The 57,052-nt window shown below is 71.6% G+C and carries 51 protein-coding genes (2 of these 51 only partly in view); 9 read left to right on the top strand and 42 right to left on the bottom strand.

Translation table 11 applies throughout. The features are described from left to right. Positions 1–1,154, top strand: the 3' portion of a protein-coding gene (locus AB0I54_RS17640; protein WP_363296878.1) for an MFS transporter. The gene continues 61 nt to the left of window position 1, outside the view; only the last 1,154 of its 1,215 coding nucleotides appear in the window; the start codon falls outside the window, past its left edge; its stop codon occupies positions 1,152–1,154. Here AB0I54_RS17640 and AB0I54_RS17635 read toward each other — a convergent pair. Both AB0I54_RS17635 and AB0I54_RS17630 read right to left on the bottom strand, forming a co-directional pair. After that, positions 1,114–1,572, bottom strand: coding sequence for a thioesterase family protein (locus AB0I54_RS17635; protein WP_363296877.1), 459 nt, complete (start codon positions 1,570–1,572; stop codon positions 1,114–1,116). The genes AB0I54_RS17640 and AB0I54_RS17635 overlap by 41 nt on opposite strands. Before the next feature lie 88 nt (positions 1,573–1,660). After that, positions 1,661–2,926, bottom strand: coding sequence for an alginate lyase family protein (locus AB0I54_RS17630; protein WP_363296876.1), 1,266 nt, complete (start codon positions 2,924–2,926; stop codon positions 1,661–1,663). Between the two features lie 122 nt (positions 2,927–3,048). On the opposite strand from AB0I54_RS17630, the gene AB0I54_RS17625 reads away from it, so the two are divergent. After that, positions 3,049–4,440 carry a solute carrier family 23 protein gene (locus AB0I54_RS17625; protein ID WP_363296875.1) on the top strand — a complete coding sequence of 464 codons (1,392 nt, stop codon included), beginning with the start codon at positions 3,049–3,051 and terminating at the stop codon, positions 4,438–4,440. On the opposite strand, the gene AB0I54_RS17620 is transcribed toward AB0I54_RS17625, so the two are convergent. Then, positions 4,407–5,537 carry a glycoside hydrolase family 6 protein gene (locus tag AB0I54_RS17620; protein WP_363296954.1) on the bottom strand — a complete coding sequence of 377 codons (1,131 nt, stop codon included), beginning with the start codon at positions 5,535–5,537 and terminating at the stop codon, positions 4,407–4,409. The genes AB0I54_RS17625 and AB0I54_RS17620 overlap by 34 nt on opposite strands. A 185-nt stretch (positions 5,538–5,722) precedes the next feature. Here AB0I54_RS17620 and AB0I54_RS17615 point away from each other — a divergent pair, with 185 nt between their 5' ends. Further along, complete coding sequence (locus tag AB0I54_RS17615; protein WP_363296874.1) at positions 5,723–6,409, top strand: DUF5995 family protein; 687 nt, start codon at positions 5,723–5,725, stop codon at positions 6,407–6,409. A gap of 98 nt (positions 6,410–6,507) precedes the next feature. Beyond that, positions 6,508–7,437, top strand: coding sequence for an LLM class F420-dependent oxidoreductase (locus tag AB0I54_RS17610; protein WP_363296873.1), 930 nt, complete (start codon positions 6,508–6,510; stop codon positions 7,435–7,437). A 30-nt stretch (positions 7,438–7,467) separates the two neighbouring features. On the opposite strand, the gene AB0I54_RS17605 is transcribed toward AB0I54_RS17610, so the two are convergent. The 10 genes from AB0I54_RS17605 to AB0I54_RS17560 all read right to left on the bottom strand — a co-directional run bounded on the left by AB0I54_RS17605 (position 7,468) and on the right by AB0I54_RS17560 (position 19,390). After that, positions 7,468–9,180 (bottom strand): NAD(P)/FAD-dependent oxidoreductase, encoded by a 1,713-nt coding sequence (locus AB0I54_RS17605; RefSeq protein ID WP_363296872.1) that lies wholly within the window; start codon positions 9,178–9,180, stop codon positions 7,468–7,470. Positions 9,181–9,263: 83 nt separating this feature from the next. After that, entirely contained in the window at positions 9,264–10,052 is a 789-nt protein-coding gene (locus AB0I54_RS17600) for a carbon-nitrogen hydrolase family protein (protein WP_363296871.1), read from the bottom strand. A gap of 245 nt (positions 10,053–10,297) precedes the next feature. Then, positions 10,298–10,678 carry a DUF742 domain-containing protein gene (locus AB0I54_RS17595; RefSeq protein WP_363296870.1) on the bottom strand — a complete coding sequence of 127 codons (381 nt, stop codon included), beginning with the start codon at positions 10,676–10,678 and terminating at the stop codon, positions 10,298–10,300. A gap of 7 nt (positions 10,679–10,685) precedes the next feature. After that, positions 10,686–11,132 (bottom strand): roadblock/LC7 domain-containing protein, encoded by a 447-nt coding sequence (locus AB0I54_RS17590; protein ID WP_363296869.1) that lies wholly within the window; start codon positions 11,130–11,132, stop codon positions 10,686–10,688. Further along, positions 11,122–13,779 (bottom strand): nitrate- and nitrite sensing domain-containing protein, encoded by a 2,658-nt coding sequence (locus tag AB0I54_RS17585; protein ID WP_363296868.1) that lies wholly within the window; start codon positions 13,777–13,779, stop codon positions 11,122–11,124. Before AB0I54_RS17585 ends, AB0I54_RS17590 begins: the two co-directional genes overlap by 11 nt. Positions 13,780–13,872: 93 nt before the next feature. Continuing rightward, on the bottom strand, positions 13,873–15,336 hold the full coding sequence (locus tag AB0I54_RS17580) for an HAD-IA family hydrolase (protein ID WP_363296867.1): 1,464 nt from the start codon (positions 15,334–15,336) through the stop codon (positions 13,873–13,875). A 113-nt stretch (positions 15,337–15,449) separates the two neighbouring features. After that, a complete protein-coding gene (locus AB0I54_RS17575; RefSeq protein WP_363296866.1) occupies positions 15,450–16,529 on the bottom strand; it encodes an ABC transporter ATP-binding protein in 1,080 nt (359 codons plus the stop codon). Positions 16,530–16,533: 4 nt separating this feature from the next. Next, positions 16,534–17,352 carry an ABC transporter permease subunit gene (locus AB0I54_RS17570; protein ID WP_363296865.1) on the bottom strand — a complete coding sequence of 273 codons (819 nt, stop codon included), beginning with the start codon at positions 17,350–17,352 and terminating at the stop codon, positions 16,534–16,536. Further along, positions 17,337–18,236, bottom strand: coding sequence for an ABC transporter permease subunit (locus tag AB0I54_RS17565; protein ID WP_363296864.1), 900 nt, complete (start codon positions 18,234–18,236; stop codon positions 17,337–17,339). The genes AB0I54_RS17570 and AB0I54_RS17565 overlap by 16 nt, the downstream gene beginning before the upstream one ends. After that, positions 18,233–19,390: an extracellular solute-binding protein gene (locus AB0I54_RS17560; RefSeq protein ID WP_363296863.1), complete on the bottom strand. Its 1,158-nt coding sequence runs from the start codon at positions 19,388–19,390 to the stop codon at positions 18,233–18,235. Before AB0I54_RS17560 ends, AB0I54_RS17565 begins: the two co-directional genes overlap by 4 nt. Positions 19,391–19,605: 215 nt before the next feature. On the opposite strand from AB0I54_RS17560, the gene AB0I54_RS17555 reads away from it, so the two are divergent. Then, positions 19,606–20,346 (top strand): GntR family transcriptional regulator, encoded by a 741-nt coding sequence (locus tag AB0I54_RS17555; RefSeq protein WP_363296862.1) that lies wholly within the window; start codon positions 19,606–19,608, stop codon positions 20,344–20,346. Between the two features lie 11 nt (positions 20,347–20,357). Continuing rightward, positions 20,358–20,819 (top strand): hypothetical protein, encoded by a 462-nt coding sequence (locus AB0I54_RS17550; RefSeq protein WP_363296861.1) that lies wholly within the window; start codon positions 20,358–20,360, stop codon positions 20,817–20,819. A gap of 264 nt (positions 20,820–21,083) precedes the next feature. Here AB0I54_RS17550 and AB0I54_RS17545 read toward each other — a convergent pair whose 3' ends face one another. The 6 genes from AB0I54_RS17545 to rpe form a co-directional block, all read right to left on the bottom strand. Beyond that, positions 21,084–21,536, bottom strand: a complete 453-nt coding sequence (locus AB0I54_RS17545; RefSeq protein ID WP_205385847.1) for an Lrp/AsnC family transcriptional regulator — start codon at positions 21,534–21,536, stop codon at positions 21,084–21,086. Positions 21,537–21,546: 10 nt separating this feature from the next. Beyond that, the gene (locus AB0I54_RS17540; RefSeq protein WP_363296860.1) at positions 21,547–23,016 is read right to left on the bottom strand and encodes an amino acid permease; all 1,470 of its coding nucleotides are present in this window, start codon (positions 23,014–23,016) and stop codon (positions 21,547–21,549) included. Positions 23,017–23,335: 319 nt separating this feature from the next. After that, complete coding sequence (locus tag AB0I54_RS17535; protein WP_363296859.1) at positions 23,336–24,778, bottom strand: GuaB1 family IMP dehydrogenase-related protein; 1,443 nt, start codon at positions 24,776–24,778, stop codon at positions 23,336–23,338. Positions 24,779–24,936: 158 nt separating this feature from the next. Further along, positions 24,937–25,245, bottom strand: coding sequence for a barstar family protein (locus tag AB0I54_RS17530; RefSeq protein WP_363296858.1), 309 nt, complete (start codon positions 25,243–25,245; stop codon positions 24,937–24,939). Between the two features lie 118 nt (positions 25,246–25,363). Then, the gene (locus AB0I54_RS17525) at positions 25,364–26,407 is read right to left on the bottom strand and encodes a sugar-binding domain-containing protein (protein WP_263206551.1); all 1,044 of its coding nucleotides are present in this window, start codon (positions 26,405–26,407) and stop codon (positions 25,364–25,366) included. A 90-nt stretch (positions 26,408–26,497) separates the two neighbouring features. Further along, positions 26,498–27,184, bottom strand: coding sequence for a ribulose-phosphate 3-epimerase (gene rpe / locus AB0I54_RS17520; RefSeq protein ID WP_363296857.1), 687 nt, complete (start codon positions 27,182–27,184; stop codon positions 26,498–26,500). A 240-nt stretch (positions 27,185–27,424) separates the two neighbouring features. Between rpe and AB0I54_RS17515 the strand changes: the two genes are divergently transcribed. After that, positions 27,425–29,596: an MMPL family transporter gene (locus AB0I54_RS17515; protein ID WP_363296856.1), complete on the top strand. Its 2,172-nt coding sequence runs from the start codon at positions 27,425–27,427 to the stop codon at positions 29,594–29,596. On the opposite strand, the gene AB0I54_RS17510 is transcribed toward AB0I54_RS17515, so the two are convergent. Together AB0I54_RS17510 and fmt are read right to left on the bottom strand one after the other, a co-directional pair. Continuing rightward, the gene (locus tag AB0I54_RS17510; protein WP_363296855.1) at positions 29,577–31,004 is read right to left on the bottom strand and encodes a transcription antitermination factor NusB; all 1,428 of its coding nucleotides are present in this window, start codon (positions 31,002–31,004) and stop codon (positions 29,577–29,579) included. The two genes, AB0I54_RS17515 and AB0I54_RS17510, sit on opposite strands and share 20 nt — an antisense overlap. Positions 31,005–31,120: 116 nt before the next feature. Then, entirely contained in the window at positions 31,121–32,053 is a 933-nt protein-coding gene (gene fmt, locus AB0I54_RS17505) for a methionyl-tRNA formyltransferase (protein WP_363296854.1), read from the bottom strand. 282 nt (positions 32,054–32,335) lie between these two features. Between fmt and AB0I54_RS17500 the strand changes: the two genes are divergently transcribed. Beyond that, positions 32,336–32,878, top strand: coding sequence for a hypothetical protein (locus tag AB0I54_RS17500; protein ID WP_363296853.1), 543 nt, complete (start codon positions 32,336–32,338; stop codon positions 32,876–32,878). 825 nt (positions 32,879–33,703) lie between these two features. On the opposite strand, the gene AB0I54_RS17495 is transcribed toward AB0I54_RS17500, so the two are convergent. The 14 genes from AB0I54_RS17495 to pyrR all read right to left on the bottom strand — a co-directional run bounded on the left by AB0I54_RS17495 (position 33,704) and on the right by pyrR (position 50,554). Continuing rightward, positions 33,704–35,851, bottom strand: a complete 2,148-nt coding sequence (locus AB0I54_RS17495; RefSeq protein ID WP_363296852.1) for a primosomal protein N' — start codon at positions 35,849–35,851, stop codon at positions 33,704–33,706. A 285-nt stretch (positions 35,852–36,136) separates the two neighbouring features. Further along, positions 36,137–37,345, bottom strand: coding sequence for a methionine adenosyltransferase (gene metK / locus AB0I54_RS17490; RefSeq protein ID WP_363296851.1), 1,209 nt, complete (start codon positions 37,343–37,345; stop codon positions 36,137–36,139). 238 nt (positions 37,346–37,583) lie between these two features. Further along, complete coding sequence (gene coaBC / locus AB0I54_RS17485) at positions 37,584–38,786, bottom strand: bifunctional phosphopantothenoylcysteine decarboxylase/phosphopantothenate--cysteine ligase CoaBC (protein ID WP_363296850.1); 1,203 nt, start codon at positions 38,784–38,786, stop codon at positions 37,584–37,586. A gap of 162 nt (positions 38,787–38,948) precedes the next feature. After that, entirely contained in the window at positions 38,949–39,221 is a 273-nt protein-coding gene (rpoZ, locus tag AB0I54_RS17480; RefSeq protein WP_005319902.1) for a DNA-directed RNA polymerase subunit omega, read from the bottom strand. A gap of 38 nt (positions 39,222–39,259) precedes the next feature. Continuing rightward, positions 39,260–39,853 (bottom strand): guanylate kinase, encoded by a 594-nt coding sequence (gene gmk / locus AB0I54_RS17475; RefSeq protein ID WP_363296849.1) that lies wholly within the window; start codon positions 39,851–39,853, stop codon positions 39,260–39,262. Positions 39,854–39,913: 60 nt separating this feature from the next. Continuing rightward, positions 39,914–40,237 carry an integration host factor gene (locus tag AB0I54_RS17470; protein ID WP_003977346.1) on the bottom strand — a complete coding sequence of 108 codons (324 nt, stop codon included), beginning with the start codon at positions 40,235–40,237 and terminating at the stop codon, positions 39,914–39,916. Between the two features lie 300 nt (positions 40,238–40,537). After that, positions 40,538–41,383 carry an orotidine-5'-phosphate decarboxylase gene (pyrF, locus tag AB0I54_RS17465; RefSeq protein ID WP_363296848.1) on the bottom strand — a complete coding sequence of 282 codons (846 nt, stop codon included), beginning with the start codon at positions 41,381–41,383 and terminating at the stop codon, positions 40,538–40,540. Then, on the bottom strand, positions 41,380–42,495 hold the full coding sequence (locus AB0I54_RS17460; RefSeq protein ID WP_363296847.1) for a quinone-dependent dihydroorotate dehydrogenase: 1,116 nt from the start codon (positions 42,493–42,495) through the stop codon (positions 41,380–41,382). Before AB0I54_RS17460 ends, pyrF begins: the two co-directional genes overlap by 4 nt. A 55-nt stretch (positions 42,496–42,550) precedes the next feature. After that, the gene (gene carB / locus AB0I54_RS17455) at positions 42,551–45,859 is read right to left on the bottom strand and encodes a carbamoyl-phosphate synthase large subunit (protein ID WP_363296846.1); all 3,309 of its coding nucleotides are present in this window, start codon (positions 45,857–45,859) and stop codon (positions 42,551–42,553) included. Further along, the gene (gene carA, locus AB0I54_RS17450) at positions 45,852–47,024 is read right to left on the bottom strand and encodes a glutamine-hydrolyzing carbamoyl-phosphate synthase small subunit (RefSeq protein WP_363296845.1); all 1,173 of its coding nucleotides are present in this window, start codon (positions 47,022–47,024) and stop codon (positions 45,852–45,854) included. Before carA ends, carB begins: the two co-directional genes overlap by 8 nt. Beyond that, positions 47,021–47,599: a hypothetical protein gene (locus tag AB0I54_RS17445; RefSeq protein ID WP_363296844.1), complete on the bottom strand. Its 579-nt coding sequence runs from the start codon at positions 47,597–47,599 to the stop codon at positions 47,021–47,023. Before AB0I54_RS17445 ends, carA begins: the two co-directional genes overlap by 4 nt. Continuing rightward, positions 47,596–48,882, bottom strand: a complete 1,287-nt coding sequence (locus AB0I54_RS17440) for a dihydroorotase (RefSeq protein ID WP_363296953.1) — start codon at positions 48,880–48,882, stop codon at positions 47,596–47,598. Before AB0I54_RS17440 ends, AB0I54_RS17445 begins: the two co-directional genes overlap by 4 nt. Before the next feature lie 14 nt (positions 48,883–48,896). After that, a complete protein-coding gene (locus AB0I54_RS17435) occupies positions 48,897–49,877 on the bottom strand; it encodes an aspartate carbamoyltransferase catalytic subunit (RefSeq protein WP_363296843.1) in 981 nt (326 codons plus the stop codon). 95 nt (positions 49,878–49,972) lie between these two features. Beyond that, positions 49,973–50,554, bottom strand: a complete 582-nt coding sequence (gene pyrR / locus AB0I54_RS17430) for a bifunctional pyr operon transcriptional regulator/uracil phosphoribosyltransferase PyrR (RefSeq protein WP_363296842.1) — start codon at positions 50,552–50,554, stop codon at positions 49,973–49,975. 254 nt (positions 50,555–50,808) lie between these two features. Here pyrR and bldD point away from each other — a divergent pair, with 254 nt between their 5' ends. Further along, positions 50,809–51,312 (top strand): transcriptional regulator BldD, encoded by a 504-nt coding sequence (bldD, locus tag AB0I54_RS17425; protein WP_086170636.1) that lies wholly within the window; start codon positions 50,809–50,811, stop codon positions 51,310–51,312. A gap of 196 nt (positions 51,313–51,508) precedes the next feature. On the opposite strand, the gene nusB is transcribed toward bldD, so the two are convergent. From nusB to aroC, 7 genes are all read right to left on the bottom strand, one after another. Continuing rightward, positions 51,509–51,943 carry a transcription antitermination factor NusB gene (gene nusB / locus AB0I54_RS17420; RefSeq protein ID WP_363296841.1) on the bottom strand — a complete coding sequence of 145 codons (435 nt, stop codon included), beginning with the start codon at positions 51,941–51,943 and terminating at the stop codon, positions 51,509–51,511. A 2-nt stretch (positions 51,944–51,945) separates the two neighbouring features. After that, positions 51,946–52,512, bottom strand: a complete 567-nt coding sequence (gene efp / locus AB0I54_RS17415) for an elongation factor P (RefSeq protein ID WP_046726575.1) — start codon at positions 52,510–52,512, stop codon at positions 51,946–51,948. 51 nt (positions 52,513–52,563) lie between these two features. After that, a complete protein-coding gene (locus tag AB0I54_RS17410; RefSeq protein WP_363296840.1) occupies positions 52,564–53,670 on the bottom strand; it encodes an aminopeptidase P family protein in 1,107 nt (368 codons plus the stop codon). A 105-nt stretch (positions 53,671–53,775) separates the two neighbouring features. After that, the gene (locus AB0I54_RS17405; protein WP_363296839.1) at positions 53,776–54,666 is read right to left on the bottom strand and encodes a Pro-rich N-terminal domain-containing protein; all 891 of its coding nucleotides are present in this window, start codon (positions 54,664–54,666) and stop codon (positions 53,776–53,778) included. 222 nt (positions 54,667–54,888) lie between these two features. Then, the gene (aroB, locus tag AB0I54_RS17400; protein WP_363296838.1) at positions 54,889–55,980 is read right to left on the bottom strand and encodes a 3-dehydroquinate synthase; all 1,092 of its coding nucleotides are present in this window, start codon (positions 55,978–55,980) and stop codon (positions 54,889–54,891) included. Then, entirely contained in the window at positions 55,977–56,459 is a 483-nt protein-coding gene (locus tag AB0I54_RS17395) for a shikimate kinase (protein WP_363296952.1), read from the bottom strand. The genes aroB and AB0I54_RS17395 overlap by 4 nt, the downstream gene beginning before the upstream one ends. A gap of 32 nt (positions 56,460–56,491) precedes the next feature. After that, positions 56,492–57,052, bottom strand: the 3' portion of a protein-coding gene (aroC, locus tag AB0I54_RS17390; protein ID WP_363296837.1) for a chorismate synthase. Its footprint extends 624 nt past the window's final position; 561 of the gene's 1,185 nt are visible here — the last part of the coding sequence; its start codon lies beyond the right edge, outside the window; its stop codon occupies positions 56,492–56,494.

The following is a 57,052-nucleotide window of genomic DNA, read 5'->3' as shown; positions in this document are numbered from 1 at the left end:
TCTTCGCCGTGCACGGCGCCGTCACCGGCTCGTTCGCGACCCGCGTGCCATGGATCCAGGACCACGCCTCGCTCGGGGCGGGGCAGCTCGGGTTCGCGCTGGCCTTCACGGCGTTCGGCGCCTCGTGCTCGATGCCGCTGGCGGGCCGGATCAGTCACCGCTTCGGCAGCCGGACGGCCCTGCGCGGGCTGATCGTCCTGTGGACGCTGTCCCTGGTCCTTCCGTCGCTGGCGCCGAACCTGTACACGCTGTGCCTCGCCATGTTCGTCTACGGGGCGAGCGCGGGCATGGCCGACGTGGCCATGAACGCCCTCGGCGTCGAGGTGGAGCGGCTGCTCGACCGGTCGATCATGTCCGGGCTGCACGGCATGTGGAGCGCGGGCGCGCTGATCGGATCCGCGGCCGGCACCCTCGCCGCCCATCTGGGCTCCGACGCGCGCCTGCACTTCGCCCTCGCGGCGGCCACGCTCACGGCGCTCGGCGTCCTGGCCGCCGGCCGGGTCCTGGACGTTCAGCCCGCCGAGGACGAGGAGCCGCCGCCGAGGTTCGCGCTGCCGCCCAGGTCGGCGCTGCTGATCGGCGCGGTCGGCTTCTGCGCGGTGTTCGCGGAGGGGGCAAGCCTGGACTGGTCGGCGGTGTTCCTGCGCGACCGGCTGGGCAGTTCGGCCGGCCTGGCGGCGGTGGCGACGACCGGATTCATGCTGACCATGGCGGTGGCCCGGATCGCCGGGGACGCAGTGGTGAATCGCTTCGGCGCGGTCCGCACCGTGCGCACCGGGGGCGTTCTCACCGTCGTCGGCGGACTGCTGATCGTCGTCGCGGACCATCCCGCCGCGGCGATGGCCGGGTTCGCCCTGATGGGACTCGGGATCGCGGTCGTCGTACCGCTGTGCTTCGCGGCGGCCGGACACAGCGGTCCGAACCCCAGTCAGGCCATAGCGGGCGTGGCGACCATCACCTACACCTCGGGCCTGATCGCGCCCAGCCTGATCGGCGGGGTGGCGCAGGCGACGAGCCTGGTGGTGTCGTTCGCCCTGGTCACCGTGCTGGCCTGCGGACTCGTGGTCTTCGCGGGCGTGCTGCGGGTCGGCGGGCGCGGCGCCAGGACCGAGGTCAGCGCGCGGGCCGCAGCAGTTCCCGACCCGCGGCCCTGAAGCCCTCGCTCCACGGCGCCGGGCGCAGCGTCGCCGCGTCCAGCCGCACCAGGACCCGGGTGCCATGGGCGTAGGTCACCGCTCCGTCGGTCGAGCAGAAGCGGAAGCCGTAGGTCAGGCCGGTGTTGCCGAGCCGTTCCAGCCACAGGTGGACGGCGTAGGCGCCCGGCCTGGTCACCGGTGCCTCGTAGCCGATCCGCAGCTCCTTGACCGCGTTGCAGGCGTCGCCGGCGGCCTCCCAGTCGCCGTCGAAGCGGATGCCGTACTCGTTCCACAGCTCGGTCCAGGCGCGCTCGACCATCAGCGGATGGCGGGCGTTGTGCAGCAGTCCGAGCGCGTCGAGGTCGTCGAAGTGGACGGTGACGGGTATCAGCCGGCCGTACGACAGGGCGGGGGCGATCGGGGCTTCGGCGGTCACGGGAGGGACTCCTGAGCGTACGGGTGGGGCGGCGGGGACACCCCATCCTAAGCGAGCGCTCAGGAGTCCCGGTCGGGAAGGTCCCTGGTCAGCCCGCGATCGAGTCCAGCTGCTCCGCGGCGGGCCGCAGCGGCCAGAGGTCGCCGCCGGGTGGCGTCTCCAGCTTCGGGACGGCCTTCTTCGCCGCCTCGTCGCCCGCGTCGGCGGCCGCGTGGACGACGTCGCTCGCCGCGTACCGGTGTAACTCCAGCTCGGGGTGCGGCCAGGCGGCGGCCCCGGTGGCCGCGGGCAGCAGATAGTCCAGGGCCTTGAACAGGCTCTGGCCGTCCGGCCCCCGGTAGGCCCAGAGGTTCACGCCCACATGCCGTCCGATGGCCGCGAGCCGGGTGTACGCGACCAGGTCGAAGGTCGAATAGTGCCAGCTCCGGGTGCGCGCCAGCTCCTGCGGCTGACTGCCGTCCGCCGCGATCTGCGGATCGATGCGCCTGGCGCGCGCGTCGAGCACCGTGCGCCGGGCGAGGGCCTTGTCGCCGGTCGCGTACGCGAGGGCGGCGAGCTGCATGTCGTAGAACGTGCCGTGGTTGTTGCCGGCCGCGCCCTCCTGCCTGCCGAAGTCGCTGTTCTTCAGCCAGCCGAGGAAGTCGGAGTTCCACCGCGCCATGCCGGTGCGGTCGGCGGCCGTCCAGCCCGGGGCGCCGGTGGCGAGTACGGCGAGCGCGTCGACGACGCTGGTGTACGACTGCGAGAAGTCGATGATGCCGATGGCCCTGCCGTCGTACTTGCAGGGGATGAACTGCGCATGGTTGAGGCTGGGGTTCATCCGGGTCGCCGGGTCGAGGAACCAGGTACGCAGGACCTGACCGGCCTTCTCGGCGTACTCCCGCCTGCCCGTGTAGTACCAGGCGAGCGAGAGGTCGTACGTGGAGTCGAAGACCTTCTCGACGTCCTGGCGGTCGGTGCCGCTGTCCACCTCGGGATTGCGCTGCCCGTCGCGCTGGACGTAGGGGCAGCCCCATGGGTTGTCGGCGGTCGGCGTGCGGGTGGGCCACCAGTAGGGGGCCTGGCTCAGATAGTCGTGGACGTCACCGCCGGGGGCGGGCCTGGGCTTGTCGACCACCGTCCAGGGGCCCTGGCCGAGCCAGGCGTCGGCGCGGGCGGTCAGCTTCTCCAGCGCGGCGCGCAGCCGGGGGTCGCCGTGGTCCAGCCGGGTCCGGGCCTCCTGGAGCCGGGCGCCGTCGAGGACGGCGGTGTCCGGGGTCTTCGGGACGGCGCGTGCGGAGGCGGAGGGGACGGCCATGGCCGCGAGAGCCGCCACGGCGGCCATGATCAGGGCCACACGGGGTCTTCCACTCATCAAGACACTCCGATCATAAATGTGAACGCAGTTCATGAGTAGGACCGTGTGAGCGTAGAACCACCAGGTACCCCTGACAATGGTCCGGACCGTCTTCACGTACAGAGAAAGCGAAGTCCCACATGAACCTCGGCGTCCGCTGGAAGCTGCACGGCGACGGGCGCACACCCGAGCCCGGAGCGGTGGTGCGCCCCGACGAACGGCTCTCCTGGCCGCGCACGGCGGGACTCGGCGCCCAGCACGTGGTGGCCATGTTCGGCGCGTCCTTCGTGGCCCCCGTCCTGATGGGACTCGACCCCAACCTCGCGATCATGATGTCCGGCGTCGCGACCATGATCTTCCTGCTCGCCACCCGCGGCCGGATCCCCAGCTATCTGGGCTGCTCGCTCTCCTTCGTGGGCGTGGCCGCGGTGATCCGCGCGCAGGGCGGCACGAGCGCGACCGTGACCGGCGCGGTCTTCGTGGTCGGCGTCGCGCTGTTCCTGGCCGGACTCGCGGTGCAGCGCTTCGGAGCGCGGATCATCCACGCCACGATGCCACCGATCGTCACCGGCACGGTCGTGATGCTGATCGGCTTCAACCTCGCTCCGGTGACCGCGTCCACGTACTGGCCGCAGGACCAGTGGACGGCGCTGCTGGTGATGCTGTTCACCGGCCTGGCGGTCGTCTGTCTGCGTGGATTCTGGTCGCGCATCGCGATCTTCCTGGGCCTGCTCTTCGGGTACGGCATCTCCTGGGCCTTCGACCGGATCTTCGGGAAGATCCACTCGGTGGACGCGAGCGGCAGGCTCACCGACCACTGGCGGCTCGACCTCTCCGGTGTCGGCAAGGCCGACTGGATCGGGCTGCCCTCCTTCCACGGCCCCTCCTTCCAGTGGTCGGCGGTCCTGGTCGCGCTCCCGGTCGTCATCGCCCTGGTCGCCGAGAACGCCGGACACGTCAAGGCGGTCGGCGAGATGACCGGCGAGCGCCTCGACGACAAGCTCGGCACGGCGATCTCGGCCGACGGCGTGGCGTCGATGCTGTCCACCGCGGTGGGCGGGCCGCCCAACACCACGTACTCCGAGAACATCGGCGTGATGGCCGCGACCCGCGTCTACTCGACCGCCGCGTACTGGGCCGCCGCCGGCTTCGCGCTCCTGTTCGGCCTCTGCCCCAAGTTCGGCGCGGTCGTCGCCGCGATCCCGGGCGGTGTCCTCGGCGGCATCACCGTCATCCTGTACGGCATGATCGGCCTGCTCGGCGCGCAGATCTGGACCAACGCCCGGGTCGATCTGCGCAACCCGCTGAACCTCGTACCGGCCGCCGCGGGCATCATCATCGGCGTCGGCAACGTCACCATGAAGTTCACCGCCAACTTCTCCCTCAGCGGTATCGCACTGGGCACGCTGGTGGTCATCACCGGCTACCACGCATTGCGCCTCATGGCACCCGCCCACCTCAAGGTCCAGGAGCCCCTGCTGGACGAGGGCACGTCGTCCTACGACGAGGAGACCGGCCGCGCCAGTTCGTAGGCGTACGACGGGGTGAACGTCCCGGCCGCCGCGTCGCAGCCGTCCGACTCCCCCGGCGCCTTCACCCACAGGTAGGCGTCGATGCGCCGCTCGCCGGTCTTCAGGGTGGGTGTGCGGCCGAGCCGGCGGCCCGCCGGGTCGCACCACTCGCCGTCGGCCGGGGCGCCGTTGCCGTTGCGGCTCGTGTCTATCACCGCGCCGAAGCCTGCGGGACCACCGAGGGCGTCGAGGACCTGCCGGTCGTAGGCGATCTCGTCGGCCGTGGTGCGGAAGTTGGAGACGTTGCTGAAGACGCCGTCGGACGACGCCGGTGACGCGGCGCCCGCCCGCCTCAGCAGGGCCGCCTGCCGGTCGGCCGGGTTCCAGCCCGAGTGGCCGGCGTCGTAGTAGACCCGCGCCCTGGGATCGGCGGCCTTCAGGACCCGGCCCGCGCGGGCCAGCGAGGCGAACCGGTCGGCGCGGTCCGCGGCCTGGAGGCAGTCGGACTGGGCGATCGAGTCCGGTTCCAGCACGACGACGACCTCGCCGGAGCCCAGCCCCTGGGCGAAGGCATCGATCCAGGCGTCGTACGCGGCGAGATCGGGCGCCCCGCCCCGGGAGGCGCCGCCGCAGTCGCGGTCCGGGATCGCGTACGGCACGAGCACCGGCACCCGGCCCCGCGCCGCCGCTGCCGAGGTCACCGCGCGCACCCGCGAGGCGATGGTCGCCGGGGTGTGGTCGGTGAACCACACGGCGGCCGGCTGGTCGGCGATACGGGACTCGATGAGCGCGGCGCGGGGGTCGTCGGGGTGGGCCCGGACCCAGTCGAGCACCTGGGAGTCCGGGTGCCGGTAGAGGCGGTGGGGCAGGACGGCGGTCCGTTCCCTGCGTTCGCTGCGGTTGGGCGAAGGCCCGGGCCTCGTCGTCTCCCTCCTCACGGACGGGGAAACGGTGGGAGCGGGCGGCGCGGACGGTGACGGCACCGCGGGCAGCGGCGCCCGGCTCGTCGTGTGCGTGATCTCGGGCCGGGCCCGGTCGGAGCCGTGCCCGTCGTCGAGCGCCGAGAACATCCCGGTCGCGGTGCCGACGGCGGTCACGACCGAGGCCAACGCCACCATCGCGCCGCGCCGGAGTGCACGCCTGCGCGCGGCCCTTCGTGCGGCCAGGCGGCGGGTACGTAAGCCGGACACGGTGCCGCTCCCCTCCCCCCACCCTGCGCTCGCGCAACGGGGCGTTCCCCCGTTGTGGGGAAGCACCGGGCCCGTCGGCACGCCGGTCGGCCCAGGGCTGGGACCCTTCCCCCATGACGCAGTTGGAACACTTCACCGCTTGTGTCGACACCGTCGTCGCCCGGATGCGTGCCCTGGACTCGGCCCTGCCCGAGCGGGACGGGGTCGCGGTGTTCAACCGCGTCTACCTGGCCGTCACCGAGGAGGTCGAACGGCGCCTGGACGCCGGGCAGTTCGCGGACCCGCGGGCGGCGACCGCGCTGGACGTGCGGTTCGCGGAGCGGTACCTCGCCGCCGTGGACGCGGTCGCGGACGGCCGCCGTCCGCCTGCCTGCTGGCGCCCGCTCTTCCAGCTCCGCCGCCATCCCGGTGTACGCCCCCTGCAGTTCGCCCTCGCGGGCATCAACGCGCACATCGGCCACGATCTGGCGCTCGCCGTCGTGGACACCTGTCGTACGCTCGGCTGCGAACCGGCCGATCTGGAGGGCGAGTTCGACCGCGTGGGCGACCTCCTCGTATCGCTGGAGGAACGCATCCGCGACGATCTGATGCCCGGCCCCGATCTGCTCCAGATCGCCGACCCGCTCACCCATCTGCTCGGCTCGTGGAGCCTGGAGCGCGCCCGGGAGGCCACCTGGTCGGCGGCGCGGGCCCTGTGGGCGCTGCGCCGGTTCGAGGACGTCGCCGAGGAGTTCACCGAGCGCCTCGACGCGGCCGTGGGCTTCGCCGGGCGCATGCTGCTGACCCCGCTCGCCGACTGAGGCGACCCGATCCGGCCATCCCCGCCACGCCTCACCGGAACTCCGTGGTGATCGTTGTAGGTTGCAGCGGAAACCGATCGCGAAGGAGCACTCGGCACATGGCGACCAGGCTCGGACTCAGCCTTCCGCAGAATCGGCAGTACGCCCTCGGCAAGGACGTGCCCGATGTGGCACGCACCGCCGAGGGGATCGGATACGACAGTCTGTGGGTGTACGAGCGGGCCCTGTTCCCGGAGCCCGCGACCCAGGGCCTGTACGGCATCGAGGGCATGCCCTGGCCGGACTCCTACCGCGGTGTGGCCGAGCCGCTGGTCACGCTGACGCTCGCCGCCGCGGCGACCGAGCGGATCCGGCTGGGGTCGAGCGTGCTGGTCGCGCCCCTGCACCAGCCGTTCCAGCTGGCCAAGTCCCTCGCCACACTCGACGCGGCGAGCGGCGGCCGGGTGATTGCCGGCTTCGGCACGGGCTGGTCGCTGGACGAGTACGCGGCCGCCGGCATCCGGCCGATCGCGGAGCGCGGCAAGGTGCTCGACGAGACCATCGAGGTCTGCCGCGCGGTGTGGGGCCCCGACCCGGTGCGCTACGACGGCCGGCTCACCAAGATCGAGTCGGCCGTGGTCGGGCCCAAGCCCGCCCGGCCGATCCCCATCCTGCTGGCCGCGAGCAACAAGCGGGCCCTGACCCGGCTCGTCGACCACGCGGACGGCTGGATGCCGGTGGGCATGGGCGTCGAGCAGATCGCCGCCCAGTGGGCCCAACTGCAGGACCTGGCGGCCGAGCGCGGGCGCAAGGAGCCGGTCCAGACGGTCCTGCGGGTGAACGCCGCCTACTCGGCCAAGCCCTACGACGGCCCCGACCGCCGCCCCTTCCAGGGCAACGCGGACCAGATCGTGGAGGACCTGGTCGCGCACGCGGCGATCGGCCTGGAGGAGATCCTCGTCGACCTCCAGGACTCCGCGCGGGACGCTCAGGAGCTCAAGGACGTCGCCTCGGAGGTCTACGAGAGGGCCCGCGCCGCCGGGGTGTAGGACCGGGCCAGGTCCTGGCCCGGTCCTGGCCTAGTCCTCGGGGAGCTCGACCGGCGCGATCTCGTCGTAGACGTCACCCGGGCCCGGGTTGGCCGCGTCGGTCGTGCCGCCGAAGTGGTGCATGACGCCCCAGACCGCGTTCAGCGCGGTCTGGACGGCACCCTCGGCCCAGCCGGCCGTCCAGGAGATGTCGTCGCCGGCCAGGAAGACGCCCCGCTTGTCCTCGGGCAGCCGGTCCTGCATGAAGTGGGTGTACAGGCGGCGCTGGTAGCGGTAGTGGCCGGGCAGGTTGGCCTTGAACGCGCCCATGAAGTAGGGCTCGTTCTCCCAGGAGACGGTCACCGGGTTGCCGATGATGTGCTTCCTGATGTCGACCTTGGGGTAGATCTCGCCGAGCGACTTCAGCATGACCTCCATCCGCTCGTTCGCGGACAGCGGCAGCCACTTCAGGCTGTCGTCGCACCAGGTGTAGGAGAGGCAGATGACGGCGGGCTTGTCCGGACCGTCGTCCAGGAGGTAGGTGCCGCGCGTCATACGGTCGGTGAGCGTCATCGACATGACGTCCCGGCCGGTCGGATTTCCCCTGTCGTCGACGGCCTTGTCCAGCCAGAACGGCCGGTCCACAGGCACGAACAGCTTGCTGGACTCCATGTAGTGGGTCCGCTCGATGGCAGTCCAGTGGTCGATCGGGAAGAGCGAGTCGTCGCAGGCGATCTTGGACAGCAGCATCCAGGACTGGGCGGTGAAGATGGCCGCCTTGAAGGTGCGGATGTCGCCGTTCGCGTCGGTCACCGTGATCTGGTTGCCCGCGGTGCGGTGCAGCCGGGTCACGGCCGGGCGCGGCTCGCCGTTCTCGTGCAGGGACTTCAGCGAGGTGCCGTAGGCCCAGTGCACGATCTTCTCCGGCTCGCGCTCCCACAGCCGCACCGGCAGCTGCTGGGAGCCGCCGACGATACCGCGGTGGTGGTCGTCGGCCTCGGTGTAGACGACGCGCAGGATCTCCAGGATGGAGTTCGGGAAGTCGGTGTCCCAGCCGCCGGTTCCGAAGCCGACCTGGCCGAAGATCTCGCGGTGCCGGAAGGACTTGAAGGCCTCGGACTCGCAGAGGAAGCCGTAGAAGGTCTGGTTGTCGAGCTTCTCGACCAGCTTCGCCCAGATCTCACGGATGCGCGGCACGTCCCGCTCGCGCATGGCGCGGTTCATGTCGGAGAAGTCGGCGCCCTCGTCGAGGCACTTGTTCCAGGCCTCGGCGACATCACGGTAGACCTGCGGCAGGTCGTCGATGGTCTCGGCGTAGTGCGACTCGCCCTTGAGGTCGACGACGGTCGAAGGCGTCGCCTCGGCAAGGGGGTTGGGGAAGGCCTTGGTCTCCAGGCCGACCAGGTCGATGTAGTGCTGGAGGGCGGTGGAGGACGGCGGGAAGCGCATCGCGCCCAGCTCGCAGTTGAGCGACTCGTCGCAGCCGTCGAAGCCGACGGTGCGCAGTCGGCCGCCGAGCTGGTCCGCTTCGTAGACGACGGGCTTGAGGCCCATCTTCATCAGTTCGTAGGCGGCCACGATGCCGGACAGACCGCCGCCGACGACCGCGACCTCGGTGCCGTGCTCGGTCGCGGGGACCTGGCCGAGACCCGCCGGGTGGGCGAGGAAGTCGTCGTACGCGTACGGAAAGTCCGGGCCGAACATGGTGATCGGCGGCTGCTGCTCGTCGGCGTGCTGGACGGCGTTGGGCACCGTGGACGTCATGGGGTACGGACTCCTTGCGCGGGAAGAACTCGGGGGAAGTTCTGAGGGAGGTTCGGCGGAGCGGTGTTCGTGGGGCGGGAGGTTCAGACGAGCGACCCGTAGAGGCCGGGGCGGCGGTCCTTCAGATACGGGTTCGCCTCACGGGAGGCAGCCAGGAAGGCGGGGTCGACGTCGGCGAGGACGAGCTCCTCGGCGCGGCCGGCCCGGGTGCGGGCGACCCCGTCGGGACCGGCGAGGACGGACAGCCCGACGAACTCGAACTCGCCCTCCGGACCGACCCGGTTGACGTACGCCACGTACATCTGGTTCTCCCAGGCCCGCACCGGGACGAGGGACTCGGCGACGAACTGGAACGGATGCATCTGCGCCGTCGGCACCACGAGGAGATCGGTGCCGGCCAGGGCGTGGGCGCGGACGTTCTCCGGGAACTCGACGTCGTAGCAGATCATCAGGCCGACGGTCAGGCCGTTCAGCTCGGCCTGGACGACGGGCTGGTCGCCCGGGGTGAAGTGGTCGCGCTCGAAGCAGCCGAAGAGGTGGGTCTTGCGGTAGTTCGCGAGGCGGGTGCCGTCCGCGGAGATCAGCTGGACGGAGTTGTGGACCGTGTCGCCGTCGCGCTCCGGGTAGCCGTAGGCGATGGCCAGACCGTGCCGGGTGGCGAGCTCGGCGATCGCGTCGGCCGAGTCGCCGTCGGCGGGCTCGGCCAGGCGGCCGATGTCGTCGCCGATCGCGTACCCGGTGAGGAACATCTCCGGCGTGGAGAGCAGCGCGGCGCCCGCGGCGGCGGCGCGGCCCGCGGCCTCGTCGAGGACCTTGAGGTTCTCGACGGTCGAGCCGGGGCGGCCGGAGCTCTGGAGCAGGGCGGTACGCATGCGTGTTCCTCACCGGTACGGAGGGGTTTGGGGGCCAGTTAGAAGGTACGTTCGCCGGACTTGGCCGGACAAGGAGGAGCCGTTGCGCGCCGGTGAGCGGTTCGTTGCGTGCACCCGGCACCGAGCGGCGATTCGTTGCGTGCCCTCGGGCCACGGATCCGGGCGATCGTGGCCCACCGGAGCCGTCCCGTCGGCCTGACCTGCGTATACGCCCTGAAGTGGGCGCTGTACGAACGCAGCCGGTGTCAGAGCTCGCGCAGCCGCTCGACGATCTCCTGGAGCAGCTCCGGGTCGGCCGCGGGGCCGGAGACCGGCAGTCGGCGCGGTTCGTCGATGCGCACCAGCCCGGCCTCGGCCAGATCGCCGAGCAGCACACGTACGACGGTCAGGGGCAGGTCGGCGTCCGCGGCGAGCTCGACGACCGGGCGCGGGCCGCGGCGCACCAGGTCGAGCAGGGAGGTGCGGGCGTGGTCGACGCCCGGCTGTGCCGTGCCCGTCTCCAGGGCGGTGACCCGGGACATCAGGTCGATGGTGTGCCGCTCCGAGGGCCGGGTGCGGCCCCGGGTGACGGTGTAGGGACGCACCATCGACCCAGTCTCGTCCTCGTACCAGTGGTCGTCGCTCACGGCCGGATCAGGTGGCCGGGCGTGCGGCGGCGTCCAGGTGGCGGCCGAGGCGGCGGACGAGCAGCGCCATCTCGTGGGCCAGCTGTCCGACGTCGGTCTGCACCTCGCTGAGCACGGCCAGGCGGCTGCCGTCGCCGGCGGGGGTGATGAAGAGGTAGGCGTCGTCGAGCATCACCATCGTCTGCCGAACCTCTCCGGCCTCGAACCGCTCCCCCGCCGAGCGGGCCAGGCTGTGGAAGCCGGAGCAGACGGCGGCGAGGTGCTCGATGTCCCGTCCGCGCATGCCCTCCGAGGCGCTCAGCGGCAGGCCGTCCGCGGTGAGGAGCACGGCCTGACGGACGTGGTCGGTCCTGGCCACGAGGTCGTCGAGCAGCCAGCCGAGGCCGGCGTCGGGTGCTCCGGCCCGGTTCTCGTGGGTCTGTGCGTCACCGTGTGTCGTCTCGTCACCGTGCATCGTCGGCGTCCGTCCCTTCGTCGGCGTCTGTGGTCGTGGGCAGCCCCTTGCGGCCCCGTTCGAGGCCGCGCTGGAAGGCGCCGAAGACCGCCCGCATCTCCTCGGCGTCGACCTCACGCTCCGGGGCGGCATCACGGGGCGGCGGGTCGTCGCGCAGCGGTGCGGCGAGCGAGGCCTGCCGAACGCGGGTGGGCAGAGCGGGAGCAGCCGCGTGGGGAGCGGGAGCGTCCGTGCCGGGAGCGTCCGCGTCGGGGCCGGCGTCGAGACCCTCCACGGGCTCGCTGACCTGGCCGCCCTCCACGGGCTCGCTGACCTGGCCGCCTTCCACGGGCTCCCTCGCCCAGCCGCCCTCCATCGGCCCCCTCACCTGGCCGCTTTCCGTGACCAAGCGCATCACCCGACCGGACTCAGGCACCGGGAACTCCCCGCGGCCGTCGTCCGCCGGGCGCCCCTCCGCCCGGCCGTGCTCAGCGAACGAAGTCTCCATCCGACGGCTCTCCGCCCGCTCGGCGTCCGCCGCGTGGCCGTCCGCTCGACCGTGCTGCGGCGTCGGGGCGTCCGTCCGGCCGCCTTCCGGCGTCGGGCCCGGCGGCCGGCCGGGCTCGGCCCACAGATCCTTGACCGGGGCGCGCCCGGAGACCGACGCCTCCGCTCGGCCGGGGGCGCCCGGTCCGCGCCGTGACGGCAGGCTTCGTACAGGTGTGTCCGGCTCCGCGCTCCCGTCGCCTGCCTCTGGCTCCAGCTCGGCCAGGAGCGTCGACGGCAGCAGTACGACCGCGGTCGTGCCGCCGTACGGCGAGTCCCGCAGGGTGACCTGGATGCCGTGACGGGCGGCCAGGCGGCCCACGACGTACAGGCCGAGCCGGTCGTGCCGGGTCGGGTCGAAGGCGTCGGGGTCGGTGAGGGTGCGATGGGCGTCGGCGAGCTGGTCGGGGTCGAGGCCGAGGCCCCGGTCGTCCAGCTCCAGCACGAAGCCGCCGGACGCCCGGCCGGTGCGCAGGGTGACCTGTGTGTGCGGCGGCGAGAACACCGTGGCGTTCTCCAGGAGCTCGGCGATCAGATGCACCACGTCGGCCACGGCGTCCGCCGCGACCCCGACCTCGGCCATCGGCGGGACCACGACGCGCGTGTAGTCCTCGATCTCGCCCACCGCGGCCGACACCACGTCCGCGACCGGCACCGGCCGTCGCCATCTGCGCCCTGGCACCGCGCCGGACAGGATGATCAGGCTCTCCGCGTGCCGGCGCATACGCGTGGTCAGGTGGTCGATGCGGAACAGCTGGCGCAGGATGTCCGGATCCTCGGTGCGCCGCTCCAGCGTGTCGACGAGCTTCAACTGGCGGTGGACGAGCGCCTGGTTGCGGCGGGCGATGTTGAGGAGGACCGCGAACAGCCCGCGCCGCAGGGTGGCCTGCTTGACGGCCGCCTCGACGGCGGCCAGGCGCGCGGCGTTGAAGGACCGGCCGACCTGGCCGATCTCGTCGGCCCGTACCTCGTCGGCGGCCAGCGGCGGCGCCTCCGCGACCGCGTCCACGTCCTCACCGGCACTCAGCCGTCGCATCACGTCCGGCAGTTGCCGGGTGGTCAGCACGTCGGCGGCGTCCCGCAGCGTCTCCAGGCGGCGGGAGATCCGCCGGGCGCCGCGCACCGCGAACCACAGGGACACTCCCACGGCGGCCAGCCCGGCCACCGCGACGACGACCGCCTTGGTCAGCTCCTGGTAGGCGAACGCCCGCCCGCGCGCGGCCGAGTTCTCGGCGGAGCGGGTGCACAGCTGCATATAGCGCTTGACGGCCCGGTCGCTGGTCGTCCGCCAGGTGCCGGCCGCGACGGCCTCCCCGGCGTGTGCCGGGCCGGCCCGCAGCAGCGCGTCCTCGCCCCGCACCAGCGAGCGGTGCAGGTCGCCGCGCTGGAACTCCTCGAACAGGGCGCGCGAGTCGGACGGCAGGTCCGGCACATACGTCCGCTCGAAGACCCGCCGGTCCTCGATCGTCGCGGTCAGGGTGTCGTACTGCCGGTCGGACAGCGTCCCCGCCGCCCGTGCCCCGGCGACCAGGGCGTCCTCGCGGGAGACGAACTCCCGCACCCGCACAAGCTCGATGACGACCTGCGCCTCCCGGGCGAGCTGCCCGGCCTGCAGGGCGGTGAGCGTGGACTGGACGTCGAAGCCGGGCTCGACGAGCGCGCCGTACTCGGTGACGGCCCGGTCCCAGGAGATCCGCCGGGACAGCACGCGGTCGCGCAGCTCGTCCAGTCCGTCGGTGGCGTGGAGCATCGCGTCGAGCGTCTCCCGCTGCCGGTCGCTGAGCCGGCTGCGGTCGCCGTCCCGGATCGCGTCGCGCATGGCGCTCACGGCGCGGTCGGTGCGGCGCTGCTGGGCCAGCAGGTTCCCGGCGGCGGCCGTGTCGTGGCCCGCGCCCAGGTAGGTGGCCGAGAGCCGCCGTTCGATCTGGATCTGGCCGATGGCCGTGTCAACGGGGGTGCCGAAGTCCTCGTACACCCCCTGGAGCCGGATCAGCGCACGCAGTTCGCCGGTGACGGACACCATGGCGAAGCTCCACAGTGCCATCAGGGCCATGACCGGAGCGAGTGCGAGTGCCACGATCCGGGTGCGGACGGTGGTGGGACGGCCGACGGGCCAGCGCATGAATACCTGCCGGTGTTACCAGTCAGTAGAAAGTCCGGCACAACCTACGGGATCGCCACCTGCACCGCAATGGTTGCCCCGGGTAACCCCCGGTCAGTTCCCGGGCACCGAGAACCTGGTGACCACCGCGGCGTGGTCCGAGGGCCAGTCGTTGCCCGCGACGTCGGGCCAGGGGCGCGGGATTCCGCTGACCAGCGTCCGGGAGTCGAGCACCGTCAGACCCCGGTGCAGGACGTAGTCGATGCGGTCCTGCGGCTCGGGCCGGCCGCTGCCGTCCTCGTGCACCGGATGGATCGGGGACCAGGTGTGACCGGGGGCCGTGTCCGGGTCCGGGTGGGCCTCCCGGTAGGAGTCGCGCAGCCCCGCCCGCTCCGCCGCCTTCGTCACCGGCCACTCGACGTCGGGCCAGTCCAGGTGGGAGGGGCAGTTGAAGTCGCCGACGAGGACGACGGGCACGCCGTCGCCGTTCGACTCGGCGATCCGGTCCAGGGCGTCTTGCATCTGCGTGAGCCGGACCTCCTCGTGGGCGATGAGCACGTCCGAGGGGAGAGCGTCGAAGGCGGACTCGTAAGGACCGTACGGCGTGTAGTGGAGGTGGGCGGTCCAGACGTCGACCTCGCGGCCCGGGGCGATCTCGATCCGGACCCCGGCGGCGCCGTAGAAGCCGACGTCCGGGTCGCCGAAGCGGGCGGTGACCGGGTGGCGGCTGATGACGCCCAGGTTCTCCCCGGCCCGGTGGTGGTGCCAGCCCAGGGCGTCGGCGAGCTCCTGGGCCGCGGTGCCGCCGGTCTCCTGGAGGCCCACCACGTCGACGCCGCTCTCCAGGATCACCTTGAGCTGCTTGGCACGGTGGTCGTCGACCGGGCTGCCGCCGAGCCACAGGTTCCAGGTCATGACGCGCAGTTCGTATCCGACCATGTCTCGCAGGTCCTCCGGGGTGACTGCGACGAGGCTGTCGCGTACGGTCCGGCCGGGCGCCGCCTCGATCGGCGCGAGGGACGGCACGGCGAGGACGGCGCACCCGGCCGCCTCCGCCGAACTGACGCCGGTACCGGTGTCCTCGACCGCCACGCAGGCCGCCGGGTCGACACCGAGGGCGTGGCAGGCGGCGAGGTACGGATCGGGGGCGGGCTTGGTGCGGCCGGTGTCGTCGGCGGTGACGGAGGCGGCGAAGCGGCCGGCGCCGAGGGCTTCGAGCACGGTGTCGGCGACCGCGCGTGGGGACGCGGTCACCAGGGCGGTGGGCACGCCGTCGCGGGCGAGGGCGTCCAGCAGGTCGAGTGCGCCGGGGCGCGGCACGATGCCGGTGCGGACCCGGGCGACGAACTCCCGGTGCAGCTCCCGCGCGATGCCGTCGGCCGGTCTGCCGGTGGCCGCGCCGAGCCATTCGGCGGTGTCCTCGACGGCACGGCCGAGCACCTCCGGCTGGTCCGCCTCGGTCAGTGGGCGTCCGGCGACCTGCTCCACCGCCTCCCACCACAGTCGCTCGGTGTCGACGAGCGTGCCGTCCATGTCGAACAGAACGGCCTGGAGCGGGAGTCGGGGGTGGGGGGTCACGTTTCTCTCTTTCTTCACTGACAGACTGACAACTGCGCTGACCGGTCGGGGCGTCCGCCACCGCTCGGTGCATCACTACCGGTCGGGGCGTCCGCCACCGGCCGGTGCGTCCGCTACCGGTCGCTTCGCTCGGCCACGAGCACCGGGCGCTCCGGCAGCGACACGCTCACCGCGGCTCCGGCGCCGAGTCCGGCCGCCTCGTGCGCGGGCAGGTCGGCCTTGGCCTCGGTGCCGTCGGCGAGCCTGACGGTCACCCGGACGACCGCGCCCAGGAAGGCCGTGGCGACGACACGCGCGGTGCCCTCGTCGTCCGCGGCCACCCGGACGGCCTCGGGCCGCACCAGCACGTCGACCTCGGTCGCGGCAGGCCCCTCGCCGTCGACCGGCAGCCGCTGTCCGAGCACCTCGACCGAGCCGTCCTTCAAGGCGCCCGGGATGCGGCTCATCGTGCCGACGAACTCGGCGACGAAGGCGGTGGCGGGCCGCCCGTACAGCTCGGCGGGGGCGGCGCACTGTTCGAGCCGTCCGGCGCGCATGACGGCTACCCGGTCGGCGACGGACAGCGCCTCCTCCTGATCGTGCGTCACGAAGAGCGTGGTGATGCCGAGTTCCTGCTGGAGCCTGCGGATCTCCTCGCGCAGGGTCAGCCGTACCTTGGCGTCGAGCGCCGACAGCGGCTCGTCGAGCAGCAGCACGCGCGGGCGCAGGGCGAGCGCGCGGGCCAGCGCGATGCGCTGCTGCTGGCCGCCGGAGAGCTGGTGCGGGAACCGCTCCCCCTTGTCGCCCAGGCCGACCAGCTCCAGCAACTCGGCGGCACGCGAACGCCGTTCGGCCGTCCGCACCTTGCGCATGCGCAGCCCGAAGGCGACGTTGTCGACCGCGTTGAGATGCGGGAAGAGGCTGTACGACTGGAAGACCATCCCGGCGTCACGGCGGTGGGCCGGGACGTGGGTGACGTCCTCGCCGTCCACCAACACGGCGCCCGAGTCCGGGTGTTCGAACCCGGCGAGCATGCGCAGCGCGGTGGTCTTGCCGCAGCCGGACGGGCCGAGCAGCGCGAGGAACTCGCCCGGTCGCACGGCGAGGTCGAGTCCGTCGAGGGCGACGGTGGACCCGAACTCCCGGCGAAGGCCGCGGAATTCGACCGTGGCGGCCTTCTCCGTGACGGTCGTGTCGAGCGTGGTGGCGGTCATTGGTTCATCCCCGGGACGAAGCGGTTCGGGTACGCCCGCCGGCACCGGCGAGCGCGAGGAGCAGGGCCCATGTGACGAGCAGGCTCAGCACGGACACGGCGACGGACATCTGGGCCTGCGAGCCGCCGACGTTGTAGATCCACACGGCGAAGGGCTCGAAGCCCAGCAGCCGGGCCACGGTGAACTCGCCGAGCACCAGCGCCAGCGTGAGGAAGGAGGCGTTCAGCAGCGCCCCGCGCAGATTGGGCAGGACGGCCCGGACCAGGGCCTGCGGCCAGGAGGCGCCGCAGCTGCGGGCGGCCTCGACGAGGGTGCGGACGTCGATCGCGCGCAGCCCGGAGTCCAGCGCCCGGTACACGAAGGGCAGCGCCATCACGACGTAGGCGAGGACCAGCACGACCGGGAAGCTCGGGTTCTGGATCGCCACGAACGTCTGGAACAGCGGGGTCCGGGACAGATGGTCGGGGCCCCACTTCAGGACGGTCGCGATCCCGGCGACGAACGCGATCGGCGGCACGACCAGCGGCAGCGAGCACACCACCTCGACGACCGGCCGCAGCCGGGGCGCGCCGAGCCGCAGCGCGACCACGGCGGGCACCATCAGCAGCAGGACGACGGCGATGGTGGCCGCGGCCAGCTCCAGCGAGAGCAGCAGGCTGGAGACGAACCCGTCGGCGGACACGATCTGCGTGTAGGCGTCGAAGGTGACACCCTGCCCGGGCACGTCCACCGTGAAGATCACGGAGGCGCCCAGCGGGACCAGGAAGTAGAGCGCGGCCAGGCCGAGGACGGCCCACCGCCAGGGGGTCAGGCGTCGAGCCATCGGGCGCTCCGTCGTTGCAGGGGCAGATACACGGCCATCACCACACCCGCGACCAGGACCATGTCGAGGCTGAGGGCGAGTGCCACGTTCTCCTGCCCGACCAGCACGTTGCCGGAGATGGCGTCGGCGATCTGCAGGGTGACCAGCGGGACCGCGCTGCCGACCATCGCGGCGGCGGTGGCGTAGGCGGCGAAGGCGCTGCCGAAGAGCAGGACGAGGCCGCCGAGCAGGGAGGGCGCGAGCACCGGCAGGGCGACGTGCCGCCAGTACTGGACGGTGGTGGCGCCGTTGTTCCGGGCGGCCTCGCGCCACTGGGAGCGCAGGCCGTCCAGGGCCGGGGTGATGGTCAGGACCATCAGCGGGATCAGGAAGTAGAGGTAGACCAGCACCAGGCCCCAGAAGCTGTAGAGGTCCCAGCCCTTGTCCGCGAGGCCCAGGTGCACGGTCAGCACACCGGCGTTGCCGAGGGTGGCGACGAAGGCGAAGGCCAGCGGAACGCCGCCGAAGTTGGCGAGGACGCCGGAGGCGGTGAGCACGGACTCGCGCAGCGCGCGCGACCGCGAGGTCACGACGGCCTGGGCGAGCGGCAGCCCGAGCAGCGTGGCGAGGGCGGCGGAGACGGCGGACAGCTTGACGCTGCCGGCCAGGGCGGTGAGGTACGGCCCCTGCAGCGAGGTGGTCAGGTTCTCGGCGGTGTACGAACTGGCGCCCGTCGTCTGGTCCTTGACGGTGAAGGCGCCGTTCAGCATGGCGAGGGCGGGGATCCCGAAGGCGATCGCGGTGAACACGAGCAGCGGGACGACGGCGAGCCAGCCGGGGGCACGGCGCCGCCGCTTCCGTGAAGCGAGCGGCGCCGTGTCCACCCTCGTGAGAGCGGTGGTCATCCGGCGACGGCCTTCGACCAGCCCTGCGCGATGACCGTCTTGGCCTTGCTCTGCTGGGCCTCGGTCGGGAAGGCGGGCGTACCGGAGACCTTCGGGAGCTTGGCGGCGGCCGTCTTGTCGAGGGTGCCGGCCTTGTCCAGGGAGGTCATCAGGGCCGGGCGGGCGTAGCCCTTGAGCCAGAGGTTCTGGCCCTCGGCGCTGTAGAGGTACTCCTGCCACAGGCGGGCGGCCGCCGGGTGCGGGGCGTCCTTGTTGATGGCCTGGGAGTAGTACTGGGAGAACTGGCCGTCGGTGGGCACCGCGACCTTCCAGTCCACGCCCTTGGACTTGAACTCGTCGGCGTAACCGGCGTTCAGGTAGTCCCAGTCGATGCTGATCGGCGTCTCGCCCTTCTCGACGGTGGCCGGGGTCGACTCGACGGGCGTGTAGTTGCCGTTCTTCTTGAGCTTGCCGAAGAAGTCGAGGCCGGGCTGGATGTCGTCGAACGAGCCGCCGTTCGCGAGGGCGGCCGCGTAGACGCCGCCGAAGGCCGAACCCGACTTGGTGGGGTTGCCATTGAGGGCGACCTGGCCCTTGTACTCCGGCTTGAGCAGGTCCTTGAAGGTGGTCGGGCAGTTCTTGACGCGCTTGGCGTCGCAGCCGATGGAGATGTAGCCGCCGTAGTCGTTGTACCAGCGGGCCTGCGCGTCCTTCTGGGCGGCCGGGATGTCGCCGTAGGAGGCCACCTTGTACGGCGCGAGCAGGCCCTGCTGGGCGGCGCTGAGCGCGAAGGAGCTGCCGAGGTCGAGCACGTCGGGGGCGCGGTCCTGGCCCTTGCGGGAGGTCACGGCGTTGATCTCGTCCTGGCTGGAGCCGTCGGGGCTCTCGTCCTCGATCTTGATGCCGTACTTCTTCTGGAAGCCGTCGACGATGGCGCCGTAGTTCGCCCAGTCGCGGGGCACCGCGATGATGTGCAGCGTGCCCTCCTTCTTGGCCGCCTTGACCAGCGCGTCCATGCCGCCGAGGTCGGCGGCGGAGGTGGCGGTTGCGGCGTTCTTGCCGTCGGCGGTGGTCGACGCGTTGTCGGGGGCGGCGCCGCAGGCGCTCAGGGCGAGTGCGGCGGCTACGGCGAGGCCACCGGTGAGTACGGCGGTTCGCGGCAGGAACACTGTCACGGTCACTCCAGGGGTGCACACGAGCGGGGAGGTGAGACGACGACAACTTGTCTGAACAAGTTGGGTCACAGTACGCCCGCTCCGGGTGTCCTGTCTGTAAACCACGGAGAAACTTTGACCGCTTGTTGTGTGCACAATCCAGACCGTTCCAGATCACGCTCAGGTCTCGATTAGGCTGGTCACGCTGTGCACAGCGATCCACTCAGAGGGGAAGCATGACCGCGCGACACGAGGAGATCGCCGATGAACTGCGGCGGGCGATCGACCGCGAGGAGTACACAGTCGGCAGTCGGCTGCCCTCGGAGACGGAACTCGCCGCGCAGTACGGCGTCTCACGCGGCACCCTGCGCCAGGCCGTCGCGACCCTCACCACCGAGGGACTGATCGGTTCCCGCCAGGGCGCCCGCAGGGTGGTGCTGGCCAGCCGTCGCAGCCAGAGCTTCGAGGAACTGCGCAGCTTCGCGCAGTGGGCGCGGGCGATGGGCCGGGAGGCGACGGGTCATGTCGTGGCGCAGGAGTACCGCCCGGCGACCAAGGAGGACGCCGTCCGCCTCCAACTGCGCGCGGGGACGCCCGTGTTGCACGTCCTGCGGGTGCGCGGTCTGGACGGCGAGCCGGTCCTGCTGGAGCGCACCGTGTACGCCGACTGGATCGCCCCGGCCGTCGAGGCCATCGAGCCGGACTGCCCGTCCGTCACCCAGCGGCTCTTCGAGGACACGGGCCTGGTCTTCGCCTACGGTGAGCACGTCATCGACGCGGTGGCGGCGGGCGCCCAGGACGCCGAGCTGCTCGGCATCCGCCGCACCAGCCCCCTGCTGCGGGTCCGCAGGGTGACGACGACCCGTGAGGGGCGCCCGGTGGAGTGGTCGGACGACCGCTACCGCTCGGACGCCGTGAGCTTCAGTGTGCACAATTCGATCGGGAGCAACGCCCTGGCCCGCAAGACGGCCGACTGAGGGGAACCCGTATGAAGCCCGCCGCGATCGCCGCACTGCCGTTCGTCGACGAGCACACGACCCTCGTCCCGGCACGGCCCGACGCCGTCTGGCGCGGTCTCGGCGACGTCCTGGACCACTCGTTCACCAGCCCGCGCGCAACCGGCTACGCACGCCTGGTCGGCGCCGCCGACGACACGGCGTCCGGACCACGCCGCCCACCGGCCGAGGGCACGGTGTTCGCCGGGTTCCGGGTGATCTCCGCGCAACCGGGCCGCGAACTGGTTCTCGCCGGACGCCACCGCTTCTCGACCTACGCCCTGCTCTTCCACCTGGACGCGGCCGGCCCCGGCCACACCCTGCTACGAGCCGAGACCCGGGCCCGGTTCCCCGGCCCCCTCGGCACCCTCTACCGGCTCGCCGTCATCGACACCGGCACCCACGCCCTCGCCGTACGCCGCCTGCTCACCTCGGTCGGCCGCCGCTGCGCATAGCGCGGCTCACAGGTCGGCGAAACCAAGGCCGCCAGCCGCCACACGTGGCGCGGCTCAGGTCGGCGAAACCAAGGCGAGCGTCGCAGTGGCAAGAGCGCCGGCACCGCCGGCCGAGGGCACGGTGTTCGCCGGGTTCCGGGTGATCTCCGCGCGCCCGGACGGGTGGCTGGTCCTCGCCGGACGCCATCGCATCGCGGCCTACGCCCTGGTCATCCGCCTGGACGCGGCCGGCCCCGGGTCGGCCGCCGCTGCGCATAGCGCGGCTCAGGTGGGCGAACCCGAGGAGAATCTCCGCAGCAGTGGCGAGAGCACCAGGACGGACTTGGTTCGTTCCACGAACGGCTCCCCCGCGATCCGCTCCAGCACGCGCTCGAAGTGGCGCATGTCGGAGGCGAAGACCTGGGCGACCGCGTCCGCCTCACCGGTGACGGTGGAGGCGGCCACGACCTCCTGGTAGCGCTCCAGTCCCCGCTGGATGGTCTCCGGCGAGGTGTTGCGCCGGCAGTAGATCTCGACGAACCCCTCGGTCTCCCAGCCGAGCGCCGCCGGGTCGACCCGTACGGTGAAACCGGTGATGGCTCCGGTGGCCCGCAGCCGGTCCACGCGCCGCTTGACGGCGGGCGCGGACAGGCCGACCAGCTGCCCGATGTCCGCGTAGGAGCGGCGGGCGTCCTCGGCGAGGGCGTGCACGATGCGTTCGTCGAGATCGTTCAGCACAGTGGGTTGATCAGCTCTCAGGTGTTGCGAGTCGGGAACGGCGGTAGCCGTACAGGAAGTAGAACACGAGTCCGGCGGCCATCCAGCACCCGAAGACGACCCATGTGACGGTGTCGAGGCTGAACATGTTGTACGCGCAGAACAGGAAGCCCAGCACCGGCAGAACCGGTCCGAACGGCACCTTGAACGTGCGCTCCAGCTCCGGCCGCCGGTACCGCAGGATGACGACCGCTATGTTGACCAGCCCGAAGGCGAACAGCGTGCCGATGCTGGTGGCGTCGACGAGCTTGCCCAGCGGGATGAGCGCGGCGAGCACACCGCAGAACAGGGACACGATCACCGTGTTGAGGCGGGGGGCACCGGTCTTCGGGTGGACCTTGCCGAGCGCCTTGGGCACCAGACCGTCGCGGGACATCGCGAACAGGATGCGGGTCTGACCGTAGAGCACGGTGAGCACCACGCTCGCGATGGAGATGACCGCGCCCAGGGCGAGCAGCGTGCCCCAGAAGGTCTGGCCACTGACATCGTTCATGATCGCGGCGAGGGTGGCCTCCGAGCCGTCGAACTTCTTCCAGTTCCAGGCGCCGACGGCGACGGCCGCGACGAGCACGTACAGCGCGGTCACGATGATCAGGGACAGCATGATCGCCCGCGGCAGGTCCCGCTTGGGGTTCTTCGCCTCCTCACCGGCGGTGGAGGCGGCGTCGAAGCCGATGTACGAGAAGAACAGCGTGGCACCGGCGGCGCTGACCCCGGCCATGCCGAGCGGCATGAAGTCGGCGTAGTTGCCGGACTTGAAGCCCATGAAACCGATGGAGCAGAAGAGCACCAGGGCGGCGATCTTCACACACACCATGATCGTGTTGGCCCGGGCGGACTCACGTGCGCCACCGAGCAGGAACACCATCGCCAGGAGAACGACGATCAGGGCGGGCAGGTTGATGATGCCGTTGCCCTCGCCGGGCGCCGAGGACAGGGCGGCCGGGATGGTGACGCCGATGGTGCCGTTCAGCAGCTCGTTCAGGTACTCGCCCCAGCCGACGGCGACCGCGGCCACCGACACGCCGTACTCCAGCACGAGGCACCAGCCGCAGACCCAGGCGACCAGCTCACCCATCGTTGCGTACGCATATGAGTAGGAGGAGCCGGCGACCGGGATGCTGCCCGCCAGCTCGGCGTACGACAGGGCCGAGAACAGTGCCGTAAGACCGGCGATCACAAAGGCCAGGGTGACCGCGGGACCGGCCTCCGGAACGGCGTTGCCGAGGACGACGAAGATGCCGGTGCCGAGCGTGGCACCGATGCTGATCATCGTCAGCTGCCACAGGCCGAGGGAGCGCCGGAGCGTGCCTCCTTCGCCCTGGCCGCTCTCCGCGACCAGGCTTTCCACGGGCTTGCGACGCATGAGGCCCGCGGCAACGCCCGGGGACGCTGATGCGGTCTCTCTACGGTTCTGCGGGGGTGCGCCTTGGTCGAGCACGCGCTGGCTCCTTATCGCTGCCACTGAGGGCGGAGGGGACCGGCGGCGTCCCTGCGAGGGCAGGAACCCACCGAGCGGGGTCCCCGCCACACCACGTACAGCGCAGCACCCTATGAGCCAGGGCTTTACGGGCGTAATGCAGCAACCTTGCGCATACCCGTAAGATCATTGCGTTCATCCCGGGAGCGTGTCCATTCGTTGCGCCATGGCTTTCGAGCGTTGCGCACAGGCTTCGCAGGCACGGTTCACACAGACGCCGACGGCCCCCGTCCTCCCGGGTGCCGGGAGGACGGGGGCCGCTTGGAAACAGGGCGCCGGCTCAGCTCCAGCTGACGTGCAGCGGCTCGCCCTCGGCGTAGCCCGCCGCGCTCTGGATGCCGACGATGGCCTTCTCGGCGAACTCCTCCAGGGAGGCCGCGCCGGAGTAGGTGCACGAGGAACGGACGCCCGCGATGATCGAGTCGATCAGGTCCTCGACGCCCGGACGGACCGGGTCGAGGAACATCCGGGAGGTGGAGATGCCCTCCTCGAACAGCGCCTTGCGGGCGCGGTCGTAGGCCGACTCCTCCGACGTGCGGTTGCGCACCGCGCGCGCGGACGCCATGCCGTACGACTCCTTGTACAGGCGGCCGTCGGCGTCCTGCTGCAGATCACCCGGCGACTCGTAGGTGCCCGCGAACCACGAGCCGACCATCACATTGGACGCACCGGCCGCGAGCGCCATCGCGACGTCGCGCGGGTGCCGGACACCGCCGTCGGCCCACACGTGCTTGCCGTACTTCTTCGCCTCGGCGGCGCACTCCAGGACCGCGGAGAACTGCGGCCGGCCGACACCGGTCATCATCCGGGTGGTGCACATGGCGCCGGGGCCGACACCGACCTTGATGATGTCCGCCCCTGCGTCGATCAGGTCCTTGACGCCCTCGGCGGAGACGATGTTGCCCGCCACGATCGGCACCTGCGGGTCGAGGTCGCGGACCAGCTTGATGGCGCTGATCATCGACTCCTGGTGGCCGTGCGCGGTGTCGATGACGAGCGTGTCGACGCCCGCGTCGAGCAGCTGCTTGGCCTTGCCCGCCACATCACCGTTGATACCGACGGCGGCGGCGATGCGCAGCCTGCCTTCGGCGTCGGTGGCCGGGGTGTAGAGCGTGGCGCGCAGGGCGCCCTTGCGGGTGAGGATGCCGGCGAGCCTGCCGTCCTTGTCCACGGCCGGGGCGTAGCGGCGGTTGTGCCCGTCGAGGATGTTGAAGGCCTCGCGCGGCGCGATGTCGGCGTCGAGCAGCAGCAGGTCCGTCGACATGATCTCGGTGAGCTGGGTGAAGCGGTCGACGCCGGTCAGGTCCCGGTCGGTGACCACACCGATCGGGCGGCCGTCCTCGTCGACGACCACACCGGCGTTGTGCGCCCGCTTGGACAGCAGACCCAGAGCGTCGGCGACGGTCTGGTGCGGGGCCAGCACGATCGGCGTGTCGAGGACCAGATGGCGGCTCTTGACCCAGGAGACGACATCGGTGACGACGTCGATCGGGATGTCCTGCGGGATCACCACCAGGCCGCCGCGCCGGGCCACGGTCTCCGCCATCCGGCGGCCCGCGATCGCGGTCATGTTGGCGACGACCAGCGGGATCGTGGTGCCCGTGCCGTCCGGGGAGCTGAGGTCCACGCCCTGACGCGAGCCGACCGCGGAGCGGCTCGGCACCATGAAGACGTCGTCGTACGTCAGGTCGTACGCGGGCTGGATGTCATTGAGGAAACGCACGTGCCGCACATCCCAGTCGATCAGAGGTGACCCCCGGACAGGTCAGCCCGGGGGAGAAGCACGTACTTCATTGTCCCATGACGGCCGGAATGCGATGCCCGGTCGAATCATCCAGGCAGGTCACAGGGCGTTCGGAGGATCTGCCGAACCGGCCCCGGTCAACCCAGCGCGAGCGCCACCGTCAGCAGGGGTCCGCGGCCGGACGCCTCGGTGAACACCTCCAGTGCCACCGCCCACTCGTCGGGCCGGGCCGCCGCGTACTCCAGCCAGCCGCCGACGACGAGGAGCAGCCCGTTCTCGGCCGCGTCCGGCGGCCAGAACGAGGGGTCGCCGAGGCTGTCGGCGAGCGCGTCCCAGTTGCGGCCGGACCAGTCGGGCAGGGACAGGGTCCGCGCGAAGCGGTCCATGAACGCGGCCTTGTCGGCGACCCCGCCGAGGTCCAGCGTCACCACCCGCCGGCTCGTCATCTCAGCACCGTCCTGAACGTGTCGTAATGATCATCGGAAAGCACGCGGGGGACGAACCGCAGCAGCACGCCGTCGGTGCTGTCACGGCCGTCCCCTCATGACCTGCCGCGGGCCGCCCTCAGGCGCCGTCCGGGTCCGCCCGGTTCAGGGCGGGCTTCGGCGTGGGCCCCGCGGTCATCAGATAGTCCGCCGCCGACGTGTCCGTCACCAGGCTGGTGACCAGACCCGACCGCAGCACCGCGTCGATCGCGGACGCCTTGCGCTGGCCGCCGGCGATCGCCACGACCTCGGGGATACGGCGGAGCTGGTCGGCCTTGACCGTGATGCACCGCTCCCCCAGGTCCCGGCCGACGCGCCGGCCCTCGGCGTCGAAGAGATGCGCGGACATCTCGGCGGCGACACCGAGCGAGGCGTAGTGCGCCCGCTCCTCGTCGCTGAGCATGTCGTGCACCGTCGAGATGCCCGGCTCCCAGGAGCCGATGGAGACACAGGCGACCGTGACCTTGTCGAAGTACTCGAAGGCCCGGGCGATCCCGGTCTGGTGGCGCAGCGCGGCCGCGGTGGCCGCGTCCGGCAGCAGCATCGGCGCGTAGATGGGGTGCGCGTCGCCGCCGGACACCTGGGCGGCGCGGCGGACGGCCTCGACGGAGCCGCGCTCGGCGGTCCCGGCGTCGTACACGCCCGTCAGCTGCACCACCGTGCACGGTGGCAGCCGGTCGAGGGCCGCCGCCATGTGGATGGTGGAGCGGCCCCAGGCCAGTCCGAGGACGTCCCCCTCGTTGACGAGCTCGCCGAGCAGGTCGGCCGCCACCTCGCCGAGGTTCTCGGGGTCGGGGGTCTCCTCGGCCTCGGCCGGGGATTCGACCACGACGGCGTGCCTCAGGCCGTAGCGGGCGCGGAGCGCGTCGGAGCGCTCGGCGTCCAGCTCGGCCGGCACGCGGATCTCGATGCGTACGAGATCCCGTTCGAGGGCAGTCTCCAGAACCCGGGCCACTTTGAAGCGGCTGACGCCGAACTCCTCCGCGATCTGGATCTTGGACTTGCCCTCGAGGTAGAAGCGGCGGGCCATGGCCGCCGCCTGCACCAGCTCAGCGGGTCCCATCCGCATGGCTGACCGGCCCGCCGACATACCCGACACGGCGATCTCCTCACTGCTGTTCACACTCTGGATTCGCCGTTCATCCTTGCAGATCCGGCGCGACTGATCCGCCCTGATGGGCGCCGTTCCCTTAGCTGTTCACGTCGTTGTGGCTCAGTGGTCGCATGCCCAGGACGCCTTGGCGGTGGCCGTCTCCGCCTGTGCGCGCAGTGCACGTACCGCATCTGCCGGGTCGTTCGCCCCGTACACCGCCGAACCGGCGACGAAGACGTCGGCGCCCGCGTCCGCACACCGCTCGATCGTGGACGCGGAGACTCCTCCGTCGACCTGCAGCCAGAGTTCGAGACCGTGCTTCTCGATCAGCTGACGCGTGCGGCGGATCTTCGGAAGCATGATGTCCAGGAACGCCTGACCGCCGAAGCCCGGCTCGACCGTCATGATCAGCAGCATGTCGAGCTCGGGGAGCAGGTCCTCGTACGGCTCGATGGGCGTCGCGGGCTTGAGCGCCATGGAGGCACGCGCACCCTTGGCGCGGATCTCGCGGGCCAGCCGCACCGGGGCGGCGGCCGCCTCGACGTGGAAGGTGACGGACGAGGCACCCGCTTCGACGTACTGGGGTGCCCACCGATCGGCGTCCTCGATCATCAGATGGCAGTCCAGCGGCGTGTCCGTCGCCCGCGCCAGGGACTCTACGACCGGCACGCCGAGCGTGAGGTTCGGGACGAAGTGGTTGTCCATCACGTCGACGTGGAGCCAGTCGGCTCCCTCCACCGCCTTCGCCTCCTCCGCGAGGCGGGCGAAATCGGCGGACAGGATGCTGGGGTTGATCTGCACGGCCATGACCCAAGCCTGCCATGTCCGGGCACGGATGTTCGCCTCGGTCCCCGGCTGGATCACGACGGTACAGACCATTCTGCAAATCAGGTGCCCCACGGACGGGGCCGTGCCATGCTGGGCGGCCCACTGGCTCGATGTGCGGCTGGGCCCTGTCGTCACCTTCACGTCGTCCGCCCGGAGGGCGGGCGCACCAGGCCCCGCCGCGCAGGCGAGAAGGTGACGGCAGGGCCCTAGGGGGGCGCTATGAGGGACGCGGGATCGGACGATCATGGGCGTCATGTGCGCCAGGGGCTCATCAAATTCCTGACCGGACGTCGCAGCAAGTGGCTGATAGTGGCCCTCTGGCTGCTGGCGCTCGTGCTCGCGGGCCCGCTCGCCCAGAAGCTCACGGACGCCCAGGACAACGACGCCGCCTCCTGGCTGCCCGGGTCCGCGGAATCCACCCAGGTGCTCGACACCTCCAACCACTTCCGGCCCGAGCAGATACCGGCGGTCGTCGTGTTCGCCCGCGACGGCGGACTCACGGCGCGGGACAAGCAGCAGATCGGGCGGGACGTCCAGGAGATCAAGGGGCTGACCGCGCACGGCATCCGCGGCGCCGAGACCCGCGGACCCGTCTACGACAGCGCTTCCGCGCCGAAGGCCGCCCAGATCTACGTGCCCATCACGATGGACGCCAAGGGCTGGTCCGAGCTCGCCCCGGCCGTCGACACGCTGCGCGACCAGGTGGGCAGGAGCTCGGACGGGCTCGCCGTCCACATCACCGGGCCGGGCGGCACCTCCGCCGACTTCTCCAAGGCCTTCGAGGGCATCGACTCCACGCTGCTGCTCTCGGCGATGGGCGTCGTGATCGTCATGCTGCTGCTGACCTACCGCAGCCCGGTCCTGATCTTCGTGCCCCTCGTCGCGGTGGTCGTCGCCCTGTTCACGTCGCAGGCGCTGATCTATCTCCTGGCCCGGCACGCGGGCCTGACCGTCAACGGCCAGAGCGCGGGCATCCTCACGGTGCTGGTCTTCGGAGCCGGGACCGACTACGCGCTGCTCCTCGTCGCCCGCTACCGGGAGGAGCTGCGCCGCCACGAGGACCGGCACGAGGCCATGGCGCTGGCCCTGCACCGCGCGGGCCCTGCGGTGCTCGCCTCGGGCGCCACCGTGGTGCTGAGCATGCTGGTGCTGCTGGCCGCCGAGATGAACTCCACCCGCGGACTGGGCCCGGTCGCCGCGATCGGCGTGGCGGTCGCGCTGCTGGCCATGCTCACGCTCTTTCCGGCCCTGCTCCTGCTCTTCGGCCGCTGGATCTTCTGGCCGGTCGTCCCGCACTTCGGCTCGTCCGACCCGACCGAGCGGGGCGTCTGGGCCCGTATGGGCCGCGGCATCAGCCGCCGACCCCGGGTCGTCTGGGGCGCCACCGCCCTGGCACTGGCCGTCCTCTCGCTGGGCCTCCTCCAGCTCCGCGCCGACGGCATCGGCAACGCGGACGCCTTCACCGGCACCCCCGACTCGATCACCGGGCAGAAGGTGTCGCAGCGGTACTTCCCGGCGGGCAGCGGCGACCCGCTGGTGGTCGTGGCGGAGAGGGCGCAGGGCGACCAGGTGCGGCAGGCGGTCGCCGGTACGCGCGGTGTCGCGCCGGACAGCGTCACCGTCCCGCCCGGGACGAAACCCTCGTACGACGGCAAGGTCCTGTTCGAGGCGACCCTGACCGACCCGTCCGACAGCGAGGCGGCCAAGCACACCGTCGAGCGTGTGCGCGACGCCGTCCACGCGCTGCCGGGCGCCGACGCGCAGGTGGGCGGCGGCACCGCGGCCCTGCTGGACATGGAGCGGGCGACCACGCACGACAACGTGCTGATCATCCCGGCGGTCCTGCTGGTCGTGCTGCTGATCCTGGGCGCGCTGCTGCGGTCACTGGTGGCGCCGCTGCTGCTGATCGGCACGGTGGTGCTGTCCTTCGCGGCGGCCCTCGGCGCCAGCGCCCTCGCCTTCCGGCACGTCTTCGACTACGCGGGTGAGCAGACGGACTTCCCGCTGTTCGTCTTCGTGTTCCTGGTGGCCCTGGGCATCGACTACAACATCTTCCTGACCACCCGCATCCGCGAGGAGGCCACCCGCCAGGGCACCCGCCCCGGCGTGGTGACGGGCCTGGCGGCGACCGGCGCGGTCATCACGTCCGCGGGCCTGGTCCTGGCCGGGACGTTCGCCGCGCTCGGCACCCTGCCCATGGTGGCCTTCGCGGAGATCGGCTTCGCCGTCGCCCTCGGCGTCCTGCTGGACACCTTCGTCGTACGGTCGGTGCTGGTCACGGCGCTGTTTCTGGACGCCGGCCGGAAGGTGTGGTGGCCGCACCGGCTCGCGCACGAGGACGGTGCGGTCCCGGTCGTGCGCGAGTCCGAGGTCAGCCGGTCCGGCGGATGAGCGCCAGATACATGGCGTCGGTGCCGTGCAGATGCGGCCACAGCTGTACGTCGGGGCCCTCGCCGAGGGCCGGTACGCCGGGCAGCAGCGGGCGGGCGTCGACGAGTTCGGTGTCCGGGCGCTGCTTGAGCAGGTCCTGGACCACGGCACGGGTCTCGGCGAGGTGCGGCGAGCAGGTGGCGTAGCCGACGACCCCGCCGACCCGCACCGAGTCGAGCGCGGTGCGCAGCAGGGCGCGCTGCAGCGGCGCGAAGTTGTCGAGGTCCTCCGGGCGGCGGCGCCACCTGGCCTCGGGCCGTCTGCGCAGGGCGCCCAGACCGGTGCACGGCACGTCCATCAGCACCCGGTCGAAGGTGCCGGGCCGCCACGGCGGCCGGGTCCCGTCGGCGGCGATGACCTGGTACGGCCCCGGGTTGCCGGCCAGGGCCTTCGCCACCAGGCCGGCGCGGTGCGGCTGCTTCTCGGAGGCGAGCAGCGCGGCCCCGCGTTCGGCGGCGAGCGCGGCCAGCAGCGCGGCCTTGCCGCCGGGCCCCGCGCATCCGTCGAGCCACTTCTCGTCCGGGCCCTCCAGCGGCGCGTTGGCGAGTGCGAGCGCGACCAGCTGGCTGCCCTCGTCCTGCACACCGGCCCGGCCCTCCCGGACCGCCTCGACGGCGCCCGGCTCCCCGCCCTCGGCGAGCCGCACGGCATAGGGCGACCAGCGCCCCGGCACGGCGGCCTCCTCGCGGAGCAGCTCCTCGGCCGTGGCCCGCCCGGGACGGGCGACGAGGGTCACCTCGGGCCGCTCGTTGTCGGCCTCCAGCAGGTCCTCGATCCCGGCCCGCCCGCCGCCGAGCGAGTCCCACAGCGCGGAGACGACCCAGCGGGGGTGCGAGTGCACGACGGCGAGATGGTCCTCGGGATCCTCGTCGTAGGGCGGCGCGACCCGCTCCAGCCACCCGTCGAGGTCGTGCTGGGCGACCTTGCGGAGCACGGCGTTGACGAACTTGGCCCGCCCGTCGCCGAGGACGACGCGCGCGAGCTCGACGGAGGCGGACACGGCGGCGTGCGTCGGGATGCGGGTGCCGAGCAGCTGGTGCGCACCGAGGCTGAGCACGTCGAGCACCGGCGGGTCGACCTCCCGCAGCGGCCGGTCGACGCAGGCGGCGATCACCGCGTCGTACGTGCCCTGCCGGCGCAGCGTCCCGTACACCAGCTCGGTGGCGAGGGCGGCGTCCCGGCCGTCGAACTTGTCGGGGCCCTCCTTCTCCCGCGCCTTCCGCAGCAGCGGCGGCAGGACGAGGTTGGCGTACGCGTCCCGCTCGTCCACGGCGCGCAGGGCCTCGAACGCGAGGATGCGGACGGGGTCCTTCTGGGGACGGCGGTAGGGCTTGGCGGGCTTGCGAGGCCGCCGGGACTGCTCACTCACGAAAAAGGTGCTCCGGATGTGGGATGGGTACCGATGCCAGCGTACGTCCCGGGGGCCTGGGCGGTGCCGCCGCGTACACCGGGAAGTCCGCCGACGGGAGGAGCCGGGGCCGTGCTTCAGCCGCCCAGCGTCTCGCCCGCCGCGATCCGCACTCCACGTGCCCAGTCCGCCGCCCGCATCGGCTTCTTGCCCTGGGCCTGCACCCACAGCAGCTCCACGGCGTAGGACCCGGTGCCCACGTGCACGCTGTTCTTGCCGACGGCCAGCTGCCCCGGCAGCAGATCGGTCCGCTCCGGTACGGGCGTGGCCTGGACGAGCTTGAGCCGCTCGCCGCGGAAGGTGGTCCAGGCGCCGGGGGCCGGGGTGCAGCCGCGCACCACCCGGTCGACGTGCAGGGCCGGGACGGTCCAGTCGATCCGGGCGTCCTCGACGGTGATCTTCGGCGCCAGGGTGATGCCTTCGGCCGGCTGCGGCACGGCCTTGAGCGAGCCGTCCTCGATGCCGTCCATGGTCGCGGCGAGCAGCCCGGCGCCGGCGAAGGCGAGCCGGGTGAGCAGGTCGCCGCTGGTGTCGGTGGGCCGGATCTCCTCGGTGACGGTCCCGTACACCGGTCCCGAGTCCAGCCCCTCCTCGATGAGGAAGGTGGAGGCGCCCGTGATCTCGTCCCCCGCCATGATGGAGTGCTGCACGGGCGCCGCCCCGCGCCAGGCGGGCAGCAGCGAGAAGTGCAGATTGACCCAGCCGTGGGCGGGGATGTCGAGGGCGACGCGGGGCAGCAGGGCGCCGTAGGCGACCACGGGGCAGCAGTCCGGGGCGATCTGCGCGAGCCGCTCCAGGAACTCGGGGTCCCGCGGCTTGAGCGGCTTCAGCACCTCGATCCCGGCCTCCTCCGCCCGCTCGGCCACGGGTGACGCGACCAGCCTGCGCCCGCGCCCGGCCGGCGCGTCGGGCCGCGTGACGACGGCGGCCACCTCGTGCCGCCCGGAGGCGATGAGAGCGTCCAGGGCGGGAACGGCGACCTCGGGGGTACCGGCGAAGACGAGCTTCATGGAAGGGTTCGGGCCTCTCGGGCGGTGGCGACGGCGGGCAGCCCCCAAGTCTATGACCACGCACGCAATCCGCCGACGGCGAGCAACGTCCACGGCATGCACCGGTTTTCACCTGACTGGAGACAGGTGGTGCACGGGTGGGCAAACCGGCGTACGCATATGCCCGTACGCCCCCACACCGTGACCAGCGGAGCGCACACGCGTTGGTCAAGAAAGAGTTGACCACAAAGGGCCGCATTCGGCGGCCCAATTCCTTTCAACGCCGGTTCGAGAGGCTTGTTCATGGCCGACCACGCAACCCACGACGCCCAGGCCCGGGCCAGCCTGCACTTGCTGGTGCGGGACATCGAGCGGGTCCGCCGCCAGGTGGACGCACTGCGCACGCTCACCGCCCAGTTGGGCAACGTCTACCGCCCGCGCCGCTCCGGCCCCTCCACGGGCTTCGTCGTCTACGGACGCGCCCCCGCCCCGACCGTGCGTCTCGCGCAGGAACTCCGGGACAGCGTCGAGACCCTGGTCACGGCCGCCGTGGACTTCGACCGCTCGCTCGGCTTCTCGTGGGACGCGGTGGGCTCCGCACTCGGCGTCACCAAGCAGGCGGTGCACCGCCGTTACGGCGCCCGGCGCGCCGCCGCCCAGGCTGCCGCCGAGACCGAGCACACCACGGAGCCGTCCGGGACCCGCACGCTCAATGTGAACACCGGCCTCCCCTCGGTCCCCACGGTCCCCGCGGCCCGCTCCATGCCGACCCAGCCCACAGCGGGCAGCCCCACGCTCCGCGACGAGGCCAGGCCCACGGCCTTCCCCAGCCCGCGCAACGGCTGACGCATTCTCACGCCGCCCTCCCGGCAGGCATCCGGGAGGGCAGCCGCATGCCCGGCCTCACCTCGCCGCCGAGGGCTTCACCGACATCAGTGGACCTGACCCGATGTCCGTGGACGTGCCCCGACTTTGGTGGGCCTGCCCCGACTTCCGTGGGTCCCCTCCGATGGCCGCGGGCCCGAGCCAATGGCTGCGGGTCTCCCCCGACGACCGTGAGCCTGACCCGATGGCCGCGGGCCCGAGTCGACGGCCGCGGGTCTCCCCCGATGCCCGCGGGCCCGAGCCGATGGCTGCGGGCGCCACCCGACCTCCGCCCGGCCCCATCCGATGGCCGCGGGCCCGACCCGATCGCTGCGGGCCCTACCCGACCTCCGCCGGGCCCCATCCGATGGCCGCGGGCCCCACCCGACCTCCGCCGGGCCCCATCCGATGGCCGCGGGCCCCACCCGACCTCCGCCCGGCCCCATCCGATGGCCGTGAGCCCGACCCGATCGCTGCGGGCCCCACCCGACCTCCGCAGGGCCCCACCCGATGGCCGTGAGCCTGACCGGACGGCCGCGGGCCCCACCCGACCTCCGCCGGGCCCCACCCGATGGCCGCGGGCCCCACCCGACCTCCGCAGGGCCCCACCCGACCTCCGCCGGGCCCCACCCGACCTCCGCCGGGCCCCATCCGATGGCCGTGAGCCCGACCCGATCGCTGCGGGCCCCACCCGACCTCCGCAGGTCTCACCCGATGGCCGTGAGCCTGACTGGATGGCCGCGGGGCCCATCCGATGGCCGCGGGTCTCACCCGACGAGCGCGCACCCCACCCGGCCTCCGCGTACCTCACCCGATGTCCGGCGGATCGATCCGCACCCGTACGGCCTCCCCGCTCCCCCGCGCCATCCGCGCGGCCTGCGCCGACTTCAGCGCGGATGCCAGCGCCGCCCCGCTTCCCGGCGGCACCCGCACTAGCGCGCGCTCCCAGTGCTCCCCGGGCGGTGGCGCCCCGGTCCGTCTCGGCCGCCCCGGAAGGGTGAGCGGCATCGGCACGGGCCCCAACACCTCGGCATCCGACGGCAGTTCGACCGTTTGCAGGAACTCCGCGACCGCCTCCGCCGTGCCCGACACCGCGGCCATCCGGGACACCGGCGGAAATCCCAGCTCCGCTCGCTCGGAGAGCTCCCGCACCGCGTGTCCGACGGGGTCCCAGCGCACCAGCGCCTGTACCGGTCGCAGCGTCGGCTCGGCGACGACCACCACGGTGCCCCGGTCCCCCTGCGGCCGCACGAGCGCACAGGCACCGATCCACCGGCGCAGCGCGTCCTCTCCGGCCCGCAGGTCGGGACGGCTCAGCATGGCCCAGCCGTCCAGCAGCAGGGCCGCCGCATAGCCGCCCTCGGCGACGGGTTCGGCCCCGGGTGTGCTCACGACCAGCGCGGGAGTCCCCGGCACCGTGTCCAGCACGTGCTCCCGCCCCGAGGTGCGCACCGGTACGGCGGGAAAGGCCCGCCCCATTTCCTCGGCGGTCCGCCGCGCCCCCACGACCTGGGCCCGCAGCCGGAAGCCGCCGCACTCCGGACAGTGCCAGGCACCTTCCTCGCGACCGCACCACCCGCACCGCAGCGCCCCCGCGCCCTGCGCCTCCAACGGCCCGGAGCAGTGCCGGCACCGCGCGGGCGCCCGGCACTGGGCACAGGCCATGCGCGGCACATAGCCCCGCCGGGGCACCTGCACGAGGACCGGCCCGTGCTTGAGTCCCTCCCGGACCGTCTGCCAGGCAAGCGTCGGCAGCCGGGCGGCACGCGCGGCCTCGTCCCGGGCGAGGTCGCCGTCCCCCACCGTCCGCACCAGGGGCGCGGCCAGCCGCACCTGCTCCCGGCCCGCGATCAGGGGACGCGCCCAGCCGTTCTCCACGAGCTGCGCGGCCTCCACGGTGCAGCTCCAGCCGCCCAGCAGGAAGCCGCACCTGTCCAGGGCCGCGCGCAGCAGGAGCACGTCCCGGGCGTGCGGCTGCGGCGCGTGCTGCTCGCTGTGGCTGTCGTCCCCGTCGTCCCAGATGGCGACGAGTCCGAGGTCCTGCACGGGCGCGAACATGGCGGCCCGCGTGCCGACGACGGCCCGTACGGAACCCCGCCGCACGGCGAGCCACTGTGCGTATCGCTTCTCGGGCCCGGCATCGGCGGTGAGCAGCGCGTGGCGTCCCTCGCCGAGCAGCGCGGTCAGCGCCGTGTCGACCCGGGCGGCGGCCCGTCCGTCCGGTACGACGACGAGCGCGCCGCGTCCCGAGGCGAGGGTCGCCGCGACGGCCCGCGCGAGTTCCTCGCTCCACTCCGGTCCGGGCAGCGCGTTCCACACGGCACGGGGCGCGCCGCCCGAGGCCAGCGACTCGACGAAGGCCGGCCCGTGCTCGTACCGGGACCAGGACCCGGCGTCGGGAGCCGGCGGCGGTGGCAGTGGCGGGGGCGAGGGGCGCTGTTCGGCTCGCGCGCTGCGCGGTGGCACGGCCAGTTGCAGCACATCGGCGAGGCTGCCCGCGTACCGGTCGGCGACGGCCCTGGCCAGGCCGAGGAGTTCCGCGCTCAGCACGGGTTCGGGCGACACCACCTGGGCCAGCGCGGCCAGCGGCCCCGAGTAGTCGGACTCGGCCCGCCGCTCCACCAGGAAGCCGTCGATGAGTCCGCCGCCCTCGCGGCGCCCGTCCCGCACGCGGTGCCTGCCGGCCCCGAACCGCACCCGCACCCGCACCCCGGGCTGGGCCTCGGCGTCCAGTTCCTCGGGCACGGCGTAGTCGAAGTACCGGTCGAGGTGGAGCACGCCCTTGTCGACCAGCACCCGTGCGACGGGCAGCTCCTTGGCGAGCGCGGCCCCGCGCCAGGTCCGGGGCTTGGCCCGGGGCACCTTGGCGCCCCGCACGCTCTCCCGGATGAGCGCGAGCTGCTCCGGCGGCGCCACTTCGGCCCCGCCGTCCCCCTGCCCGTTCTCGCTGCTCACGCTTGCATTTTTACCAAAAGCCACTGACAACCGACGCCCGCCCGAGACCAACCCTGCCACGGCCGCCGTCAGGCGCTGACTTCTGCCTTGGGCCACTCGGCCATACCGGTCCAGGACCGGCAGCAGGATTCGAACCTGCGTGGAAATCATTCCGGAAGTTGAAGTACCCGTGCCCCTCGCACCGGGTGGCGTCGTTTGCTTCGGTGGAGTGCGCCGGGTTGTGAAACGCCGAGGCCCGGCCCCCGAAGGGAAGCCGGGCCACGGCGGGAAGGCGGCACTCGGGACTTACAGCCCCGCGGCGTTGCGCAGGGCGTCCACGCGGTCCGTGCGCTCCCAGGTGAAGTCGGGAAGCTCGCGGCCGAAGTGGCCGTACGCCGCGGTCTGGGCGTAGATCGGGCGGAGCAGGTCGAGGTCGCGGATGATGGCGGCCGGGCGGAGGTCGAAGACCTCGTCGATCGCCTTCTCGATCTTCTCGGGCTCGACCTTGTGGGTGCCGAAGGTCTCGACGAAGAGACCGACGGGCTCGGCCTTGCCGATCGCGTAGGCGACCTGGACCTCGCAGCGCGAGGCCAGGCCCGCGGCGACGACGTTCTTGGCGACCCAGCGCATCGCGTACGCCGCCGAGCGGTCCACCTTGGACGGGTCCTTGCCGGAGAACGCGCCGCCGCCGTGGCGGGCCATGCCGCCGTACGTGTCGATGATGATCTTTCGGCCGGTCAGACCCGCGTCGCCCATCGGGCCGCCGATCTCGAAGCGGCCGGTCGGGTTGACCAGCAGGCGGTAGCCCTCGGTGTCCAGCTTGATGCCCTCGTCCAGGAGCGCCTTCAGCTCCGGCTCCACGACGAACTCACGGATGTCGGGGGCGAGCAGCGACTCCAGGTCGATGTCGCTCGCGTGCTGCGAGGAGACGACCACCGTGTCGAGGCGGACCGCCTTGTCGCCGTCGTACTCGATGGTGACCTGCGTCTTGCCGTCCGGGCGCAGGTAGGGGATCGTGCCGTTCTTGCGGACGTCCGAGAGACGCTTGGACAGGCGGTGCGCCAGGAAGATCGGGAGCGGCATCAGCGTCGGCGTCTCGTCCGTCGCGTAGCCGAACATCAGGCCCTGGTCGCCCGCGCCCTGCTTGTCGAGCTCGTCGTCGTCACCCTCGACCCGGGTCTCGTACGCCTTGTCCACACCCTGGGCGATGTCCGGCGACTGCGCGCCGATGGACACCGACACACCGCAGGAGGCGCCGTCGAAGCCCTTCTTGGAGGAGTCGTAGCCGATCTCCAGGATCGTGTTACGGACCAGCGTCGCGATGTCCGCGTACGTCTTGGTCGTGACCTCACCGGCCACGTGCACCAGGCCCGTGGTGATCAGTGTCTCCACGGCGACCCGGGAGGTCGGGTCCTCGCGCAGAAGCGCGTCGAGAATGGTGTCGCTGATCTGGTCAGCGATCTTGTCGGGGTGACCCTCGGTCACAGACTCCGAGGTGAACAGTCGACGGGACACAACGCTCCCTGGGGTTGCAGCGGCTGCTGGCTGATCATTGTCGGACGACACGGGGGCTGCGCCCGGCGTCGTCCGAGAACAGTTTATCGGTCGTGCTCCGCCACCGGCCCACCCGTCTCGCCTCTCGGGAGCGCTGTGACCTGCGGCACGCGCATTCTGCCCAATGCCGAGCGCCATTGGCCAGTGTCGCCACGCGACAATGTCACCGGGGAAGGCGCCGCCGCACGGCCGAAACGACTCAGGCCAGACGGGGCCCGACCAGGTCCCAGACGATGTCGGCCAGCGCCTCCTTCGGGCCGTGCGGTACGGGCGTCTCACTGCCGTCCGCGCCCAGCACGACGGCCTCGTTCTCCTCGGCACCGAAGGTCTTGCGCTCCCCCACCTCGTTCACCACGAGGAGGTCGCATCCCTTGCGTGCCAGCTTCGCCCGGCCGTTGGCGAGGACGTCGTCCGTCTCGGCGGCGAAACCGACAATCACCTGTCCGGGGCGCGCCCGGTCGGCTGAGATCTCCGCGAGGATGTCCGGATTCCGCACCAGCACGACCGGCTCCGGGTCCTGGCCGTCCTTCTTCTTGATCTTCCCCGAGGCGTAGTTCGCGGGCCGGAAGTCCGCGACGGCTGCGGCCATCACCACCGCGTCGGCGTCCGCGGCCGCCTTCAGCACCGCCTCGCGCAACTGCACGGCCGTGCCGACCGGGACGACGTCCACGCCGGCCGGGTCCGGCAGGCCGGTGTTCGCCGCGATCAGCGTCACCCGGGCGCCCCGCGCGGCGGCCGTACGCGCCAGGGCGTAGCCCTGCTTGCCGGAGGAGCGGTTGCCGAGGAAGCGGACCGGGTCGAGGGGCTCACGGGTGCCGCCGGCGCTGACCACGACATGCCGGCCCTTCAGGTCCGGCTCGGTGACGCCCCGGGCCAGCACCCGGCGGCAGACCTCGAATATCTCGGCGGGGTCGGGCAGCCGGCCCTTGCCGGTGTCGACGCCGGTGAGGCGGCCGACCGCCGGCTCGATCACGACGGCGCCGCGGCGGCGCAGCGTCGCCACGTTCTCCTGGGTGGCCGGGTGCTCCCACATCTCGGTGTGCATGGCCGGGGCGAAGACGACCGGACAGCGGGCGGTGAGGAGCGTGTTGGTGAGGAGGTCGTCGGCGAGGCCGTGGGCGGCCTTGGCGAGCATGTCGGCCGTGGCCGGAGCCACCACCACCAGGTCGGCGTGCTGGCCGATGCGGACGTGCGGGACCTCGTGGACGCCGTCCCAGACCTCGGTGGAGACGGGGTTGCCGGACAGGGCGGACCAGGTGGCCGCGCCGACGAAGTGCAGCGCGGAGGCGGTCGGGACCACGCGGACGTCATGACCGGACTCCGTCAGCCTCCGCAGCAGCTCACAGGCCTTGTACGCGGCGATGCCGCCGCTGACCCCCAGAACGACCCTTGGCTTGTCCACCGTGGCTCCCCGAACTCGACAACGTACGAAACGCGATCTCGACAACGTACGACTCAATGCTGCATCACGGGCCGGGAACGACCCCCGCACCCCCGAGCACACCACAGGCCCGGCAGTCGTGCTGCCGGGCCTGTGGATAAAGCCAACCGCAATCTGAAAGTACTACTGCGCCGGGCCCTCGATGGCCTCGGACGTCAGCAGACCGGCGTTGATCTCCCGCAGGGCGATCGAGAGCGGCTTCTCGTGGACGTGGGTGTCGACGAGCGGACCGACGTACTCGAGGAGGCCCTCGCCGAGCTGCGAGTAGTACGCGTTGATCTGGCGGGCCCGCTTGGCCGCATAGATCACGAGGCTGTACTTCGAGTCGGTGGCCTCGAGGAGCTCGTCGATCGGCGGGTTGATGATGCCCTCGGGCGCGGTGATGGAAGAGGACACGCTCTACCTTCCGAAAGATGGGAAAAGATCAGACACGATCACACAACGTCCATCAAGGCTAGCAGCTCGCGGGCCACGTCCTGGACAGAGGTGTTGACCAAGGTCACGTCGAACTCCGGCTCGGCCGCCAGCTCGATCCTGGCCGCCTCCAGGCGGCGCTCGATCACCTCGGGCGGCTCGGTGCCCCGGCCCGTGAGCCTGCGCACGAGCTCCTCCCAGGAGGGAGGAGCCAGGAACACCAGCTGGGCCTCCGCCATGGAGTCACGGACCTGCCGGGCGCCCTGGAGGTCGATCTCCAGGAGAACCGGCACACCGGCCTCCAGGTGCTCCAGCACGGCCGCACGCGGCGTGCCGTAGCGGTTGCCGGCGAATTCGGCCCACTCCAGCAGCTCGCTGTTGGCGATCAGCTTGTCCATCTCCTCGTCGGTGACGAAGAAGTAGTGGACACCGTGCTTCTCGCCGGGGCGGGGCTGACGGGTGGTCGCCGACACCGAGAGCCAGACCTCGGGGTGTTCCTTGCGCATATGGGCGACGACCGTGCTCTTGCCGACCCCGGAGGGGCCGGAGAGCACGGTCAGCCGCGGACGTACGTCCGGGGGCTCGGGGGTCGTCCCCCGGAATGTTGCAGCCATGCAGCGATTATTCCAGCAATCCCGGGTTGCCCGGGACGCCGGTCCCGGACTGCCCAGTACTCAGGAACCGGTGCTGCCGAACTCGCGCTCCAGGGAGGCGATCTGGTTGGAACCGAGGCCGCGCACGCGGCGGCTCTCGGAGATACCGAGTCGCTCCATGATCTGCTTGGCGCGGACCTTGCCCACGCCCGGCAGGGACTCGAGCAGGGCGGAGACCTTCATCTTGCCGATGACGTCGTTCTCCTGGCCCTGCTTGATGACCTCGTGAAGAGAGGCGCCGGAGTGCTTGAGTCGATTCTTGACCTCGGCCCGCTCCCGGCGAGCCGCGGCGGCCTTTTCGAGCGCGGCTGCGCGCTGTTCAGGGGTAAGGGGCGGAAGAGCCACGCCTACGTCACCTCGGATGTCGAACTGTCGGATACGGACCGGTGAGGAACCTAGTCGCCCCACACCTGGGGAGCCACGAGCAACACGCCTGCCCGTTGACTCTGCTCGGAGACTAGCGGTCGAGACCGCCAGAGTCAGCGAGAACAGCGGAAAAGTCCTGGTCAGCCTCCGTCAGGCCGGACATTTCAGACATACTGCCCCGGATTTGAGGATGTATTCAGACTCAAGACGTCCAGGCGTCCCTCACCGGAACACCCTTCGGACACATACCCAAGCCCCGACGGAGACTCATCGGAGGACTCAGACGGCCGTCACGGCCGCCCTGATCTCCTCCGCGAAGCGGTCCGCGGCCGAGCGCAGCGCTCCGACCTCGGGACCGTGACGCAGAACACCCCGGCTGACGTTCGGCACGACATTGCGCACCGCCGCCCCGAAGACCCCGGGAAGATCGGCCGGGGTCGCCCCCTGGGCGCCGATGCCGGGGGCGAGGAGCGGACCGTTGATGTCGAGGTCGTACGACGACAGGTCGCCGAGCGTGGCGCCCACGACCGCCCCGAAGGAGCCCAGGGGCTCCTCCCCCGCGTTCTCGGCCGCCAGGTGGGCCAGCATCGTCGCACCGATGTTCCGGCCGCCGGCCCGCACCGCGTGCTGCACCTCGCCGCCCTCCGGGTTGGAGGTCAGCGCCAGCACGAACAGACCCGCGCCGCTCTCCCGTGCCAGCGCGATCGCCGGGCTCAGCGAGCCGTAGCCGAGGTACGGCGAGACGGTCAGGGCGTCCGAGAACAGCGGGGCGTCCTTGTGCAGGAAGGCCTCGGCGTAGGCGGCCATGGTCGAGCCGATGTCGCCGCGCTTGGCGTCCATGACGACCAGCGCACCGGCCGCGCGTGCCTCCTCGACGGTCCGTTCCAGGACGGCGACGCCCCGCGAGCCGAAGCGCTCGAAGAACGCGCTCTGCGGCTTGAGCACGGCCACCCGGTCGGCCATCGCCTCGACGACCGTGCGGCTGAACCGCTCCAGGCCGGCGATGTCGTCGTTCAGTCCCCACTCCGTGAGCAGCGACGCGTGCGGGTCGATGCCGACGCACAGCGGGCCGCGCTCGTCCATGGCCCGGCGCAGGCGTGCGCCGAAGGGTTCCAGGGCGGTCATACCGTCTTTCCTGCCTTCCTGACATCGGCGCCGACCGCGTCGGCGAGGGTCGCGTACGGGCTCGTACGGAGCCGGGCGGCGAGCCCCTTGTGGATCGCGCGGCCCCAGAAGGGCCCCTCGTAGATGAAGGCGCTGTAGCCCTGGACCAGCGTGGCGCCCGCCAGGATCCGTTGCCAGGCGTCCTCGGCGTTCTCGATGCCGCCCACGCCCACCAGGGTGATCCGGTCGCCCACGCGCGCGTACAGCCGGCGCAGGACCTCCAGGGAGCGCGCCTTCAGCGGGGCGCCGGACAGCCCGCCGGTCTCCTTGACGAGGGACGGGTCCGACTTCAGAGCGAGGCCCTCGCGCGCGATGGTGGTGTTCGTGGCGATGATCCCGTCCAGGCCGAGCTCGACGGCCAGGTCGGCCACGGCGTCCACGTCCTCGTCCGCGAGGTCCGGCGCGATCTTCACCAGCAGCGGGACCCGGCGGTGGGACACCGCGCGGTCGGCGGCCTCGCGCACGGCGGTCAGCAGCGGGCGCAGCGCCTCGGTCGCCTGCAGGTTGCGCAGCCCGGGCGTGTTCGGCGAGGAGACGTTGACCACCAGGTAGTCGGCGTACGGCGCGAGCCGCTGGGCGGACTTCACGTAGTCGCCCACGGCCTCCGCCTCCGGGACGACCTTGGTCTTGCCGATGTTCACGCCCACGACGGTCGGGAAGACCGGCTCACGGGTCGCGAGGCGGGCCGCGACGGCGAGGGAGCCGTCGTTGTTGAAGCCCATGCGGTTGATCAACGCACGGTCCGGGACGAGGCGGAACAGCCGCTTCCTGGGATTTCCGGGCTGCCGCTCGCCCGTCACCGTGCCGATCTCGACGTGGTCGAAGCCCAGCATCGCCATTCCGTCGACGGCGACGGCGTTCTTGTCGAAGCCGGCGGCGAGGCCGAAGGGGCCGTGCATCCGCAGCCCGAGCGCCTCCGTCCGCAGCTCCTTGTAGCGGGGCGCGAGGGCGGCCGCGAGGAAGGTGCGCAGCACCGGGACGCGGACGGCGAGGCGGATCCAGCGGAAGGCCAGGTGGTGGGCCTGCTCCGGGTCCATCCGTTTGAAAACCAGACGGAAGAAAAGCTTGTACATGTCGGTGTCCTCATGAAGAGGGGGACACCGTTTTCCGGTGTCCCCCTCAGGGCTGCTAGTCGCGGGCCGCGGTCAGGTGTTCCGCGTGTTCCTGGAGCGAACGCACGCCCACGTCGCCGTGGTTGAGGGCGTCGATGCCCTGGACCGCGGCGGCGAGCGCCTGCACCGTCGTCAGGCAGGGCACGGACCGCGCCACGGCCGCCGTACGGATCTCGTAGCCGTCGAGGCGGCCGCCGGTGCCGTACGGGGTGTTGACGATCAGGTCGACCTCGCCGTCGTGGATGAGCTGGACGATCGTCCGCTCACCGTTCGGTCCGACGCCCTCCGACTGCTTGCGCACGATGGTGGCGTGGATGCCGTTGCGCTTGAGGACCTCGGCCGTGCCGGACGTGGCCAGCAGCTCGAAGCCGTGCGCGACCAGTTCACGGGCCGGGAAGATCATCGAGCGCTTGTCCCGGTTGGCGACCGAGATGAAAGCCCGGCCCTTCGTCGGCAGCGGGCCGTAGGCACCCGCCTGGGACTTGGCGTAGGCGGTGCCGAAGACGGAGTCGATGCCCATGACCTCGCCGGTGGAGCGCATCTCCGGGCCGAGGACGGTGTCCACGCCGCGGCCGTGGATGTCACGGAACCGCGACCACGGCATGACCGCCTCCTTGACGGAGATCGGCGCGTCGAACGGCAGCTCGCCGCCGTCGCCGGTGGCCGGCAGCAGCCCCTCGGCGCGCAGCTCGGCGATGGTCGCGCCCAGGGAGATCCGGGCGGCGGCCTTGGCCAGCGGGACCGCGGTCGCCTTCGAGGTGAAGGGGACGGTTCGGGACGCGCGCGGGTTGGCCTCCAGGACGTAGAGGATGTCGCCCGCCATCGCGAACTGGATGTTGATCAGGCCCCGCACGCCCACGCCCTCGGCGATGGCCTCGGTCGAGGCGCGCAGCCGCTTGATGTCGAAGCCGCCCAGCGTGATCGGGGGCAGCGCACAGGCCGAGTCGCCGGAGTGGATGCCGGCCTCCTCGATGTGCTCCATGACGCCGCCGAGGTAGAGCTCGTGGCCGTCGTAGAGGGCGTCGACGTCGATCTCGATCGCGTCGTCGAGGAACCGGTCGACCAGCACCGGGCGCGAGGGGCTGATCTCCGTCGACTCCGCGATGTAGGAGGACAGCCGGGTCTCGTCGTACACGATCTCCATGCCGCGTCCGCCGAGGACGTACGACGGGCGGACGAGCACCGGGTAGCCGATCTCGTCGGCGATGGCCTTGGCCTCGGCGAAGGTCGTGGCGGTGCCGTGCTTGGGGGCCGGGAGGCCCGCCTCGGCCAGCACCCGCCCGAAGGCACCCCGGTCCTCCGCCGCGTGGATGGCCTCGGGGGACGTGCCCACGATCGGCACGCCGTTGTCCTTGAGCGCCTGCGACAGACCCAGCGGCGTCTGGCCGCCCAGCTGGACCACCACACCGGCGACCGGACCGGCCTGACGCTCCGCGTGGACGATCTCCAGCACGTCCTCGAGGGTCAGCGGCTCGAAGTACAGGCGGTCGGAGGTGTCGTAGTCCGTGGAGACGGTCTCCGGGTTGCAGTTGACCATCACGGTCTCGTACCCGGCGTCGCTGAGCGCGAAGGAGGCGTGGACGCACGAGTAGTCGAACTCGATGCCCTGCCCGATCCGGTTCGGACCGGAGCCGAGGATGATGACCGCGGGCTTCTCGCGCGGCGCGACCTCGGTCTCCTCGTCGTAGGAGGAGTAGAAGTACGGCGTCCGCGCCGCGAACTCGGCGGCGCAGGTGTCCACCGTCTTGTAGACGGGCCGGATCCCGAGCGCGTGGCGGACCTCGCGCACGACGTCCTCGCGCAGCCCGCGGATCTCGCCGATCTGCTGGTCGGAGAAGCCGTGCCGCTTGGCCTCGGCCAGCAGCTCCGGGGTGAGCTCGGCGGCCTCGGCCAGCTCGTCGGCGATCTCCTTGATGAGGAAAAGCTGGTCGACGAACCACGGGTCGATCTTCGTGGCCTCGAACACCTCCTCCTGGGTGGCGCCCGCGCGGATGGCCTGCATGACCGTGTTGATCCGGCCGTCGGTGGGCCGTACGGCCTCGCGCAGCAGTTCGTCCTTCTCGCCCGCCTCGCCGACGAAGGTGAACTGGCTGCCCTTCTTCTCCAGCGAGCGCAGCGCCTTCTGGAAGGCCTCGGTGAAGTTGCGGCCGATGGCCATGGCCTCGCCGACCGACTTCATGGTGGTGGTGAGGGTGGAGTCGGCCTGCGGGAACTTCTCGAAGGCGAACCGCGGGGCCTTCACGACGACGTAGTCGAGGGTCGGCTCGAAGGAGGCCGGGGTCTCCCGCGTGATGTCGTTCGGGATCTCGTCGAGGGTGTAGCCGACGGCGAGCTTGGCCGCGATCTTGGCGATCGGGAAGCCGGTCGCCTTGGACGCGAGGGCCGAGGAGCGCGACACGCGCGGGTTCATCTCGATGACGATGACCCGGCCGTCCTCGGGGTTCACCGCGAACTGGATGTTGCAGCCGCCGGTGTCGACGCCTACCTCGCGGATGACGGCGATGCCGATGTCCCGCAGGATCTGGTACTCGCGGTCGGTGAGCGTCATCGCCGGGGCGACGGTGATCGAGTCACCGGTGTGCACGCCCATGGGGTCGAAGTTCTCGATGGAGCAGACGACCACGACGTTGTCGTGCTTGTCGCGCATCAGCTCCAGCTCGTACTCCTTCCAGCCGAGGATGGACTCCTCCAGGAGCACCTCGGTGGTCGGTGAGAGGGTCAGGCCCTGGCCCGCGATGCGGCGCAGCTCGTCCTCGTCGTGGGCGAAGCCGGAGCCGGCGCCGCCCATCGTGAAGGACGGGCGGACGACGACCGGGTAGCCGCCGAGCTGCTCGACGCCCGCGAGGACGTCCTCCATGGAGTGGCAGATGACCGAGCGGGCGGACTCGCCGTGGCCGGTCTTCTGCCGGACCGCCTCGACGACCAGCTTGAACTGGTCGCGGTCCTCGCCCTTGTGGATGGCCTCGACGTTGGCGCCGATCAGTTCGACGCCGTACTTGTCCAGGACGCCGTTCTCGTGCAGCGAGATGGCGGTGTTGAGGGCCGTCTGGCCGCCCAGAGTGGGCAGCAGCGCGTCCGGCCGCTCCTTGGCGATGATCTTCTCGACGAAGTCCGGGGTGATCGGCTCGACATAGGTGGCGTCGGCGATCTCCGGGTCGGTCATGATCGTCGCCGGGTTGGAGTTCACGAGGACGACGCGCAGGCCCTCGGCGCGCAGGACGCGGCACGCCTGGGTGCCGGAGTAGTCGAACTCGGCGGCCTGGCCGATGACGATCGGGCCGGAGCCGATGACCAGGACGGACTGGATATCGGTGCGCTTAGGCACGCTGGCCCTCCATCAGGACTGTGTCCATCAAAGACGTGAAGCGGTCGAACAGGTAGGCGGCGTCGTGCGGACCGGCGGCCGCTTCGGGGTGGTACTGGACGCTGAAGGCCGGCTTGTCGAGGAGCCGGAGGCCCTCCACCACGTTGTCGTTGAGGCAGACGTGGGAGACCTCGACGCGGCCGAAGGGGGTGTCGGAGACCTGGTCGAGCGGGGCGTCCACGGCGAAGCCGTGGTTGTGCGCGGTGACCTCGACCTTGCCGGTCGTGCGGTCCTGCACCGGCTGGTTGATGCCCCGGTGGCCGTACTTCAGCTTGTAGGTGCCGAAGCCGAGCGCGCGGCCGAGGATCTGGTTGCCGAAGCAGATGCCGAAGAGCGGGGTGCCGCGCTCCAGGACCGCCCGCATGACGGAGACCGCGTGGTCGGCGGTTGCCGGGTCGCCGGGGCCGTTGGAGAAGAACACACCGTCGGGGTTGACGGCGTAGACGTCCTCGGCGGTCGCCGTGGCGGGCAGCACGTGCACCTCGATGCCGCGCTCGGCCATGCGGTGCGGGGTCATGCCCTTGATGCCGAGGTCGACGGCGGCGACGGTGTACTTCTTCTCCCCGATCGCGGGGACGACGTACGTCTCCTTGGTGGCGACCTCGGCGGAGAGGTCGGCGCCCTCCATCTCGGGGGCCTGGCGCACCTCGGCCAGCATCGTGCCCTCGTCGGGCAGCGCGTTTCCGGAGAAGATGCCGACGCGCATGGCGCCGCGCTCGCGCAGATGGCGGGTGAGCGCGCGGGTGTCGATGCAGCTGATGCCGACGATGCCCTGGTGGCGCAGTTCCTCGTCCAGCGAGCGCTTGGCGCGCCAGTTGGAGGGCACGCGCGCGGGGTCGCGCACGACGTAACCGGCGACCCAGATCCGCTTGGACTCGGGGTCCTCGTCGTTGACGCCGGTGTTGCCGACGTGCGGGGCGGTCATCACGACGACCTGGCGGTGGTACGACGGGTCGGTGAGGGTCTCCTGGTAGCCGGTCATGCCGGTGGAGAACACGGCTTCGCCGAAGGTCACCCCCGCGGCCCCGTAGGCGCGGCCGCGGAAGATCCGGCCGTCCTCCAGGACGAGTACGGCGGGAGCTGCCTTGTGCCTCTGTGAGGCGGCTCCCTTGATGGAGGTCGTCATCGTTCGGCGCCTTCCGTGCTGTTGGTCTTGATCATGGAGTTGATGGCGTCGACCCACTCGTTGTGCTCGGCCGCGCGGTCGGAGCGGAAGCCGGAGTCGATCAGCCGGTCCCCGTGAGCCCAGGTGACCACGAGCAGGCCGCCCTCGGTGAGGACCTTGCCCGCGATGCCCTTGTCGAGCCGGGCCTCGCGCAGCGCGGCGGCGGGGACGAAGAAGTCGGCCGCTCCGGGGCGTACGACGTCGAGGCCCGCGTCCGTCAGGGTGAGCTCGGCCCGGCTGCGGGTGCCCAGGCCGTGGGCCACGATGCGGTCCAGCCACTGCCCGGCGGTGGTGGAGCCGTGGTAGCGGCCGCTCATGCTCAGTCTGGCCGGGCCGAGGTCGTCCGGCGCGCTGGGCAGCTCCGGGACGTCACCCTGGAGGGTGCCCCGCCACTTCCAGCCCTCGCGCATCAGCCAGTAGACGAGCGCGACGAACAGGACGAGTCCGACGAGCCAGCCGGCCCGGGCGGCCCAGTCGGTGACCTCGGCCGACTTCTTCTCGGCCAGGTCGGCGGCCAGCAGGATTACAGGTGTCACGTGAGCTTCCCGTCGACGAGCGTCGCCTTGCCCCGCAGCCACGTGTGGGTGACACGTCCCGGCAGCTCACGTCCCTCGTACGGGGTGTTGCGGCTGCGCGAGGCGAAGCCCGCGGGGTCCACCTGGCCACGGTATGCGGTGTCGACGAGCGTGAGGTTGGCGGGCTCGCCTGCCGAGACGGGACGGCCGTGGCCCTCGGCCCGTCCGATCCGCGCGGGCTTGACGGACATGCGGTCGGCGACGCCGGCCCAGTCCAGCAGGCCCGTGTCGACCATGGTCTCCTGGACCACCGACAGCGCGGTCTCCAGGCCCACCATGCCCATGGCGGCCGCGGCCCACTCGCAGTCCTTGTCCTCGTGCGGGTGCGGGGCGTGGTCGGTGGCGACGATGTCGATCGTGCCGTCGGCGAGCGCCTCGCGCAGGGCCATGACGTCGCGCTCGGTGCGCAGCGGCGGGTTGACCTTGTACACCGGGTTGTAGCTGCGCACCATCTCTTCCGTCAGGAGGAGGTGGTGCGGGGTCACCTCGGCGGTGACGTCGATGCCGCGGGACTTGGCCCAGCGGACGATCTCGACGGACCCGGCGGTCGACAGATGGCAGATGTGGACGCGGGAGCCGACGTGCTCGGCGAGCAGGACGTCGCGGGCGATGACCGACTCCTCGGCGACGGCCGGCCAGCCGCCAAGGCCGAGTTCGGCGGAGACGACGCCCTCGTTCATCTGGGCGCCCTCGGTCAGCCGCGGCTCCTGCGCGTGCTGGGCGACGACGCCGCCGAAGGCCTTCACGTACTCCAGTGCGCGGCGCATGATCACGGCGTCGTCGACGCACTTGCCGTCGTCGGAGAAGACGGTCACGCCCGCCGCCGACTCGTGCATCGCGCCCAGTTCGGCGAGCTTCTTGCCCTCCAGGCCGACGGTGACGGCGCCGATGGGCTGCACATCGCAGTAGCCGTGCTCCTGGCCGAGCCGGTAGACCTGCTCGACGACACCGGCGGTGTCGGCGACCGGGAAGGTGTTGGCCATGGCGAACACGGCCGTGTAACCGCCGCTGGCGGCGGCGCGCGTGCCGGTCAGCACGGTCTCGGAGTCCTCGCGGCCCGGCTCGCGCAGATGGGTGTGCAGGTCGACCAGGCCCGGCAGCAGCACCTTGCCGGCGGCCTCGATCACCTCCGCGCCGTCGGCGCTCAGTCCGACGCCGACCTCGGCGATCGTCTCGCCGTCGATCAGCACGTCCTGCGGCTCGCCGCCGAGCACCTTCGCACCACGGATCAGGATCTTGCCCAGCTTGCTCATCGGTCCTACTTCTCCTCAAGGGTGCGGGCGTGGGTGACGGCGGGTTCGTTGCCGCCCAGCAGCAGATACAGAACGGCCATCCGGATGGAGACTCCGTTGGCCACCTGCTCGACGACGGTGCAGCGCTCGGAGTCGGCGACCTCGGCGGTGATCTCCATGCCGCGGACCATCGGGCCGGGGTGCATCACGATGGCGTGCTCGGGCATCTTGGCCATGCGGTCGCCGTCGAGGCCGTAGCGCCGCGAGTACTCGCGCTCGGTCGGGAAGAAGGCGGCGTTCATACGCTCGCGCTGCACGCGGAGCATCATCACGGCGTCGGACTTCGGCAGGGTGCTGTCGAGGTCGTACGACACCTCGCAGGGCCAGTTCCCGACGCCGACCGGCACCAGCGTGGGCGGGGCGACCAGGGTGACCTCGGCGCCGAGGGTGTGCAGCAGGTCGACGTTGGAGCGGGCGACGCGGCTGTGCAGCACGTCCCCGACGATGGTGATGCGCTTGCCGGCGAGGTCCTGGCCGAGCCCGGAGTCCCGGCCGATCAGCCGGCGGCGCATGGTGAAGGCGTCGAGCAGGGCCTGGGTGGGGTGCTGGTGGGTGCCGTCGCCGGCGTTGATGACCGCCGCGTCGATCCAGCCGGAGTTGGCCAGCCGGTAGGGGGCTCCGGAGGCGCCGTGCCGGATGACGACGGCGTCGACGCCCATCGCCTCCAGGGTCTGGGCGGTGTCCTTGAGGGACTCGCCCTTGGAGACGCTGGACCCCTTGGCGGAGAAGTTGATGACGTCCGCGGACAGACGCTTCTCCGCGGCTTCGAAGGAGATCCGGGTCCGCGTGGAGTCCTCGAAGAAGAGGTTGACGATCGTGCGGCCGCGCAGGGTCGGCAGCTTTTTGATCGGCCGGTCGGCGACCCGGGCCATCTCCTCGGCGGTGTCGAGGATCAGGACGGCGTCGTCGCGGGTGAGGTCGGCGGCCGAGATGAGATGACGCTGCATCTGTCAGGCTCCGTAAGGCAGTTCAGGTTTTGGGAGATTCCGGGCAGGCGGAGGCGCGGGTGCGGGGCGCACGGCGGGTGCCGTACGCAGCTGCGCTACTGCTGCTCGCCCGGGGCGGCCGGCTTCGCACCGAGCAGCACGGTGTCGCGACCGTCCTCCTCGGCGAGCTGGACCTTGACCGTCTCCCGCAGCGACGTGGGGAGGTTCTTGCCGACGTAGTCGGCGCGGATGGGCAGTTCGCGGTGGCCGCGGTCGACGAGGACCGCGAGCTGGACCGCCCGGGGGCGCCCGATGTCGTTCAGGGCGTCGAGGGCGGCGCGGATCGTGCGGCCGGAGAAGAGCACGTCGTCGACGAGGACGACCAGCCTGCCGTCGATGCCGTCACCGGGGATGTCGGTGCGGGCCAGCGCACGCGGCGGGTGCATGCGCAGGTCGTCGCGGTACATGGTGATGTCGAGGGAGCCGACCGGGATCTTGCGGTCGGTGACCTCTTCGAGCTTGGCGGCGAGCCGCTGGGCGAGGAAGACGCCCCGGGTCGGAATGCCGAGGAGCACCACGTCGTCGGCGCCCTTGGCGCGCTCGACGATCTCGTGGGCGATACGGGTCAACACCCGTGCGATGTCGGGCCCTTCGAGAACGGGCCGTGCATCGGACGCTTGAATGTCCTGCTTGTCCATACGAAACGGACCTCCTTCTCCGCCTCACGGGACGGACCTTAAAGGACGTCGGATTTGCGCCATCCACGGTAGCAGGTCGCGGCGACGCCCCTGATCACCCCCATGGCGTAATGGGCCACCGCTACCACGGAAGAGTCGGTGTGGACCATTCGGCTTGACGCGCGGGTGTCACGCTGCGTAACCTCACAGTGAGTTACCAGCCGCGCGGCTCGGAACCACAGCCGGCCGCGTCGACACAGTGTCCGGGGAGCCATATGTCCAGCGAATACGCCAAACAGCTCGGGGCCAAGCTCCGGGCCATCCGCACCCAGCAGGGCCTTTCCCTCCACGGTGTCGAGGAGAAGTCCCAGGGACGCTGGAAGGCGGTCGTGGTCGGTTCGTACGAGCGCGGCGACCGCGCCGTAACCGTGCAGCGCCTTGCGGAACTGGCCGATTTCTATGGTGTGCCGGTGCAGGAGCTGCTTCCGGGCACCACCCCGGGCGGCGCGGCCGAGCCGCCGCCGAAGCTGGTCCTGGACCTGGAGCGGCTCGCCACGGTCCCGGCCGAGAAGGCCGGCCCCCTGCAGCGGTACGCGGCGACGATCCAGTCCCAGCGCGGCGACTACAACGGCAAGGTGCTGTCGATCCGGCAGGACGACCTCCGCACACTCGCCGTCATCTACGACCAGTCGCCCTCGGTCCTGACCGAGCAGCTGATCAGCTGGGGTGTCCTGGACGCGGACGCGCGCCGTGCCGTGGCCACCCACGAGGAGAGCTGAGTCCGCTCAGCACTTGAGCAGAAACGTGCCGCCGGGGTGGCCGGAACTTCACGGTTCCGGCCACCCCGGCGGCTTTCTGCGGGCCTCACAGGGCTCACACGTACGAATACGCCAGAGGGCCCGCAGCAGTCGCGCTGCGGGCCCTGTGACGTCTGCACCGCTGAGGCCTTCGATGCCTCTTGGGCCTCGTTCCGGCTTACGCCTCGTCCCGGCGCAGCGAGGGCTTGAGCTCCTTCAGCCGCCCGAGCAGGCCGTTGACGAACGAGGGCGACTCGTCCGTGGAGAACTCCTTCGCCAGCTGCACCATCTCGTCGAGGACGACGGCGTCCGGGGTCTCGTCGACCCAGATCAGCTCGTACGCACCCAGCCGCAGGATGTTGCGGTCGACGACCGGCATGCGGTCGAGCGTCCAGCCGACCGCGTACTGCGCGATCAGCTCGTCGATGCGCCGCACGTGCTTCGCGTAGCCCTCGACCAGCTGCATCGTGTACTCGCTCACCGGCGGCTGCCGGTCGTCGGTCCGGGAGAGCCGGATCCAGTCCGCGAGAACCGTCAGGACATCGGCCCCGCGCTGATCGCCCTCGAAGAGGATCTGGAAGGCGCGCTTGCGGGCCGTGTTACGGGCAGCCACGGTTAGCTGTTCACCCGGCCGAGGTAGTCGCTCGTACGGGTGTCGACCTTGATCTTCTCACCGGTGGTGATGAAGAGCGGGACCTGGATCTGGTGACCGGTCTCCAGGGTGGCGGGCTTGGTGCCACCGGTGGAGCGGTCGCCCTGGACGCCCGGCTCGGTCTCCTGGATGGTCAGCTCGACGGCGGCCGGGAGCTCGACGAAGAGCACCTCGCCTTCGTGCTGGGCGACGACGGCCGTGAAGCCCTCGATCAGGAAGTTCGCGGCGTCGCCGACGGTCTTCCGGTCGATGTGCAGCTGGTCGTACGTGTCCATGTCCATGAAGACGAAGTACTCGCCGTCCATGTACGAGAACTGCATGTCGCGCTTGTCGACAGTGGCCGTCTCGACCTTGACGCCGGCGTTGAAGGTCTTGTCGACCACCTTGCCGGACAGCACGTTCTTGAGCTTGGTGCGCACGAAAGCGGGGCCCTTGCCGGGCTTGACGTGCTGGAACTCGACGACGGACCAGAGCTGGCCGCCTTCGAGCTTGAGCACCAGGCCGTTCTTGAGGTCGTTCGTGGAAGCCACGGTTGCGGAATCTCCTGGACTGACGTGGACGACCCCGGGGCACGCACCTGCCTAGAGGGCGAGCAGCTCCTTGGTCGTGATGGTGAGTAGCTCGGGTCCGCCGTCCGCCTCGGGGCGTACGACGAGCGTGTCATCGATCCGGACACCGCCCCGGCCCGGGAGGTGGACCCCCGGTTCGACGGTGACCGGCACGCAAGCGTCCAGTTTACCCATGGCTGCGGGAGCCAACTGCGGGTCCTCGTCGATTTCGAGTCCTACCCCATGTCCCGTGAGCGGCTGCAGGCCTTCTCCGTACCCTGCCGAATCCAGTATCTGCCGTGCGGCCCGGTCCACGTCACGGTAGGCCGCACCCGGTGCCAGGGCCTCCCGGCCTGCCCGCTGAGCGGCGAAGACAAGGTCGTACAACTCGATCTGCCAGTCGGCCGGGGACGTACCGATGACGAAGGTACGGCCGATCTCGCAGCGATAGCCGCGATAGGTGGCGCCCAGACAGACGGAGAGGAAGTCGCCCTCCTCGACGCGCCGGTCGGTGGGGCGGTGGCCGCGGCGGCCGGAGTTCGGCCCGGTGGCCACGGAGGTGGGGAAGCCGGGGCCGTCGGCGCCGTGGTCGACGAGCCGCCGCTCCAGTTCCAGGGCGAGGTGCCGTTCGGTGCGGCCGACCAGGATGGACTCCAGGAGTTCGCCCAGCGCCTGGTCGGCGATCTCCGCGCCGATCCGCAGGCAGGAGATCTCCTCCTCGTCCTTGACGACCCTGAGCTGCTCGACGGCTCCGCCGAGGTCGGCGAGGCGCAGCTCGGGGGCGGTCGCGGCGAGCGCCCGGTGGCGGCTGACCGTGAGGTGGTGTTCCTCGACGGCCATGGAGTCGGCGTCCTGGGCCGTGGCGAGCCCGGCCGCCGCGACCGCCGGGTCGCCTCCCCTGCCGGACAGGATGTGCACCCTCAGGTTCTCGTCCGGCCGCCCTTCGCAGGGGCGGTCGTCGGGCGGGTCGGCGCACACCAGGAGATCCTCGCGTCTGCCGAGCAGCAGCACGGCGCCATGCGGGGACGCGCCCGCGAGGTACCGCACGTTGGCGGGGCATGACACCAGCGCGGCGGGGCTGCCGCCGGCGTTGCAGCGTTCTTTGAGCCTTGCTCGGCGGGCCGCGTACACCTCTGACATGACACGAGCGTAGGAGCGGTGGGCGGATTGTGCCGGTTGGGAGGGTGCGGTCGGGGGACGGGGTGGGTTCGGCCGCGAAGTGCCGGGTGCGGCGGCGCCCCCTGGCTACCAGTTCGGGGGGCTGGCCATCGCCCTGGCCAGGACGTCGTCCAGGACCCGTGCCGTGGCCGGGACGTCGAGCTGGGAGTTGTCGATGATCGGGAGGCCCGAGCCGTACCAGCCGGCCATGCGGCCGTGGATGCGGGCGACCTCCTCGTCGGTGAGGCGGCGGTTGCCGGTGCGCTCGGCATTGCGCTCCAGGACGATGTCCAGGCCGGGCAGCAGGACGACGGGGAGCAGGCCGGGGCCCACATGGCGCTTCCAGCCGCCGAGGCCGACGACCGGGCGGTCCGGGAAGACCGCGTCGTCGAGGATGCACGAGATGCCGTTGGCCAGGAAGTTCCGGGCGGCGAAGCCACAGGTGCGGCGGGCCAGGCGGTACTGCGCCTCGGAGTGGTCGTTCCAGCCGGACTGGGGGTCGGCGAAGCCCGAGCGGACCCATTCGCGCACGTCGTCGAGGCTGATGTGGGCGGTGGGGACCCGGCGGTGGTCCGCCCAGTACTTGGCCACGCTCGTCTTGCCCGCGCCCGCCGGGCCGATCAGCAGCACGGCCAGCGTCGTGGCCGTCGGGTCGGGCGCGACCGCGGCGGGCGGCGCGCTGGGCATGGCGACGGGGCCGCCGGGCGGCAGTGGCACATGGCCGGTGGTGTCGGGTGTCGAGGGAGCGGGAGCGTGCTGCGGGACCGGAGGCTGCGGGGGTGCGGGCGGCATCGGTCCGGACGGGATTCCGGCGCCGGTGAAGCCCGGCGCCGGTGGCGGTGGAGGCACGGGTGCGGGACCCTGGTGGGCTCCCGGGTGGTGCGGACCCGGGTGGTGTGCGGCCGGCGACCAGCCGGCGGCCGGTCCCTGCCCCGGCTGAGGGGGCTGCGGCAGCGGAGATCCCACTGCGTGCTGCATCCGGTGCCACTCCGTCTCGTTCTTCTTGCTCGGTCCACCACTCGCCGCGGGCAATTGGTGCTGGCAGCGGGCGTGGACCCGCTCTCCCCCACAGCCTAAAGGGCGTGGGAGCGGCCCCCGTCCGAACGGTACCGCCCCCGGCCGTCGTTTGGTGAAACGACCGGGGGCGGTGCAAAGTGCCCGCCTGCGAAGGCGATTCGGGCAGAAGGAACGTCGGGGGACTTACTGGCCCACTTCTCCGTACGCGGCGAGAAGTACGGCCGGGTCGGGCCCCTCCAGGACGGTCGGCTTGGCGAGACCGTCGAGAACGATGAAGCGCAGCAGGTCGCCGCGGGACTTCTTGTCGACCTTCATCGTCTCCAGCAGCTTGGGCCACTGGTCGTGGCGGTAGTGCAGCGGCAGCCCGACGGCCTCCAGGACCGTGCGGTGGCGGTCGGCCGTCGCGTCGTCCAACCGGCCCGCGAGACGGCCGAGTTCGGCGGCGAAGTGCATACCGACCGCGACCGCGGCGCCGTGCCGCCACTTGTAGCGCTCGTTCTTCTCGATCGCGTGGCCGAGCGTGTGACCGTAGTTGAGGATCTCGCGCAGGCCCGACTCCTTCAGGTCGGAGGAGACGACCTCCGCCTTGACCCGGATCGACCGCTCGATCAGCTCGGCCGTGTGCGGGCCCGCCGGGGTGCGCGCCGCCTCGGGGTCGGACTCGATGAGCTCCAGGATCACCGGGTCGGCGATGAAACCGGCCTTGATGATCTCGGCGAGCCCGGAGACGTAGTCGTTGACGGACAGCGACTCCAGCGCGGCCAGGTCGCACAGCACGCCCGTGGGCGGGTGGAAGGCACCGACTAGGTTCTTGCCCTCGGCCGTGTTGATGCCGGTCTTGCCGCCGACGGCCGCGTCGACCATGGCCAGCACGGTCGTCGGGACCGCGATCCAGCGGACCCCGCGCAGCCAGGTCGCGGCCACGAATCCGGCGAGGTCGGTGGTCGCGCCGCCGCCCACGCCGACGATGACGTCGCTGCGGGTGAAGCCGGACTGGCCGAGCGCCTTCCAGCAGTAGGCGGCGACCTCGGCGGTCTTGGCCTCCTCGGCGTTGGGCACCTGGATGGCGACGGCCTCGTAGCCCTGTCCGGCCAGGTCGGCCCGCAGGGCGTCGCCCGTCTCCGCGAGGGCCTCGGGGTGGATCACCGCGACCCGCTTGACCCGGTCACCGATCAACCCGGCCAGGTCACCCAGGAGTTGACGGCCCACCAGGACCTCGTACGGCTCGGTGCCCGCCGTGCCGCCGACCTGGATCCGCGTCACTGCCTCGCTCATGCTTGTTTCAACTCCAGTGCGTCCAGCGCTGCTTGGGTGACCTCTTCGGGCGTACGGCCGTCCGTGGACACGACCGCCGTGGCGACCCCCTCGTACAGGTGCCGCCGCGCCTCCATCAGCTCGCGCCACTGCTTGCGCGGGTTGACCGCGAGCAGCGGCCGGGCCACGTTCAGACCGGTGCGCCTGACGGCCTCCTCGACGTCCATCGAGAGGTAGACCACGCGGTTCCCGGCGAGCAGCGCGCGGGTGTCCTCGTCGAGGATGGCGCCGCCGCCGAGCGCGAGGACGCCGTTGTGCTCGGCGAGCGCGGTGTGCACCGCCCGCTTCTCGATCGCGCGGAAGGCGGGCTCGCCGTCCTCCACGAAGATGTCGGCGATGGTCCGGCCCTCGGCGGCCACGATGTCCTCGTCGGTGTCCCGGTAGCCGACGCCCAGCCGCTCGGCGAGCAGCTGCCCGACCGTGGACTTGCCGACACCCATCGGGCCGACGAGCACGACCGCGGGCAAGGCGCTCACCGGATCGCCAGGTTGTCGAGGTACGACTGGACGTTGCGGCGGGTCTCGGTGACCGAGTCACCGCCGAACTTCTCCGCCACCGCGTCCGCGAGGACCAGGGCGACCATCGCCTCGGCGACGATGCCGGCGGCCGGCACGGCGGAGACGTCGGAGCGCTGGTGGTGGGCCTGGGTGGCTTCGCCGGTCGACACATCCACGGTCTGCAGCGCCCGCGGCACGGTCGCGATCGGCTTCATCGCGGCCCGCACCCGTAGCAGCTCACCGGTGGTCAGCCCGCCCTCGGTGCCGCCGGAGCGGCCGGAGACACGGCGGATGCCTTCGGGCGTGTTGACGATCTCGTCGTGCGCCTTCGAACCCGGGACCCGGGCCAGCTCGAAGCCGTCGCCGAGCTCGACGCCCTTGATCGCCTGAATGCCCATCAGGGCACCGGCCAGCCGGGCGTCCAGCTTGCGGTCCCAGTGCACATGCGAACCGAGGCCCACCGGAACGCCGTACGCGAGCACCTCGACCACGCCGCCGAGCGTGTCGCCGTCCTTGTGGGCCTGATCGACCTCCGC

The organism is Streptomyces sp. NPDC050625 (assembly GCF_040654755.1).
Taxonomy (GTDB): domain Bacteria; phylum Actinomycetota; class Actinomycetes; order Streptomycetales; family Streptomycetaceae; genus Streptomyces.
Note: the sequence above shows the minus strand (reverse complement) of the source record. Positions and strands in the feature narration are given on the sequence as shown.

Excerpts from the sequence above, each read along its gene's own strand:
- AB0I54_RS17500 (WP_363296853.1), top strand. The coding sequence starts at position 32,336 with ATGGCCGACCACGCAACCCACGACGCCCAGGCCCGGGCCAGCCTGCAC.
- pyrF (WP_363296848.1), bottom strand. The coding sequence starts at position 41,383 with ATGACCGCCCTGGAACCCTTCGGCGCACGCCTGCGCCGGGCCATGGAC.
- AB0I54_RS17615 (WP_363296874.1), top strand. The coding sequence starts at position 5,723 with ATGACGCAGTTGGAACACTTCACCGCTTGTGTCGACACCGTCGTCGCC.
- AB0I54_RS17410 (WP_363296840.1), bottom strand. The coding sequence starts at position 53,670 with ATGTCAGAGGTGTACGCGGCCCGCCGAGCAAGGCTCAAAGAACGCTGC.
- AB0I54_RS17565 (WP_363296864.1), bottom strand. The coding sequence starts at position 18,236 with ATGACCACCGCTCTCACGAGGGTGGACACGGCGCCGCTCGCTTCACGG.
- AB0I54_RS17585 (WP_363296868.1), bottom strand. The coding sequence starts at position 13,779 with ATGCGCTGGCCCGTCGGCCGTCCCACCACCGTCCGCACCCGGATCGTG.
- pyrR (WP_363296842.1), bottom strand. The coding sequence starts at position 50,554 with ATGGACAAGCAGGACATTCAAGCGTCCGATGCACGGCCCGTTCTCGAA.
- rpe (WP_363296857.1), bottom strand. The coding sequence starts at position 27,184 with ATGGCCGTGCAGATCAACCCCAGCATCCTGTCCGCCGATTTCGCCCGC.
- AB0I54_RS17630 (WP_363296876.1), bottom strand. The coding sequence starts at position 2,926 with ATGAGTGGAAGACCCCGTGTGGCCCTGATCATGGCCGCCGTGGCGGCT.
- carA (WP_363296845.1), bottom strand. The coding sequence starts at position 47,024 with ATGACGACCTCCATCAAGGGAGCCGCCTCACAGAGGCACAAGGCAGCT.
- AB0I54_RS17555 (WP_363296862.1), top strand. The coding sequence starts at position 19,606 with ATGACCGCGCGACACGAGGAGATCGCCGATGAACTGCGGCGGGCGATC.
- AB0I54_RS17405 (WP_363296839.1), bottom strand. The coding sequence starts at position 54,666 with ATGCAGCACGCAGTGGGATCTCCGCTGCCGCAGCCCCCTCAGCCGGGG.
- aroB (WP_363296838.1), bottom strand. The coding sequence starts at position 55,980 with ATGAGCGAGGCAGTGACGCGGATCCAGGTCGGCGGCACGGCGGGCACC.
- AB0I54_RS17435 (WP_363296843.1), bottom strand. The coding sequence starts at position 49,877 with ATGCAGCGTCATCTCATCTCGGCCGCCGACCTCACCCGCGACGACGCC.
- AB0I54_RS17610 (WP_363296873.1), top strand. The coding sequence starts at position 6,508 with ATGGCGACCAGGCTCGGACTCAGCCTTCCGCAGAATCGGCAGTACGCC.
- AB0I54_RS17600 (WP_363296871.1), bottom strand. The coding sequence starts at position 10,052 with ATGCGTACCGCCCTGCTCCAGAGCTCCGGCCGCCCCGGCTCGACCGTC.
- AB0I54_RS17620 (WP_363296954.1), bottom strand. The coding sequence starts at position 5,537 with ATGGTGGCGTTGGCCTCGGTCGTGACCGCCGTCGGCACCGCGACCGGG.
- fmt (WP_363296854.1), bottom strand. The coding sequence starts at position 32,053 with ATGAAGCTCGTCTTCGCCGGTACCCCCGAGGTCGCCGTTCCCGCCCTG.
- AB0I54_RS17395 (WP_363296952.1), bottom strand. The coding sequence starts at position 56,459 with ATGGGTGTCGGCAAGTCCACGGTCGGGCAGCTGCTCGCCGAGCGGCTG.
- AB0I54_RS17515 (WP_363296856.1), top strand. The coding sequence starts at position 27,425 with ATGAGGGACGCGGGATCGGACGATCATGGGCGTCATGTGCGCCAGGGG.
- AB0I54_RS17625 (WP_363296875.1), top strand. The coding sequence starts at position 3,049 with ATGAACCTCGGCGTCCGCTGGAAGCTGCACGGCGACGGGCGCACACCC.
- AB0I54_RS17550 (WP_363296861.1), top strand. The coding sequence starts at position 20,358 with ATGAAGCCCGCCGCGATCGCCGCACTGCCGTTCGTCGACGAGCACACG.
- AB0I54_RS17590 (WP_363296869.1), bottom strand. The coding sequence starts at position 11,132 with ATGCACGGTGACGAGACGACACACGGTGACGCACAGACCCACGAGAAC.
- AB0I54_RS17460 (WP_363296847.1), bottom strand. The coding sequence starts at position 42,495 with ATGTACAAGCTTTTCTTCCGTCTGGTTTTCAAACGGATGGACCCGGAG.
- AB0I54_RS17575 (WP_363296866.1), bottom strand. The coding sequence starts at position 16,529 with ATGACCGCCACCACGCTCGACACGACCGTCACGGAGAAGGCCGCCACG.
- bldD (WP_086170636.1), top strand. The coding sequence starts at position 50,809 with ATGTCCAGCGAATACGCCAAACAGCTCGGGGCCAAGCTCCGGGCCATC.
- AB0I54_RS17530 (WP_363296858.1), bottom strand. The coding sequence starts at position 25,245 with ATGACGAGCCGGCGGGTGGTGACGCTGGACCTCGGCGGGGTCGCCGAC.
- AB0I54_RS17605 (WP_363296872.1), bottom strand. The coding sequence starts at position 9,180 with ATGACGTCCACGGTGCCCAACGCCGTCCAGCACGCCGACGAGCAGCAG.
- gmk (WP_363296849.1), bottom strand. The coding sequence starts at position 39,853 with ATGGCTGCAACATTCCGGGGGACGACCCCCGAGCCCCCGGACGTACGT.
- AB0I54_RS17570 (WP_363296865.1), bottom strand. The coding sequence starts at position 17,352 with ATGGCTCGACGCCTGACCCCCTGGCGGTGGGCCGTCCTCGGCCTGGCC.